Source organism: Tautonia marina (assembly GCF_009177065.1).
Classification (GTDB): domain Bacteria; phylum Planctomycetota; class Planctomycetia; order Isosphaerales; family Isosphaeraceae; genus Tautonia; species Tautonia marina.
On sequence record NZ_WEZF01000001.1, the window covers coordinates 459,867 to 517,537 of the forward strand.

46 protein-coding genes (2 of these 46 cut by a window edge) are annotated in these 57,671 nt (G+C 64.2%); 22 read left to right on the forward strand and 24 right to left on the reverse strand.

Translation table 11 applies throughout. The features are described 5' to 3' along the window. From GA615_RS01765 to GA615_RS01775, 3 genes are all read right to left on the reverse strand, one after another. Positions 1-1,700, reverse strand: the beginning of a protein-coding gene (locus GA615_RS01765; RefSeq protein ID WP_201750077.1) for an efflux RND transporter permease subunit. It extends 1,789 nt beyond the left edge of the window; only the first 1,700 of its 3,489 coding nucleotides appear in the window; it begins with the start codon at positions 1,698-1,700; its stop codon lies beyond the left edge, outside the window. 195 nt (positions 1,701-1,895) lie between these two features. Continuing rightward, positions 1,896-3,251: an efflux RND transporter periplasmic adaptor subunit gene (locus tag GA615_RS01770; RefSeq protein WP_152049527.1), complete on the reverse strand. Its 1,356-nt coding sequence runs from the start codon at positions 3,249-3,251 to the stop codon at positions 1,896-1,898. Continuing rightward, positions 3,248-3,832 carry a MarR family winged helix-turn-helix transcriptional regulator gene (locus tag GA615_RS01775; protein WP_152049528.1) on the reverse strand — a complete coding sequence of 195 codons (585 nt, stop codon included), beginning with the start codon at positions 3,830-3,832 and terminating at the stop codon, positions 3,248-3,250. Before GA615_RS01775 ends, GA615_RS01770 begins: the two co-directional genes overlap by 4 nt. Positions 3,833-4,143: 311 nt before the next feature. Here GA615_RS01775 and GA615_RS01780 point away from each other — a divergent pair, with 311 nt between their 5' ends. Further along, on the forward strand, positions 4,144-5,061 hold the full coding sequence (locus GA615_RS01780) for an NAD(P)-dependent oxidoreductase (protein ID WP_152049529.1): 918 nt from the start codon (positions 4,144-4,146) through the stop codon (positions 5,059-5,061). Between the two features lie 281 nt (positions 5,062-5,342). Here GA615_RS01780 and lnt read toward each other — a convergent pair whose 3' ends face one another. Then, on the reverse strand, positions 5,343-7,082 hold the full coding sequence (gene lnt / locus GA615_RS01785; protein ID WP_152049530.1) for an apolipoprotein N-acyltransferase: 1,740 nt from the start codon (positions 7,080-7,082) through the stop codon (positions 5,343-5,345). A 298-nt stretch (positions 7,083-7,380) separates the two neighbouring features. Between lnt and GA615_RS01790 the strand changes: the two genes are divergently transcribed. Beyond that, entirely contained in the window at positions 7,381-8,079 is a 699-nt protein-coding gene (locus tag GA615_RS01790) for an SDR family oxidoreductase (protein WP_235904987.1), read from the forward strand. 276 nt (positions 8,080-8,355) lie between these two features. On the opposite strand, the gene GA615_RS01795 is transcribed toward GA615_RS01790, so the two are convergent. The 5 genes from GA615_RS01795 to GA615_RS01815 form a co-directional block, all read right to left on the reverse strand. Further along, the gene (locus GA615_RS01795) at positions 8,356-8,730 is read right to left on the reverse strand and encodes a hypothetical protein (protein ID WP_152049531.1); all 375 of its coding nucleotides are present in this window, start codon (positions 8,728-8,730) and stop codon (positions 8,356-8,358) included. 264 nt (positions 8,731-8,994) lie between these two features. Further along, entirely contained in the window at positions 8,995-12,000 is a 3,006-nt protein-coding gene (locus GA615_RS01800; RefSeq protein WP_201750078.1) for a protein kinase domain-containing protein, read from the reverse strand. A 107-nt stretch (positions 12,001-12,107) separates the two neighbouring features. After that, a complete protein-coding gene (locus GA615_RS01805; protein ID WP_152049533.1) occupies positions 12,108-12,665 on the reverse strand; it encodes an ECF-type sigma factor in 558 nt (185 codons plus the stop codon). Positions 12,666-12,797: 132 nt separating this feature from the next. Then, positions 12,798-14,066 carry an ATP-binding response regulator gene (locus GA615_RS01810; protein ID WP_161602107.1) on the reverse strand — a complete coding sequence of 423 codons (1,269 nt, stop codon included), beginning with the start codon at positions 14,064-14,066 and terminating at the stop codon, positions 12,798-12,800. Between the two features lie 231 nt (positions 14,067-14,297). Then, positions 14,298-14,699: a response regulator transcription factor gene (locus GA615_RS01815; protein ID WP_152049535.1), complete on the reverse strand. Its 402-nt coding sequence runs from the start codon at positions 14,697-14,699 to the stop codon at positions 14,298-14,300. A gap of 318 nt (positions 14,700-15,017) precedes the next feature. Here GA615_RS01815 and GA615_RS01820 point away from each other — a divergent pair, with 318 nt between their 5' ends. Both GA615_RS01820 and GA615_RS01825 read left to right on the forward strand, forming a co-directional pair. Then, complete coding sequence (locus GA615_RS01820) at positions 15,018-16,436, forward strand: PAS domain-containing sensor histidine kinase (protein WP_152049536.1); 1,419 nt, start codon at positions 15,018-15,020, stop codon at positions 16,434-16,436. Beyond that, positions 16,411-17,124, forward strand: a complete 714-nt coding sequence (locus tag GA615_RS01825) for a response regulator transcription factor (RefSeq protein ID WP_152049537.1) — start codon at positions 16,411-16,413, stop codon at positions 17,122-17,124. The genes GA615_RS01820 and GA615_RS01825 overlap by 26 nt, the downstream gene beginning before the upstream one ends. Positions 17,125-17,220: 96 nt before the next feature. On the opposite strand, the gene GA615_RS01830 is transcribed toward GA615_RS01825, so the two are convergent. The 3 genes from GA615_RS01830 to GA615_RS01840 form a co-directional block, all read right to left on the reverse strand. Further along, complete coding sequence (locus tag GA615_RS01830; RefSeq protein ID WP_152049538.1) at positions 17,221-17,580, reverse strand: rhodanese-like domain-containing protein; 360 nt, start codon at positions 17,578-17,580, stop codon at positions 17,221-17,223. A 34-nt stretch (positions 17,581-17,614) separates the two neighbouring features. Then, positions 17,615-18,391: a TVP38/TMEM64 family protein gene (locus GA615_RS01835; RefSeq protein WP_152049539.1), complete on the reverse strand. Its 777-nt coding sequence runs from the start codon at positions 18,389-18,391 to the stop codon at positions 17,615-17,617. Between the two features lie 434 nt (positions 18,392-18,825). Beyond that, complete coding sequence (locus tag GA615_RS01840) at positions 18,826-19,839, reverse strand: DUF3500 domain-containing protein (RefSeq protein ID WP_161602108.1); 1,014 nt, start codon at positions 19,837-19,839, stop codon at positions 18,826-18,828. A 320-nt stretch (positions 19,840-20,159) separates the two neighbouring features. Here GA615_RS01840 and GA615_RS01845 point away from each other — a divergent pair, with 320 nt between their 5' ends. From GA615_RS01845 to GA615_RS01860, 4 genes are all read left to right on the forward strand, one after another. Beyond that, the gene (locus GA615_RS01845; RefSeq protein WP_152049541.1) at positions 20,160-21,050 is read left to right on the forward strand and encodes a ferredoxin--NADP(+) reductase; all 891 of its coding nucleotides are present in this window, start codon (positions 20,160-20,162) and stop codon (positions 21,048-21,050) included. Between the two features lie 202 nt (positions 21,051-21,252). Further along, positions 21,253-22,164 (forward strand): sulfide/dihydroorotate dehydrogenase-like FAD/NAD-binding protein, encoded by a 912-nt coding sequence (locus GA615_RS01850; protein WP_152049542.1) that lies wholly within the window; start codon positions 21,253-21,255, stop codon positions 22,162-22,164. Next, complete coding sequence (gltA, locus tag GA615_RS01855) at positions 22,161-23,618, forward strand: NADPH-dependent glutamate synthase (protein WP_152049543.1); 1,458 nt, start codon at positions 22,161-22,163, stop codon at positions 23,616-23,618. Before GA615_RS01850 ends, gltA begins: the two co-directional genes overlap by 4 nt. Before the next feature lie 39 nt (positions 23,619-23,657). Continuing rightward, positions 23,658-25,127, forward strand: coding sequence for a hypothetical protein (locus GA615_RS01860; RefSeq protein ID WP_152049544.1), 1,470 nt, complete (start codon positions 23,658-23,660; stop codon positions 25,125-25,127). A gap of 14 nt (positions 25,128-25,141) precedes the next feature. Here the strand turns inward: GA615_RS01860 and GA615_RS01865 are convergent, their stop codons facing one another. Beyond that, the gene (locus GA615_RS01865; RefSeq protein WP_152049545.1) at positions 25,142-26,749 is read right to left on the reverse strand and encodes an arylsulfatase; all 1,608 of its coding nucleotides are present in this window, start codon (positions 26,747-26,749) and stop codon (positions 25,142-25,144) included. Between the two features lie 330 nt (positions 26,750-27,079). On the opposite strand from GA615_RS01865, the gene GA615_RS01870 reads away from it, so the two are divergent. Then, a complete protein-coding gene (locus tag GA615_RS01870; protein WP_161602109.1) occupies positions 27,080-28,144 on the forward strand; it encodes a DUF3466 family protein in 1,065 nt (354 codons plus the stop codon). A gap of 37 nt (positions 28,145-28,181) precedes the next feature. Here GA615_RS01870 and GA615_RS27315 read toward each other — a convergent pair whose 3' ends face one another. The 3 genes from GA615_RS27315 to GA615_RS01890 form a co-directional block, all read right to left on the reverse strand. Then, entirely contained in the window at positions 28,182-29,324 is a 1,143-nt protein-coding gene (locus tag GA615_RS27315; protein WP_161602110.1) for a FliM/FliN family flagellar motor switch protein, read from the reverse strand. Positions 29,325-29,341: 17 nt separating this feature from the next. Further along, positions 29,342-30,301, reverse strand: a complete 960-nt coding sequence (locus GA615_RS01885; protein ID WP_152049549.1) for a hypothetical protein — start codon at positions 30,299-30,301, stop codon at positions 29,342-29,344. Positions 30,302-30,429: 128 nt separating this feature from the next. Then, positions 30,430-31,971: a glycosyltransferase family 39 protein gene (locus GA615_RS01890; RefSeq protein ID WP_152049550.1), complete on the reverse strand. Its 1,542-nt coding sequence runs from the start codon at positions 31,969-31,971 to the stop codon at positions 30,430-30,432. A 440-nt stretch (positions 31,972-32,411) separates the two neighbouring features. Between GA615_RS01890 and GA615_RS01895 the strand changes: the two genes are divergently transcribed. The 7 genes from GA615_RS01895 to GA615_RS01925 all read left to right on the forward strand — a co-directional run bounded on the left by GA615_RS01895 (position 32,412) and on the right by GA615_RS01925 (position 41,216). Continuing rightward, positions 32,412-33,068 carry a dual specificity protein phosphatase family protein gene (locus GA615_RS01895; RefSeq protein WP_152049551.1) on the forward strand — a complete coding sequence of 219 codons (657 nt, stop codon included), beginning with the start codon at positions 32,412-32,414 and terminating at the stop codon, positions 33,066-33,068. Between the two features lie 397 nt (positions 33,069-33,465). Continuing rightward, the gene (locus GA615_RS01900) at positions 33,466-33,975 is read left to right on the forward strand and encodes an N-acetyltransferase (RefSeq protein ID WP_152049552.1); all 510 of its coding nucleotides are present in this window, start codon (positions 33,466-33,468) and stop codon (positions 33,973-33,975) included. A gap of 184 nt (positions 33,976-34,159) precedes the next feature. After that, a complete protein-coding gene (locus tag GA615_RS01905; RefSeq protein ID WP_152049553.1) occupies positions 34,160-35,959 on the forward strand; it encodes an ArnT family glycosyltransferase in 1,800 nt (599 codons plus the stop codon). Beyond that, positions 35,956-38,292: a glycosyltransferase family 39 protein gene (locus tag GA615_RS01910; protein ID WP_152049554.1), complete on the forward strand. Its 2,337-nt coding sequence runs from the start codon at positions 35,956-35,958 to the stop codon at positions 38,290-38,292. The genes GA615_RS01905 and GA615_RS01910 overlap by 4 nt, the downstream gene beginning before the upstream one ends. Positions 38,293-38,434: 142 nt before the next feature. After that, positions 38,435-38,857 (forward strand): DUF2780 domain-containing protein, encoded by a 423-nt coding sequence (locus tag GA615_RS01915; RefSeq protein WP_152049555.1) that lies wholly within the window; start codon positions 38,435-38,437, stop codon positions 38,855-38,857. 245 nt (positions 38,858-39,102) lie between these two features. Beyond that, complete coding sequence (gene lpxD, locus GA615_RS01920) at positions 39,103-40,203, forward strand: UDP-3-O-(3-hydroxymyristoyl)glucosamine N-acyltransferase (RefSeq protein WP_152049556.1); 1,101 nt, start codon at positions 39,103-39,105, stop codon at positions 40,201-40,203. Between the two features lie 95 nt (positions 40,204-40,298). Beyond that, complete coding sequence (locus GA615_RS01925) at positions 40,299-41,216, forward strand: LpxI family protein (RefSeq protein WP_235904991.1); 918 nt, start codon at positions 40,299-40,301, stop codon at positions 41,214-41,216. A gap of 39 nt (positions 41,217-41,255) precedes the next feature. Here GA615_RS01925 and GA615_RS01930 read toward each other — a convergent pair whose 3' ends face one another. Then, a complete protein-coding gene (locus tag GA615_RS01930; RefSeq protein WP_235904994.1) occupies positions 41,256-41,963 on the reverse strand; it encodes a cytidylate kinase-like family protein in 708 nt (235 codons plus the stop codon). 388 nt (positions 41,964-42,351) lie between these two features. Here GA615_RS01930 and GA615_RS01935 point away from each other — a divergent pair, with 388 nt between their 5' ends. From GA615_RS01935 to GA615_RS27980, 5 genes are all read left to right on the forward strand, one after another. Continuing rightward, positions 42,352-42,567 (forward strand): hypothetical protein, encoded by a 216-nt coding sequence (locus GA615_RS01935; RefSeq protein ID WP_152049558.1) that lies wholly within the window; start codon positions 42,352-42,354, stop codon positions 42,565-42,567. Between the two features lie 153 nt (positions 42,568-42,720). After that, positions 42,721-44,199, forward strand: coding sequence for a sulfatase-like hydrolase/transferase (locus GA615_RS01940; protein WP_161602111.1), 1,479 nt, complete (start codon positions 42,721-42,723; stop codon positions 44,197-44,199). A gap of 315 nt (positions 44,200-44,514) precedes the next feature. Continuing rightward, on the forward strand, positions 44,515-45,582 hold the full coding sequence (locus GA615_RS01945; protein WP_152049560.1) for a DUF1559 domain-containing protein: 1,068 nt from the start codon (positions 44,515-44,517) through the stop codon (positions 45,580-45,582). A 153-nt stretch (positions 45,583-45,735) separates the two neighbouring features. Further along, on the forward strand, positions 45,736-45,918 hold the full coding sequence (locus GA615_RS01950) for a hypothetical protein (protein ID WP_152049561.1): 183 nt from the start codon (positions 45,736-45,738) through the stop codon (positions 45,916-45,918). Positions 45,919-46,484: 566 nt separating this feature from the next. Next, positions 46,485-48,158, forward strand: coding sequence for an MFS transporter (locus GA615_RS27980; protein WP_449343054.1), 1,674 nt, complete (start codon positions 46,485-46,487; stop codon positions 48,156-48,158). Between the two features lie 91 nt (positions 48,159-48,249). Here GA615_RS27980 and GA615_RS01965 read toward each other — a convergent pair whose 3' ends face one another. The 4 genes from GA615_RS01965 to GA615_RS01980 form a co-directional block, all read right to left on the reverse strand. Further along, a complete protein-coding gene (locus tag GA615_RS01965) occupies positions 48,250-49,647 on the reverse strand; it encodes a DUF418 domain-containing protein (protein ID WP_152049562.1) in 1,398 nt (465 codons plus the stop codon). A gap of 176 nt (positions 49,648-49,823) precedes the next feature. Then, positions 49,824-50,621 (reverse strand): 6-phosphogluconolactonase, encoded by a 798-nt coding sequence (locus GA615_RS01970; protein ID WP_152049563.1) that lies wholly within the window; start codon positions 50,619-50,621, stop codon positions 49,824-49,826. A 171-nt stretch (positions 50,622-50,792) separates the two neighbouring features. Next, the gene (locus GA615_RS01975) at positions 50,793-51,518 is read right to left on the reverse strand and encodes a PepSY-associated TM helix domain-containing protein (RefSeq protein WP_152049564.1); all 726 of its coding nucleotides are present in this window, start codon (positions 51,516-51,518) and stop codon (positions 50,793-50,795) included. Next, positions 51,466-53,025 carry a DUF2271 domain-containing protein gene (locus tag GA615_RS01980; RefSeq protein WP_152049565.1) on the reverse strand — a complete coding sequence of 520 codons (1,560 nt, stop codon included), beginning with the start codon at positions 53,023-53,025 and terminating at the stop codon, positions 51,466-51,468. The genes GA615_RS01975 and GA615_RS01980 overlap by 53 nt, the downstream gene beginning before the upstream one ends. A 288-nt stretch (positions 53,026-53,313) precedes the next feature. Between GA615_RS01980 and GA615_RS01985 the strand changes: the two genes are divergently transcribed. Next, the gene (locus GA615_RS01985) at positions 53,314-54,603 is read left to right on the forward strand and encodes a tetratricopeptide repeat protein (RefSeq protein WP_152049566.1); all 1,290 of its coding nucleotides are present in this window, start codon (positions 53,314-53,316) and stop codon (positions 54,601-54,603) included. A gap of 214 nt (positions 54,604-54,817) precedes the next feature. On the opposite strand, the gene GA615_RS01990 is transcribed toward GA615_RS01985, so the two are convergent. The 3 genes from GA615_RS01990 to GA615_RS02000 all read right to left on the reverse strand — a co-directional run. Next, positions 54,818-55,306, reverse strand: coding sequence for a hypothetical protein (locus tag GA615_RS01990; protein WP_152049567.1), 489 nt, complete (start codon positions 55,304-55,306; stop codon positions 54,818-54,820). A 204-nt stretch (positions 55,307-55,510) separates the two neighbouring features. Further along, a complete protein-coding gene (locus GA615_RS01995; protein WP_152049568.1) occupies positions 55,511-56,617 on the reverse strand; it encodes a DUF1559 domain-containing protein in 1,107 nt (368 codons plus the stop codon). A gap of 774 nt (positions 56,618-57,391) precedes the next feature. Then, positions 57,392-57,671, reverse strand: the final stretch of a protein-coding gene (locus tag GA615_RS02000; protein ID WP_161602112.1) for a PQQ-dependent sugar dehydrogenase. The gene runs 1,964 nt beyond the window's last position; the window shows 280 of its 2,244 coding nt (coding positions 1,965-2,244); its start codon lies beyond the right edge, outside the window; the stop codon is at positions 57,392-57,394.

Below are 57,671 nucleotides of genomic sequence, written 5' to 3' on the forward strand. Positions count from 1 at the left end.
TGGTAGGCCGACAGCACCGGGTTCTCCATCCGCATCGCCCGCGTCTCGGCCCGTCGCTTTCGGAAGGCCCGTACCAGCCAGATCCAGGCAAAAAACGGTGTCAGGAGCCAGACGACCACCCGGCCAATCACGCCCAGAATCGGTGCCCGGCGGTGCGACAGGTGGTTCGGCAAGATCAACAGGCTCTCACCCAGCGATCCCAGCAGCATCGAGCAGACGACGATCGGCATGATGAAGATCACCTTGCCCAGCACCCCCGCCACGAAAAACATCGGCATGAAGGCGAAGATCGTCGTGGTCACCGAGGCCACCACCGGCCCCGAAACCTCGATCGTGCCGTCAATCGCCGCTCGGACCGGAGACTTGCCCATCTCTCGATGCCGGTAAATGTTTTCCCCGACCACGATGGCGTCGTCGACCACGATCCCCAGCGCCATCAGGAACGCAAAGGTCGAGATCATGTTCAAGGTCACCCCGGTCCCGGCCATGACGATAAACGCAAAGCCGATCGACACGGGAATCCCGAGCGCCACCCACAGGGCCAAGCGAATTTCCAGAAACAGGGCCAGCACGATGAAGACCAGCGCCAGCCCTTGCAGGGCGTTACTCGTCAGGGTATCAAGACGCTCGGAGACGAGAATCGATTGATCGTCGAAGATCTCGGCCCGGTAGCCCGAGGGGAGAGTGAGCTCCTCAACATATTTTCGAACGTCGGTGACAACCTCGATCAGGTCCTCGGTCCGGGTCTTCTGGACCATCATCACGATCGACGGTTGCTCCCCTTCGAAGGCCGGGGCCACCTCCGGATCGGCCAGGGGAGACGGAAAGCGGATCCAGCTGCGCTGAGCCGTATCATTGAATCCGTCGTGGACGGTCCCGAGGTCCTTGACCCGCAGCACGGCGCCATCGGGACGGGTCAGCAGGGGAAGCTCGGCGATCTCGTCGCCCGTCAGCCGCTTGTTCTTGCCCCGAACGAGGAATTCGGACGAGGGCGAGCGGATCTCACCGGCGGGCAGCTCGATGTTCTCCTGGCGAACGATCTGACCGACCTGCTGAAGCGACAGGTTGTGTCGCCTCAGGGTTTCTTCAGGAATTTCCACGTCGATCTGATAATCGCGGACCGCAAGCATCTCGACGAGCGAGACGGATGGCAGATCGAGCAGGTCGGTTCGGATTCGCTCGGCCAGCTCGCGGAGCTGAAGGTCCTCGCGAAGCCTCCAGGCGCGCTGCTCCTCATCGTTGAGCCCTTCGGGCAGGGGGGCGCCGCCGAACAGAGCGACCCGAATCGCCGGCTGGCGGAAGGCCAGCAGCTTGACGTCCGGGTCTTCGGCCAGGAGCGGGAAGCTGGGGATCTGGTCCACCTCGGAGCGGATTTCGTTGAGCACCCGCTGGGGATCGCGGATGTTGCTGTACATTTCAGCAACCACCGATCCCACGCCTTCGGAGGCGGTCGAGGTGATCTTCTTGATGCCGTCGACCGCCCGGATCGCTTCCTCGATCTTCTGGCAGATCCCCTCCTCGACCTCGGCCGGACTCGCGCCGGGGTAGGGGACCGTGATGGTCACGATCTCAAGCTGAAACTCCGGGAAGAGCTCTTTCTTCAGGCCAAGAAGCGACAGCACCCCCACCAGAATGGCGGCCACCATCACCGTGTTGACGGCCGGCCCGTTTCGGACGACCCATTGAATGATCCCACTCACGAAAAGGGCTCCTTGGCAGGCAGGGGAACGGAAGGCGCCGAGACGCTGGACCACAGGCCGACGATCGTCAGCCGACGTGCACTTCTCAGGGACCGTCAGGACGACAGGAACCGGAGCAAGAGGGGCCGATCGATGGCCCTCAGACCCAGGGGGCGGGGCCGCAGCTCGGGCACCGGCCCCTGGATTCTTCCCGGGTTATCGCGGCTCGGACGTCGAGGTCGATGCGACTGTCTCGTCGGGAGGGGCTGGGGCCGACGGATCGACAATGGCCACCTCCATGCCCGAGACGGGAGAATCGAGCGGCGAGATGACCAGCGGCACCCCGACCGGAATCGGGTCGCCGGGACCGTCTCCTCGGATCACAACCACGTCATCCAGCACCCGAACCGGATCGACGCGTCGAATCTCCAGGCGGCCGTCGATCACAAGCCAGATCTCATTGTTCGGTCGGAAGGCGGCTCGGGGGACCGACAGCAAGGGCACCTGCGTCTCATTGCCGAACAGCGTGACCGAGACGAACATCCCGCGACGCAGGCCGGCGGGGTTGGGCACCTCGACCCGGCAGGGCACGGTTCGGGTTCGCTCGTCGATGCCGGTGCCTTCGAAGCGGGAGAGAACTCCCGCCCAGTCGGTCGAGCGACCGGCCAGGGTCCGGGAGACGACGGCCCGGGCTCGGGGGATGGCGTACGGGTCGTCGTTGGCCAGGGTCATCGGGTCGTCGCCGCCGGCCAGCCAGAACAGGTCTTCCAGGCGGAGGCTGCACCGGACTTCCATCGTGGCGCTGTCCTCGATCGTTACGAGGACCTCACCTGGCCGGGCGTAGGAGTCGCGTTCGACCCGGACCTCGACGATTCGGCCGTCAATGGGAGCGGTGATCGTGGCCCGTTCCAGGTCGTAGGCCACCTGATCGAGCTGGGCCTCGATCCGGCGCATCTGGGCTTCCAGCCGGGCTCGTCGGCTGGCATAGGTCCGCCGATCGTTTTGCAACCGCTGGAGATTCTGACGGGCGGTGAGCATCTGGGCGTCGGCTGCATCCCGTTCCGAGGCCGACGAGGCGCTTCGGGCGATCAACTGCTCGACTCGGACTTGCTCGCGGCGTCGGAGCTCGACTTCCTGCTCGGCCAGGGTGACCAGCTCCTCGGTGTTCTGGATCTCGATGTCGAGCTGATCGAGGTCGGCGGCCACCTGGGCCAGTTCGGCCTCGAACGAGGCGCGCTGGATTTCGAGCGGCCGGGGGTCGAGCTTCAGGAGCAAGTCGCCGGCCTTGACCGATCGACCGGCCCAGCAGGCTTCGGTGCGCTCGACGACGCGGCCTTCGACCTCAGCCGAGAGGGTGACCTCGCGCTTGGGGATGATCGTGCCGTTCACCTCAATGCCGAGGCCGGTCCTCGAGGCATCGGCGGTCGGCACGACCTCAACCCGGGGCAGCTCCCGACCGCGTTCGACGCGCTGGGGGGGCTCCTTGGAGGCGACCAGACCGGCAAAGGCGCCGACCCCCGCACCCAGGAGCAAGACCGGCAGCAGCACGTTCCGGAAGAACTTGGCCATCATCGGGATCGTCCCTCGCCGCCGCTCGGCAAGGCGTCGGATCGGCCCGTCGCGTCGCCAGCACGGCCGCTGACCTTGATATTAATGTGCTCGAACCCGGACCACGCGCCCGGATCGACAATGCGTTGGAGCATGGATTTGAGCTGCATTCGCTCCTCGGGCGAGAGCGGACCGAGCACCTCATCTTCCACGGCTTCCACGGTGTCATTCGCTCGTCGGAACAGTTCCTGGCCCGATTCCGTCAGATGGACGCGGTGGGCCCGACGATCGACCGGGTCGGACTGCCGCTGGACCAGATCGCGGTGCTCCATCTCATCCAACAATCCCACCATGGAGGTGCGGTCGATGCAGATGGATTCCCCCAGGCGTTGCTGGGCCACCGGGCCGAAGTGGTGGATCATGGCGAGGACCTGGACATGCTTGAGCTGCACCCCCATGGGCTCCAGCTCTTCCTCGAACCGCGATCGAAGCCGGTGCGCGGCCATCGCAAGCAGAAAGCCGTACCGCTCTCGGGCCGGGGTCTGCCTCGGGTCCAGCGACAACGGCTCCTGATTCGGGCCCAAATCTTCCTGGCGATGATTCATCGCGCTCCGAATTGCAAGAGGCTCGTAAACCGCCAAAGGTTCGCCGGCTTTCCCAGAATGGCTGGACGTTGCACTCGGGGGATTCTTCAGCACGGCAAACCGTCAGAATGGTAGATCGTCAGTCTGACTGATAGTTTCTAGTCGAAACGGATCGCTCGTCAAGACAAATCGAGAGAAATTCATTTTGGAGGGGCCAGGGGATGGGGGGATCGGTGGGGTTGCTTCCGATCGGGGCCGGGGTCTGGTAGGGTATCGGGCCGTTGGGTGGACGACGAATCTTGACATCAACGCGACTGCGAGAGGCGAGAACAATGGCTTTGGAGATCGCACCGGGCAAGGCGACGATTGGCTGGATTGGCACGGGGGTGATGGGTGCTTCGATGTGCGGGCACCTGATCGACGCCGGCTACACGGCGACGGTCTATAACCGGACGAAGGCCAAGGTCGCTCCGCTGGTGGCGAAGGGGGCGACCGAGGCGAACACGCCGAAGGATCTGGCGGCGGCCTCGGACGTGATCTTCACGATCGTCGGCTACCCGAAGGACGTTCGGGAGGTGATTCTGGGCGAGTCGGGGGTGCTGGCCGGGGCGAAGCCGGGGAGCATCATCGTCGACATGACGACCAGCGAGCCGAAGCTGGCCGAGGAGATTTACGAGGCGGCGAAGGCCAAGGGGGTCCACTCCATCGACGCTCCCGTCTCGGGTGGCGACGTGGGGGCGAAGGAGGCTCGGCTGTCGATCATGATCGGCGGCGAGGACGGGGCAGTGGCGACGGTGAAGCCCCTGTTCGAGATCATGGGCAAGACCATCGTGCATCAAGGCGGGCCCGGGGCCGGTCAGCACACGAAGATGGTCAATCAGATCCTGATCTCGACCGGGATGATCGGCGTTTGCGAGGCGTTGCTCTACGGCTACAAGGCGGGGCTGGACCTGGAGACGGTGCTTCAGAGCGTCGGCTCGGGGGCGGCGGGGTCGTGGAGCCTGAACAACCTGGGGCCGAGGATCATCAAGGGGAACTTTGATCCAGGGTTCTTCGTCGAGCACTTCATCAAGGATATGGGGATTGCCCTGGCCGAATCGCGCCGGATGGGCCTGTCGATGCCGGGCCTGGCCCTGGCCGAGCAGCTTTACCAGGCCGTCGCTGCCCAGGGGTACGCCCGGAACGGGACTCATGCGTTGATGCTGGCGCTGGCGAAGCTGTCGAACGTGGACTGGAAGGCCAAGGGCTGATTGCGGGCAATCGTCTCGCGAATAAATGTGGGCATGAGAAAATGGAGGGTGCGTCGAGTCTGCGAAGACGCACCCTACGAGACTTTCCACTCAAAAAGGGTGGGGTTTTGCTGGGTGGCCCCGGTTGCTCGTCAACCGGGGTCGCGGAGCGACGAGCGGTCAGGGGCGGCCTCCCGTCGCCTCTCGCGGCTGCGCCGCCCCGGTTGGCGAGCAACCGGGGCCACCCAAGGCAAAGAAGCAACGCATCATATTAGGATGGAAGGTCTACTACGAAAGGGTGCTCATGCATTGTGGAGACGGCGAGTGAGGAGCGATCGGCCGGCGGCGATCGGGAGGGAGGCAAGGCATAGCCCGAGACAGGCGATCGGGAGCCAGTCGCCGGTCTTCATATAGAGACTGGTGCGATTGTCGAGGGGAACTTCGACGGTGAGGACCCCTTCGGCGGCGTTCGGGAGGGCGTCGCGGGCAGGGGGATCGAGCGCGGCGAGGACGGTGCCGTTGCCGTCGATGAGGGCGGAGGTGCCGGTGTTGACGCTCCGGGCGACGGGCATCCTCAGCTCGACGGCGCGGAGGATGCTGCTGGCCAGGTGGAGCTGGTGGGCGGCGGTGCCGCGGAACCAGCCGTCGTTGGAGAGGTTCAGGAGGATGTCGGTCGGGTGGCCGTTGGGAGCGGCGGCAAGGCGCCGGGCGACGTGGGGAACGCTGTCTTCGAAGCAAATCGGCGTGCCGAAGCGCCAGGGGCCGAGGTTGAGGGTTGAAGGCTTCGGGCCAGGATCGAGGCTGGGCATGTGGTCGGCGCTGAAGGGGGTGAGCGCCAGGACCCAGGGAATGGTCTTGACCCAGGGAATGTACTCGCCGAAGGGGACGAGGTGCAGCTTGTGGTAGGTCTGCGTCTCGGTGGTTTGGGGTTGGAGCAAGAGCGCGGTGTTGTAGCGGGCAAGGCCGCCGGGCTGAAAGAAATAGGAATTGATGCCGACGATCATGGGTGTGTTGATGCGATCGGTCCAGCGGTGGAGCATGTCGCGGACCTCGCCGCCGACGTGGGACCAGTGGTCGGGGTCGGAGCCGGGGGAGTAGCGGTCGAGCTGGGCCTCGTATTCGGCGCGGGGGAGGTCGGGATCAATGGCGATCCAACCGTACGGGAACATGGTTTCGGGCAAGACGATCAGGTTGGGCTGCTCGGTCGCGGCCTGATCGACGAGTCGGCCGAAGCGGGCGAGGACCTCGGCCGGGTCGGGCCCGCCGCCGAAGATCTGGGGGATGTCAGACTGGATGAGGGCGACCTTCGGGCCGGGCTGAAATTCGGCCTGAGACAAGCGGACGGCGCCGTAGATGAGGCTACTGGCCAGGGCGACGACGACGAGGGCGGTGCGGATGACCTGACCGCGTGCAGGGCGGCGACCCGAAGGGGTTTGAATCCATCGGGGACGCTCGATGAGTTCCGCCAGCCAGGCGTTGACGAGCATGACCAGGAGACTCAGTCCCCAGGCGCCGGTGAGGTCGGCGACCTGAATCAAGGGGGTGAGTGAGGCGGTGCTGTGGCTGAGGAAGAACCACTGGAAGCCGTTAAGCGGGTAGAGGCCGCGGACGAATTCGACCGCAATCCAGGCGGCGGGGGCGGCGATCATCAAGGGAACGCCGAGCCGGCGGACCATCAGCCGCATGAGGCCCAGCGCGACCGGCCACCAGAGAGAGAGGACCAGGGCCAGGGCGAGCCAGCCGGGCCAGGCCGAGGGGTCGGAGGCACGGACCCACTCGACGGCGATGAGCCAGAAGACCAGGCCGCCGACCCAGGAGCCGAGGAAGACCGATCGGGCCGGCCGCTCGGATCGAACGAGCCGAAGGAAGGGGACGAGGGCGACCCAGGCAAGCCACCAGGCCCCGGTTGGTTCGAAGGCGAGGGCCAGCAGGAGGCCGGAGACCGCCCCGAGCAAGGCGGGATGGAGGCCGGGTTTCGGCTCGGCCGAGGGGGCCGCCGGGACGGTTCGGGAGGTGGGTTCGGCGGCGGTCGGCTGCGACATTCGAGATCCCCTTGCCGGTCGATCGGCCGGCCCCTCCGTGGCGGTTCAAGGCGAGTCCGGGAGCGGCGAGTCCCGGGGCGATGGTTGGTCGGGGACATCAAACCGGAAACGCCCCCGTTTGTGGATACGAATTTGGGAGCCGGAAGGTTGGGCGCCACTCGAACAGGTGGGTTTCCGAGGGATGCGATTGGGGAGAGAATCAACGGTCGGGAAGGGCAGCGGGCTTTGCGACGGGATGCGGAGCGCCGAGAATGGCTGCCCATCGTGAGGGTTTCAACGGACCAAGGGAGGCGGCATCGTGCCGGAGCCGCAATCGAAACGGATCGTTCTGACCGGAGCCACCCGAGGGCTGGGCCGGGCCATGGCCGAGGGCTTCAAGACGCGGGGACATGCGGTGGCCGGATGCGGGCGATCGGCCGATCGCGTGGCGGAGCTGTCGGAGACGTTCGGCCCTCCGCATCACTTCGCGGTGGTGGACGTGAGCGATCAGGACGCCGTGAACGCCTGGGCCGCGACGCTGATCGAGACGTTCGGCGCGCCCGATCTTCTCATCAACAATGCGGCCTTGATCAATCGGAATGCGCCGCTCTGGGAGGTGCCGGCGGAGGAGTTCGATAAGGTTATTGATGTTAACATCAAAGGGGTTGCAAATGTGATTCGTGCCTTCGCCCCGGCAATGGTCGCCAGGGGGACGGGGGTGTTCGTCACCTTCAGCTCGTACTGGGGTCGATCGACCTCGGCCGAGGTGGCACCGTACTGTGCGACCAAATTCGCGGTGGAGGGCTTGTCGCAGGCGATGGCGCAGGAGCTGCCCGACGGCATGGCGGCAGTGGCGTTCAATCCGGGGGTGATTGATACGGAGATGCTTCGCTCGACGTTTGGCGACTCGGCCGGGAATTATCTTTCGCCGGATCGGTGGGCCGAGTCGGCGGTGCCGTATCTCCTGGCACTGGGACCGAAGCAGAACGGGGCGTCGGTGACGGCTCCGGGACAGTAACTCAAGGCCGAGGGGCCTGGATTGAGTGATGAGGTTGGCGCGGGATGGGGCCCGCGCCAACCTCATCAGAAACCTACACACAGCCGTTCCAAAGGGGATCACATTCGAGCCAACAGTCGTCACAGACGGTACACAACGCACACACACACACCGAGATGGGGGGGAGTCGACCTGAACGGCAACGGGCGAGATCGAAATGCTGAGACATCGGTCAGGCCCGTTTGTGCCGGTCGGTCGAACCTCGGTCCATCCGGGTGAGTCGGGACCTCCTGGCGGTCAGGGGGGAGAAGGATCAGAGCCGAAGCGATTGGCGTCGTAGGCGGTGAGGACGCACGTTTCTCCGGATCGAAGCTGGAACGCCTCGCGATAGAGAACCTGGTCGGCTCGGGTCATGACCAGCTCATACGGGCCGGGAGCAAGGTGGAAGATGATTGGTTCATAAGAGCGATCGACGATTCGGAGGGTGTGGCTGCCGACGGAAACCTCGACATTCGCTTCCGTGACATGAAGGACGACCTCGGCCGATGAGCCGGCCCGGCTGGCGATGAAGGCGATCATGGTCAGACCCATGACGGTTCCGACCGTGTACTGAGTCACTCGGGCGAGGATAGCGGACTGGACGAACGACGGAATCAGATAGGAAATCGTCACAACACCGTACCTCTCTCATGGGTCACATCGATTCACAAACCAACACGGGTTGCCCGCCAGGATCGGCGCGCAGGTTCGACGTCCGGGGTTGGGGGGAGCGGCCCAACCCGAGGGTTTGCCTGTTCCGTGGAGATCAGGGTGCGGGTCGATTCTAAGCGGCGCCGGTCCACACGCCGGCAGATTCCTATCCGCTTAAGAGAGATCTGACCGAAACGAGCAAAAGGTTACAGGTTTTCTCGATGAACTAGGGTCCCTCGGTCAATTTCAGGCCGACGAGCCAGAAGTCCTCACCGTTGATGTAAAAGGATACAGGACGTCGTTCTCCTTCATTCCAGAGGGTGAAAGAGGTTGTTTGTTCGGAGACGGCCTCGTCGTTCGTGGACACCTCCCAATGCTCCCAATCCTGACCGTCGAGGAACTGGTCGCGGATCTCGAAGGCGAGAAACAGGGAGGTTTTCGTGTGAGCTGCCGAGACTGAATGCTCAGGTCGTCGGGGTTTGGGGACGGAGCGGTTGGCCGATGAGTCGAGGCAGGTGAGTTGACTTCAACAAGTCGCGCAGCGATCTCATCCTTGAGAACCTGGAGTTCGGCAAGCCAAGGCTCACCCTCGTCCAGGAGCGAGCGTTCATAGCTGGCACGAGCGGCTTCGAAGTCGCCTGCGTGGAGTTGTAATTGAGCAAGGGCACACCAGTAGAATCCGAAGCCGCCGTTGAAGTCGGGGTGATCCCCTGCAGCCTGGATGGCCTGGAGGGCGGCTTCAAAATGACCGGTGCGGTGGAGGACCAGGCCGAGCACGCACCAGGCCCTGGGGCTTCCCAGAAGCGTCACCGCCTCCTGAGCTGCTCGGGTTGCCAGGTCGGAGTCAAAGGGAACCGAGGGAGGAAGGGTGGCGAGGTAGATGGCCAGGTGTTCGAGCCGTACACAACGTCGGGATTGCTGATAGGTGTCAGGGGGGATGGGAGTCGCCAGAAGATCTCGGAGCCATCGCTCGGAAACCTCGCGGATGGTCTCGAATTGACCGAGTGCCCGGCAGGTAACCAGGTAGTGATTCAGGGCGCTGCTGGTCTGAATGTGGGTCGATCCGAAGAGGCGGCGATGGGCTTCGGCAACCTGTGCGTACAGGAGGATCGCCTCTTCGTTTTGTTGGCGTCGCTGGAGAGTGGTTGCGAGGAACTTGCGGGTGGCGAGGGTTGCGGGATGATCGGCACCGAGGACGCGATCGCGTCCGGCGACGGCCTGTCGGAGGACACGCTCTGAGTTGACATGATCTGCCTTGCAATACAGAACCCGTCCGAGGACGTGAAGCGTCTCCAACGTCTCCGGGTGGTTGGGGCCGAGAAGTCGAGTCTGGCCCTGATGAGCATCTTCGAGCAGGGTTTGCGCTTCCCCCATGGGGACTGTCCCCAGCGTGCGAAGGACCTCATCGGACAGACTGAGGTTTGGAGCTTTTCTGAATCGTTCAAGCAACGCTTTGTTGAACTTGACCAGGAGGACGTGCCCGAGGGTGGTCATCGAAGCGAGGGTCTGGGGGTGGTTCGGGCCGAGGACGCGGCGGCGGGTTTCCAGCACTCGACGGGCGATCGGTTCGGCTTCCTCGGGGATGGCGACGAGTCCCAGCGCGTCGGGACACAGTGCGCGGACGACCATTGCCTCGGCGGTGAGGGTTTGAGGGTGGTCGGGGCCGAGATGCTTGGCTCGCAGGGCGGCGGCGAGCCGAAACTGAGGGGCGGCGTCCTCGTAGCGGCCGAGGTCGTAGTAGGCCCGACCGAGGGCGATCCGGGCGGCGGCCTCGGCGGTTGGCCGGTGGCCGAACCGCGCGGGGATGGCCGCCTCTCCGGCGACAAAGATGTCTTGAAGTGTGGGAGTCTTACCCTGGAGCCGCTCGGGAGCGGCAGCACCGAAGACGTCGTTGACGAGGTACTCGACGACCAGGCCGGTTTCCTCGGCGCTGGCGGCGGCCTGGGCCTCGGCTCGGGTGGCGCGGTGGGCCTGGAGCAGGCTCAGGACCGTGGCCACGACGAGGATCAGGACGATGAGGACCGAGGAGGTGAGGATGGCTCGGTTGCGGGCAGCGAACTTGTGGAATTGGTAGGAGGCCGAAGGGGGCCGGGCGAGCACGGGTTCGTTGTCAAGGTGTCGGCGGAGGTCGGCGACGAGGGCGTTGGCGGTCGCGTAGCGGCGGTCGCGTTTCTTTTCCAGGCACTTCATGACGATCCAGTCGAGGTCGCCCCGGACAGCGATGAGAATGCGGTGAGGGTCGGCCCCTCGGGAGGCTGAGACGGTGGTCAGCGTTTTCCCGAGACCGTTGAGGCGGCTGCTGGGCGTGACGGGGTCTCGATCGTGGATCAGGTGTCGAATCTGGTCGAGCGCGGCCCGCTGGAATTCCTCGCGCTGGATTGGGGTCGAGCCGGTCAGAAGTTCGTAGAGAAGAACGCCGAGGCTGTAGATGTCGCTTCGGGTGTCGATGTCGAGGCCGGAGAGCTCGGCCTGCTCGGGACTCATGTACTGAGGGGTGCCGACGAGCTGGGCGAAGCCGGTGAACAGGGTCTTGTCGGTGAGGCTCTGGCCGGTGGCCTTGGCGATGCCAAAGTCGATGACCTTGGGGACTGGCTCGCCGTCGTGGAGGGTGACCAGAATGTTTGACGGCTTCAGATCGCGGTGAATGATCCCTTTTTGATGGGCGTGTTGCACTGCCTGACAGACTCGTATGAACAGGTCGAGGCGTGCTCGGATACCGAGACGATTGTGGTCACAGAACTCGGTGATCGGAATGCCCCGAACCAGCTCCATGACGAAGTAGGGGCGGCCAAGTTCGGTGGTGCCGGCGTCGAGCACGCGAGCGATGTTCGGGTGGTCCATCATCGCCAGCGCCTGGCGTTCGGCCTCGAAGCGGGCGATGACCTGCCGGGTATCCATCCCTGGCTTGATGACTTTCAGGGCGACGCGGCGGCGGACCGGCGTTTGCTGATCGGCCATGTAGACGGTGCCCATCCCCCCTTCGCCGATCGGCTCCAGGAGCGTGTAAGGGCCGATGACCGTGCCGGTGGCCTCGATCGAAGGTTCGGTCACAAGGCCGCTCGGCTCGGTCGAGATCAGGTCGGCGGGCTGCCCGTTCAGGAAGTTGCCGGCGTGGCGATGCGACTGGAGCAGGGCGTCGATCCTGGCCCTCAGCTCGGGGTTGCCGTTGCAGGCCCGGTCGAGGAACACGAGCTGGGCGGCGGGGTCCTCGAAGTCGAGGGCTTCCATGAAGATGGTGCGCTCACTCGTCATCACAGCACTCCCGAGCCAAAGCAGGCGGACCATCCGCCTGAGAGTTCATGCGATTCTTGAGGGGAGATCACGCCAAGATTTCGAAAAAAATTGTTCCGGCTGGTGTGTCACTCCTCGGTCAGTTCATGGTGAAGCCAGGCCCGCGCATAGGCCCAGTGGCGGTCGACGGTCCGGGGAGCGATGTCGAGGACCTCGGCAATCTCGGCGATCGAGAGACCGGCAAAATAGCGGAGCTTCACGACCTCGGCCGAGGTCGCGTCGTGCTGGGCAAGTACATCGAGCGCATCGTTGAGGGCGACCAGGTCGGGCTCGGACGACGGGAGGGAATCGATGGTGGCCTCGAAATCAATTCGCTGGTGGGTGCCGCCGTGCCGGAGACGGCGCTTGCGGCGGTAGCGATCGACGAGGATGCGGCGCATGGCTTCGGCGGCGGCCTTATAAAAGTGGCCCCGACCGTCCCAGTTGCTCGGTGAGGAAGGTCCGATGAGTCGGAGATAGGCCTCGTGTACCAGGGCGGTGGCCTGAAGGGTTTGCCCGGGGCGTTCACGGGCCAGTTGCGCGGCGGCGAGTGTGCGGAGTTCGTCGTAGACGAGAGGGAGCAGTTGCTCGGAGGCGAGAGGGTCTCCCCGCTCGATCGCCAGAAGGATCCGGGTCAGATCATTCATCGGCACCGACCCATCTCGAAGGGACCTTGGATGGGCGTGCAACTTCACTGTCGCACACATTCAGAAGAATCACACCACAGTGAAGATAAACCCGTTGATCCCGGGTCGCAATTCCGCATCGTCCTGAATTTCTTATTCGACGGAGCCTGATTCGGAGTGGGATTGACGGATGCGGGATGAGCAGAGGGATGCCGGTGTGAGGTAGTTGTGAAGATTGGACGACGGGGGGTGTCCGGGAGCCTCTGGGGAGAGGGGCTCGGAAGGGTCGAGAGGCGTCGGGTTGGGGGCGAGCGCGGTTGCGGTTTCGAGAATCGAGAGTGCAGGGTCGGGGCCGCCCATGGGAAGCAGGATGAGGACCTCTGCGCCGGGGGAGGCGTTGGTCAGGGTGATCCAGCCGCCGTGGGCTTCGATGATCCGCCGGGTGATTGACAGTCCCAGGCCCGAACCCTCGTGGCGGGTGGTGAAGAAGGGTTTGAATGCCTGGCGACGGATCTGGGGGGAGAAGCCGGGGCCGTTGTCCCGCACGGTGATCCAAAGCGCCGGTTTTCCCTCGGGGGTGATGGCCTGGCATTGAACCCGGATTTCGACCGGATCGGTGCCGCAGTGGAGCGAGTTCTCGAACAGGTTGCGAAAGACCTGCTTCATCCGAAAGGAATCGGCCAGGCAATCTCGAGCTTCGGGGGCCCCCTGAAGAATGAGCCGAGCCGAGCGGCCCTCTCGGCGGGCTTCGAGATCGTTCCAGGCGTCTCGGGCGACGCGGTAGAGGTCGCAGGGGCGGAGATCAAGCTGAAGGGGACCGGCCTGGCTGCGGAGGTCGCCGAACAGCCGCTCCAGGTCGCGGCAGCCGGCGAGGCCGGTTTCGAGGACGGGAGCCAGATCGGGGTCGCCGTCGCAGGTGAGCTTTGCCAGTTGAAGGGCGATCTTGGTGCGGTTCAGGGCGTTGCGTCCTTCATGGGCCAGAACGACCAGCATTTGCCCGAGCGAGGCTAGTTGCTCGGCGGCCTGGGCGCGCTGTTCGGCCTCTCGAAGCCGAGCGATTCGCTGAAGACTGGCGCGCAGGGCGTCGGCTTCAAGCGGTTTCGTCAGATAGTCGACGACCCCAACCCGGAGGGCGGCCAGCAGCCCTTCGTGTTCACACGACGCGGTGAGCAGAATGATGGCGCAGTGGGGAGCCAGCAGTCGGAGGCGGGGCAGCAGAACATCGATGGTGCCGTCGGGGAATCGACGGTCGAGCAGGGCGATATCAAAGTGACTCCACTCGTCAGGCCCCAGGGCGTTGATCTCGGCGATCGAGCCGGCGAGGGTGACGCGAAAACCGTCCTGCTCCAGGAGATCGTGGAGCGTTTCCCGGGCATCGACATCATCTTCAACAACCAAAATCTCGAGGGTTCCCGCGATCATTGGGGGAGTCCTTCGTGGTGCGCAGGCAACGCCAGGAGGATGCGGACACAGGGCACCTTCCTTCTCCATCCACCTCGAACACCATGACGAGGAACGGCTGGAACGGCGCGGCACTGACGGATGCCTGGGGAAATCCCGTCGGGACGTCGAGCGGGGCATGGGTGTGTTCGCCAGCGAGGACACACACGACAGCGGCCCGGACTTCCTGATCGCGGCGAGGCGCGAACGCGATTACGAACACGCCACCGTAGGCAGAGGAGACCGAACCGTCGAGAACAACTGAGTGGCGATGCGAATGACCAGCGAGCTGGGATGAACCGGTTTACTCAGGCAAACGATGGGGGAAAGTCCGAGGCGGTCGGCCAGCGCCTTCGACCGTTCTTGACCGATTGCCACGACGGCCGGGGGCATCAGCGATTGACCTTCCTGGATCAGGCGAAGCACACCATCTCCACCGCCCCAGGCAAGATCGGCGTCGATCACGAGGACCTCGGGCCGGAAAGATCGCAAGCGATCCAGGCACTCCAGACCGTCGTTGGCGGTTTCCACCTGGAATCCGAGCGACAAAAAATAGTCTGCCAGATCCGAACGGAGCGTGGGGTCGGACTCGGCGAGGAGCAGATGAACGGACATGGATTTTGCCTAGTTAAAAAGTTATGAAGATATAAAAGGTAGTCGCACGTCCATGCGAGTCGCCAACACATGGTCTGGCGTTCTCCTCCAATGTCAACGGTATGGCAAGACGCAGGGTGGTGCAATCGGGAGAATCATGAACTGGCTGTGGTGAATTCCCCGACAACGGTGGCTGAAGTTGCTGGGCGCAGCGGTTCGGATGGGTATGGTGGAGGGTGGGCGTGTGGGGTGTGTGAGTGACTGGTGAGGGGTTGCCAGGCCACGGAGTGCGGGAGGTGTTCTGTGGCTCGTCGTGATGCAGACGAATCTCTGGATGCGATGAATGAGGTGGTTCGAGCTGTGCTCGAAGCATTTCCGGCACATATTTGTATTCTGAATGAAGAAGGAGTGATCGTTGCGGTCAATCGGCGTTGGAATCAGTTTGCCCGTGAGAATGGCGGCGATCTGAAACGGTGTGGGTTGGGGGCGAATTACCTGGAGGTCTGTCGGAGGGCCGCGAAGGACGGGGATGCCGGAGGGGCCGAGGCACTGGCGGGCATTGAGGATGTGCTGGCGGGTCGTCGCGAGTCGTTTACGCTGGAAGCGGGATGCCACGGTGCCGAGAAGAACCGGTGGTTCTTGATGCTGGCGGCTCCGCTGCGGACGAATCATGGAGGAACGATTATCTCGCATGTGGATATTACGGAGCAAAAGGAGGTGGAGCTGGCGCTTCACGAGAGTGAGTACCGGCTCCGCACGGTCATCGAGACGGCCGCAGAGGGGATCCTGTCGATGAATTCCGCAGGGGTTGTTGATGCGTTTAATGCCGCGGCCGAGCAAATCTCCGGATACAGCCGCGCGGAAGTCATCGGGAACAGTATTTCGATGTTGATGCCATCACTTTCCTGGGCGGTGCATGAAGGGGGCCAGGAGCATCTCCGGCCGGTGGAGCCGGGGCGACTGCTTGGTCGGGTGCCTCTGGTGGTGATCGAGTGCAAGGACGGCAGCAGCGTGCCGGTCGAGCTGTCGATCAGCAAGGTTGATGAACTCGACCTGTACTCGGTGATCATTCGCGATTTGACCGAGCACCGAGCGATGCAGGAGCAATTACTGACGATTGCCGAGCAGGAGCAGCGGCGGATTGGACAGGACCTGCACGACGACGTGGGCCAGGAATTGACCGGGCTGGCGCTGATGGTCGAGTCGCTTGTTGAGGCGATGGAGGAAAGTCACTCACCTGAGATCGAGCTGGTGCATCGGGTGAGTGAAGGACTACGGCGCGTTCAGGAAGGGATGCGAAACCTGAGCCGGGGCCTGATGCCGGTCGAGGTGGATGCCGAGGGGCTGATGTCTGCCCTGAACGACCTGGCAGCGCGGATCGGGGCGAATCATGAACTGACCTGTCAGTTTGAATGCCGGGAACCGGTGCGGTTGGAGAACAATCAGACGGCCACACAGTTGTACCGGATTGCTCAGGAGGCGGTGGCCAACGCGGTTCGTCACGCTCAGGCTCGGCGGATTGTGCTTCAGTTAACCCAGGAGAAGGATCAGGTGCGGCTGGAGATTCGTGATGATGGCCCTGGCCTTTGGAATCCGGGAGAGCAACACGGTGAAGGCATGGGATTGCAGTTCATGCGGAACCGGGCGGAGTTGATCGGGGCACGGTTGCAGATCGAAGCATGCGAAGGACGCGGAACCAGGGTCGTTTGCTCGGTTCAAGGGAGGAATGATCATGGAGTGCGAGCCGATCTGGAGTGACGCCTCGGACGTTCCTGCCCGAGTCTTGATTGTTGACGATCATCCGGCGGTTCGGGAGGGGCTGGGCTTTCGAATTGCCCGATGCCCTGATCTGGTCGTCTGTGGCGAGGCGGCCGATCTGAGCGGCGCGCTGTCCGAGATCGAGGCGACGAATCCGGACGTGGCGGTGGTGGACATCGCGCTCGGAGCCGAGAGCGGCCTCGATCTGATCCGACGCCTGAGGAGTCGGCATCCGCCGGTGAAGTCGCTGGTCTGGTCGATGTATCCCGAGTCGCTGTATGCCGAGCGGGCCCTTCGAGCCGGAGCGATGGGGTACATCACCAAGCAAGCGGCGACGGGGCGGATTATCGAGGCCATCCGGCGCGTTCTGGCCGGCGAGATTTTCCTGAGTGAGACCGCCGCCCATCAGATGTTGCGTCGAGTGGTCGGGAGCGGGAGCAGCCACGGCGAGATCAGCACCGAGATCCCCTCGCCCGAGGCCACGCTTTCTGACCGCGAACTGGATGTGTTGCGGCTCATCGGTTCGGGGTTGACGACCTCGGAGGTCGCTGAGCGTTTGCACCTGAGCGTGCACACGATCGACACCTATCGGCAGCGGATCAAGATCAAGCTGGGCCTGCGCAATGGGGCCGAGTTGGTCCGAGCGGCGACGCAGTGGGTCCTGGAATCGCGCTGGCCCGTCATCTGAGGGAGAAGGCGGTCGGGACCGATCGGAGGCCGGACCCCGATCTGGAATCCTTTGGGGGGAGTGCGGAGGGAACGCCTGCGGAATCGTCCTTCGAACTCAATAGCGTGGAACCGAGGGGTCGATGATCTGTGACCAGGCGTCGATCCCGCCCTCAAGGTTAATGACGTCTGCAAGGCCCTGGCTGGCGAGCCAGCGAGCGGTGGCGAGCGATCGGACACCATGATGGCAGTAGATCACCAGCGGACGATCGCCGAGGCACCGGCGAAGCAGATCAAAGCGGCCGGAAATCTCGCCAATCGGCACATGAATATCAAGCACGCTTGAGGGGGCGTCGATGGCGCAGCAGTGGCGTTCCAGGTCCTCGCGGACATCGAGCAAGACCAGGGGCAGTCCGGCATCGAGATGTTCTTTCAGATCCTGCGGTGACCAGTGAGGGATCTCAATTGCCTGGTTCATCAGGGCAGCACTCCCGAGGGTAGGAGAGGGGGATTCAGGGGGATCGGGGAGGGTCGGTCGGGGGATTCAAGGGGGAGTCGTTGCCGGCTTCCGCACTGGCCAGGGCCAGCGCCCGGGTTGCGATCACGGCAAGAACCGTCGCTGTCAGGAGCGCGGAGAGCAGAAGGATGGCCCACCAGCCCCAGCCGAGATTGGCCGGCCGAGTGTCGCTGGCCGAGGCACCGATGAAGGCGATGACGACGGTGCCCGGAGCCATCCCGACGAGGCTGTACAGCACATAGGTCGTAAAGCGAACACCTGTTAATCCTAACGCGTAATTCAACACATTGAACGGAACGGCCGGAGAGAGCCTGAGCAAGAGGACCACCCAGGCCCCCCGCTGGGCCACCGCCCGGTCGAGGGATCGGAAGCGGCGGTCGGCTTCGATCCGGCGTCGGATCGCCTGGCGGGCGAACCGACGCGAGACGAGGAAGGCGACCGACGCCCCCGTCACGGCCGAGAACAGGGCCAGCCCCGCGCCGAGCAACGGACCGTACAGGTAGCCGCCGGCCAGTGTCAGGACCGTGCCCGGCGCCATCACGACCACGGCCGACACGTAGACGGCCACGAAGACGAGATAGCCCCACCAGCCGGCCCGATCAATCGCCGGCAGCAGGCGCAGCTCGACCCAGTCCGAGACGGGCAAGCTTCGCCAGAGCAGAGCAAGCCCGAACAAGATCAAGGGGAGCAGCAACCACCGGAGGGCCGGATGGAGCGAAACGCGTTGAGCGTGGTGACGGCCGAGCGTCTCGTCGGTCTCCTCCTTGCTCATGGCATGTCTTCTACGCACAAGGTCGGTGAGGAGGACCCATGTTCCCAAAAATCAACGCGTGCCTATGAATCCATGGTCGCTTGGACTCTGCCACGCAGGCAGGAGCAGGAACTGGAATTCCGAGGTCGAGAACGGGGGACGTGCCGGGGACCCCGTGATCTGCTCTGAGTGTTGAGGGCAAGGAGGGGATCAGAAGCTGCACTCAAACCCGCCTGGAACTCGGGTCCGAGCCGTTCCCGCGTTACGGGGGCCGATTGTGGAGGGAAAGGGGGGGCTGCGTCGACCTGCGGCCCCCGATGCTCGAACCGCTCGATCGGAGAGGACGGATTGCGAAGGCCAGCCCCCCCTGGGCCTTCGGAAGGAGCAGGGGGGGCTGGGCGATCACGCCCATCCGATCGAGGCATGGGATGAACCTGAGAACCGATGGTCGAGGGTTATTCGGCGGCGGCGGCGATCGGTTCGCCGAAGTCGCCGAGCATGCTCCGCCAGAAGCTGTGAATGTGGTTGGCGTTGTTCTGGGTGTTGTTGAATTCGATCAGGAACGTGGGGCCTTGAACGCGGTAGCCGTGCCTTTGGTTGCGCTCGGTGGCGCCGAACCAGGCGAAGGCGACGTTTTCGGGGCCGGCGTCTCGGATCTCGGTCAACCAGGCCTCGGCGACTCGGGCGGGCATGTCGAGAGCGTAGGCTTCGACGAGGGTACGGAGCATGTCGCGCTGGGCTTCCGTCATCTCAGCGTAGGAGAGGCCGATCGGCTCGTCGGTCGGCGGTTGCGGGTCGTTGGCGGATCGAACGTCGTCGGGGACGGTCTCGGAGATGATGGCCGTTGCCTTTTGCTCGTCGCTCAGGGCCTGGACCAAGCGAAGGGCACGGTCTTCGATCTCGGCCAGGGCACGGAGCCCTTCGCGGGAGCCCTGTCGGACCTCGGCCGGATTCGCGCCGAAGAAGGCGGGGGTGGCCGAGATAATCGAGCCGTCCTGGATGGTGAAGTTCAGGGAGAGGTGGTGTCCCTCGACCCGCCATCCCCATCGCCCCTGGTTCGAGGGTTCGCCGAAGACGCTGAAGAAATAGAGCTCGGGGTCGCGGTGGGGGGCGTTGTTCTCCATTTCGTGGAGAATCTGCTCCAGGCTCATGATGGTGGTGGCCTTGAGCGTTCCCTCGGCGCTAAGGCCGGTGGCAAGCAGTCCCATGGCGAGGGTGCGTTCCTCGGGGGTCATTTGCTTGACGGGCAGGCCTTCGCGTTCTCGGGGAATGAAGTGCCAGTTGAGGCGTTCGGGGTCGTCAAACGTGAAGGTGGCCAGGTCGCGCTTCGGGTCGTCGAGCGCGTTCAGAAACCGCGTTGCGGCGTCGGCCATGGCGGCTCCGGGCCGGTCGGCGGCGGCTCCGGCCCAGAGGGCGAGGCTGATGACCCCGATTGTGCCCAGGGCGAGGCTTGGTTTCAGTCCGCGCATCAGGATCACTCCCCAATTGGCGTTGGCGTTGGTAGCGAAGGGGGGACGGCTTCGACCCTCGGAACGAACTCCGATCGCCCGGGAGCCGCCGGCCCTCGATCCGGGACGGTCAATCGCCCCGATCCGGCTCGTGTCATGGTACCGAGTGTTCAACAGATCGCCAGTCGGCACCGAGCCGGATTTATGAATCGGGTGGGTTGATTGCGTTGACCCTCTGTGCTTGCGGGTCCAAGATAAGCGTGGTGGGCTGACGGCGTACGGCCCTCGCCCATGCTCCATCGAACGATTCCAGACCCGATCGAACCGAACCCGAACGACTCATGCCTCGAAACGCCCCCGACCCTCCGCTCGACATTCCTGCCCCTCGCTATCAGACCGACGATCCGGGGATCGCGCGGGTGGTTTCGAACGTTCGACTGACTCCCGATGGGACGACCGAGATCCGGCATCTGGTGCTTGATCTCTCGGGGCTCGATTACGAGTACCGCGAGGGACAAAGCCTTGGGATCATCATTCCCGGCGTCGAGGACCGCGGCCACGCCAGCACCGTGCGGTTCTACTCGATTGCCTCGGGACGAGGGGGAGAAGCGGGACAGCCGGGCCTGGTGGCGATTTGTGTCAAGCGGGTGGAAGTCGTAGACCCGGAAACCGGCGAGCTGCGCCGAAGTCCTTCCTCTGATTTTCTTTGCGGCGCTCAGCCCGGAGACGAGATTGCTGTCACCGGGCCGTTTGGAAAGAGTTTTGTGTTGCCCGACGATCCGCGATCGAACCTGATTCTGGCGGCGACCGGGACCGGAGTGTCTCCGTTTCGCGGATTCCTGCGCCACGTGTTTGTTGAGCGAACGGACTGGCAAGGCCAGGTCCGGCTCTTTGAGGGGGCCCGAGGGGCCGGGGAATGCCTCTATCGTCAGGAATTCAACGCTTACCAGCAGGATCACCCCAACTTCCGGGTCCACTACGCCCTGAGCCGCGAAGAAAACGCCCGAGGCGGAGCGCGGATGTACGTTCATCATCGCATGGAGGAGCAGATCGAGGAGGTTTGGGCCTTGCTGGATCGGGAGGAGACGTTCCTGTTCATCTGCGGGATCAAGGGGATGGAGGACCACATTGAGCGGGTGCTCCAGCATCGAGCCGATCGTGACGGGATTTCCTGGGCTGATTTCCGGCGCGTGTTGCAAGACTCGGGGCGGCTGCTGATCGAGACGTATTGACACAATCGGCGCAATCGGCGAGGGCGAGTCGGCGGGTTCCCCTGTTCAGCCGCGACACGTGTTGCTACGATGGTGGAACGGGCTGCGCCTCAAGAGGGGGTGCTACGCCGGTCCAATCCGAGCCTCAGGGCGGGGCAATTGCCCGTCGCGAGTCGACGGGTAACGGTTCTTCGGCCACGTTCACCCCGTCCGGTAGACGATCATGTTTCCGATTCTCGAGGCTGAATTTCTCGCGCCTGAGATCAAACGTTTCGTGATCGAGGCGCCCCGAGTCGCCCGCAAACGCAAAGCTGGGCAGTTTGTCATCGTTCGTCTGCACGAGCGAGGCGAACGGATTCCCTTGACGATCGCCGACGGCGATGCCGATCGAGGTACAATTACCCTGATTGTGCAAGGGGTCGGCAAGACGACTCGCTTGATGAACCTGCTCGAAGCCGGCGACTCCGTGCTTGACCTCGTCGGGCCGCTCGGTGAGCCGTCGGATGTGCGGACGTACGGGACCGTCGTGGTCATTGGCGGCGGGGTCGGAACCGCGATCGCCTGGCCGACGGCCAGGGCGATGAAAGAGGCCGGCAACCGCGTGGTAGCGATCGTCGGGGCCAGGACGAAGGAACTCGTTCTGCTCGAACCGGAACTCCAAGCGATCGCCGACGAGCTGGAGATTGTCACCGACGACGGCAGCTACGGCCGCAAAGGGGTGGTGGTTGACCCCCTTTGCGAACGGATCATGCGAGGTAGTCGGATCGACCTGGTGCTGGCGATTGGTCCGGTCCGGATGATGCAGGCCGTTGCCGAGATGACCCGCCCCTCGGGCATTCGAACGATCGTCAGCCTGAACTCATTGATGGTCGATGGCACCGGGATGTGTGGCGGCTGCCGCGTGGCCACGAAGGACGGGACGCGCTTCGCCTGCGTGGACGGGCCGGAGTTCGACGCCCACATTGTTGACTTCGACGTGCTCGCCCGGCGCAATCGAACCTACTCGGCGTGCGAGGCGCAATCGCTGAAGGCCTTCCAGGCGAACCCGAAGGCCGCGCTGGATGCGGTTCGCCACTCGTGCCGGCTCGACCAGTCTCATCGTGATGAGAGCATGGCGGAGGTGGCTTCCCGATGAGTCGCAACACCCTGCCACCCAAGGAACGGACGAAAATTCCTCGCCAGGCGATGCCCGAGCAGGAGGCCGAGCTCCGCCGACACAATTTCGCCGAGGTGAACCAGGGGCTTACCGTCCTTGGCGCCACGACCGAAGCGTTGCGATGTCTCGAATGCGCCAAGCCGGCCTGCGTGGCGGGCTGCCCGGTCGGCGTGAAGATTCGCGACTTCGTCGAGCTGATTTCGGCGGGCGACTACCTCGGTGCGGCCAGCAAGATCCGAGAGGACAACGTGCTGCCGGCGATCACCGGGCGCGTTTGTCCTCAGGAAACGCAGTGCGAGGGGTGCTGTATCCTCGGCAAGAAGTTCGAGCCGCTGGGGGTGGGCTACCTCGAACGGTTTGTGGCCGACTACGAGCGCGAGCATGGCATGGTTGGCCTGCCGGAGATCGCTCCCCCGACCGGCAAGCGGGTGGCGATCATCGGTTCCGGCCCGGCAGGGTTAAGCGCCGCGGGCGATCTTGTTCGTTGGGGGCACGCGGTCACCGTCTTCGAGGCGCTGCATGAGATCGGCGGCGTCTTGATGTATGGGATCCCCGAGTTCCGCTTGCCGAAGGAAATCGTCCGGCAAGAGGTCAACACACTTGGGCAAATGGGGGTCGAGTTCCAGACCAATGTCGTCGTCGGCAAGACGGTGACGATCGACGAACTCATGACCGAGGACGGCTACGATGCCGTGCTGGTCGCCACGGGCGCGGGCTTGCCGAAGTTCATGGACCTTCCCGGAGAGCATCTGTCGGGGGTTTACTCGGCCAACGAGTTCCTGACGCGCGTCAACCTGATGCATGCCAACGACTTCCCGAATTTCGACGAGCCGGTCTTCGACTGCCGGGGGCAGGACATCGCCGTCATCGGCGGCGGCAACACGGCGATGGACGCCGTCCGCACGGCTGCCCGCCTGGGAGCCCGGACCAGCACCTTGATTTATCGCCGGACCGAGGCCGAGATGCCCGCCCGGGTCGAGGAGGTCCGCCACGCCAAGCAAGAGGGAATCGACCTCTTGACCCTGGCCAATCCGGTTGCGTTTCTTGGTGATGACGAGGGACGCCTGACGGCGGTGCGATGCATCCGGATGGAGCTGGGCGAACCGGACGACTCGGGCCGACGATCGCCGGTGCCGATCGCCGGGTCGGAGTTCGAACTGCCGGTGGCGATGGCGGTGGTCGCGCTCGGCACGGGGGCGAATCCGCTGGTGCAATCGTCGACCCCTGACATGGCCACGAACCGCAAGGGGTACATCGCGGCCGATCCAGAGACCTTGCGGACCTCGAAGCCCGGCGTGTTTGCCGCGGGGGACATCGTGACCGGAGGTGCGACGGTGATCCTGGCAATGGCCGCCGGTCGCACGGCCGCCGCGTCGATCCGAGCGTATCTCGACACCGGCCGCTGGAATGAGGAGTCTCCTTCGCCTGCCTGACGATCGCGAAGGAGGATCGGGCGACGGAGTGATTGTCAGGTGAATGGATCTGCCATGTCGCTTCGAGTGGCCCGGGTGCTGGTGCTGGTCGGTTCGGTTCTGCTTCTGGTGGGGCTCGGAATCGTGCTGCGCGATCCGAGCATCCCGCTGGGGGTTCCTGGGGAATGGACCTGGGCCCGGCTTGGCGAGGCGGTCGAGCCGGTGGCCGTCAACATCGGCCTGGGCCTGGCCGGCCTGGTGTTGTATGTCGGTTTTGTGGCGATCGGACGGCGCGACCTGGGCCGATCGACACGCGGGTGGCGTCGTGAGGCGCTCTGGCTGGGTGCGTTGCTGGTCATGGGGGTGTTTGCCCAGCTCGCCGCCCTGACGGCCGCGCCGCCGGGGTATGGCACGGCCAAGATCGTGACGCTCGCCATGAGTGGGTCGAGCGGCTATTACAACGTTGCGCGGACGGAGATGGCGGATGTTTCCGAATTCCTCGGGGCGTATCCCGAATGGATTCGTGAACAAGATGTTTATCATATCGGCACGCATCCTCCGGGGTTGTTTCTGACAACCCGAACGGCGCTGGCGGTGATGGATGCGTTTCCGGGGCTGGCCCGGAGAATCGACGAGGCGTTGCCGGTGGATCTGGCCAACGCCTTTCGGGAGATTCTCGGCCCGATGCCGAGAGCCGATCGCGCGGCGTTGGTTCTGATGGCTTCGCTGACGTTGCTGGCCTGCGCGAGTACGGCGGTGCCGCTGTATCTGTTGATGCGTGGGTCAGGGTATGACGCGGTCGTGTCGTGGTCGGCAGCGAGTTTGTGGCCCCTGGTCCCTTCGGCGATTCTCTTTCAACCCACGGCGGACACGGCGTTTCCGTTGCTGGCGGCCTCGGCGCTGGCGTTGGCGACGCGTCGGGGGCCGATCGCAGCGGCGGTGTCGGGAGTGATTCTGGCGGTGGGGATGGTCTTCACGCTGGCGTTCCTGGCGGTGGGGCTGATGGTCGGGCTGATGTTCGCCACGGCCCCCGAGGTGCCGATTCGGCGCAGGGCAGGGTTGATCCTCGCCACGGGGGTGGGGTTCCTGACGCCGACCTTGCTCGGGTGGCTTGCCACCGGAGCGAACCCGTTTCTGATCTGGTGGTGGAATCAGGCCAATCACGCCGGGTTTTATGTCGAACACCCGAGGCAATACGCGGCCTGGCTTTGGATCAACCCGGTTGAGCTGGCCGTGGCGCTCGGATTACCGGCGTCGGCCTGGGCCGTGGTGGGGCTGGCGAGCGGCCGTGCGCCTCGGGTTTCGTGGATCGCGCTAGGAGTCCTGGTCGTACTGACCCTGAGCGGGCGAAGCCTCAGCGAGGTCGCCCGGCTCTGGATCCCGTTCTGCCCGATGCTGCTGGCGGCCTCGGGAGCCGGACAGGCTCGGCTCGGGGGAGGGGCGGTGACCCTGGCCGTGACCGCCCTGTTGATGGCGCTCCAGGTGGTGATGATGCAACTGACGATCCAGGTCGTCTATCCGGACGTGTGAGGATGTTCGCCTTACTACCTTGCAATGGGCCAGGGGGCGACGCCGCAGCGATCGGCCCACGCATCGTAGAGGGCAGACAGTTCGACAACCGTTTCGGGATGGGCTTCGGCCAGGTTGTTCAACTCGGTACGGTCGAGGGTCAGGTTGTACAGTTCCCACGGTTCCCCGTGAGGGGCGACGAGCTTCCAGTCGCCCAGGCGGACGGCGCGGTTCCCCTGGTGTTCCCAGAAGATCGCTCCGCGGTCGATGGGTTCGCCCGCGAAGGCGGGGACGAGGCTGTGGCCTTCGAGCGGTAAGGTCGGGGTGCCGTTGCGCGTCTTGGGGTAGGTGGCCTCGGCCAGTGCGAGGCAGGTGGGCATGAGGTCGATGACGTGGCCGGGTTGGTGCTCAATCTGCCCGTTGCGGTCGATGCCTCGGGGCCAGTGGGCGATGAACGGGGTGGCGATCCCGCCTTCGTGGGTGCTCATCTTGAACTTGCGGAAGGGGGTGTCGCAGGCGTTGGCCCATTCCAGGCCGGCGCTGGCGTAGGAGAGGCCGGAGCCGAGCGGGGCGCCCGGCTCTCCCCGGCTGAAGCCGCCGGGACCGCCCTCGGCGGAGCAGCCGTTGTCGGAGAGGAAGAGGATGAGCGTGTTGTCCAGGGCGTCGGCCTCGCGGAGTGCTGTGACGAGCCGCCCGACGGACTGGTCGAGCCGATCGACCTGAGCGGCATAAATGGCCATGCGGCGGGCGCGTTCGGCGCGTGCGTCGTCGGAAAGGTCGCTCCAGGGGGCGGCCTCCGGGTCTCGGGGGCTGAGGGGCCATTGCGGGTCGATCAGGCCCATCTTGAGTTGTCGTTGGTAACGGGCCTCGCGGACGGCATCCCATCCGAGGTCGTAGCGGCCTTCATATTTGGCGATGTCTTCGGGGAGGGCCTGCAAGGGCCAGTGGGGGGCGATGTGGGCGAGGTAGAGGAAAAACGGACGATCGGAGGCGGCGGCATCCCGAGCGAACCGGATGGCGTGATCGGTGAAGACATTGGTGACGTAGCCGTCGTCGGGGAACTCGACGCGCTGGTCGTCCTCGACAAAGAAGACTTCGGTGCGGATCTGGAGCGTGTCCTTGAAGTAGACGCCGCCGCCGGAGGGGGTGCCGTAGTAGCGGTCGAAGCCTCGGTCGAGCGGCCATCGGCCGGGGGCTGAGCCGACGTGCCACTTGCCGGCCATCAGGGTCGCGTAGCCGGCGGGGCGGAGGGCCTCGGCAATCGTGACGCATCGGTCGTTGAGGTAGCCTTGATACGACGGCAATCCTCGGTCGCCCACCATGTGCCCGACCCCCGCCTGGTGCTGATAGAGGCCGGTGAGCAAGGCCGCCCGGGTCGGGCAGCAGCGGGCGGTGTTGGTGAACTGGGAGAAGCGGAGGCCATTCTCGGCCAGGCGGTCGAGGTTCGGCGTCTCGATTTCGCCGCCGAAGCAGCCGAGATCGGAATAGCCCAGGTCGTCGGCAAGGATGATAACGATGTTCGGTCGCCGCGGCTCGTCCTCGGCGTTCGCGGCCGCGACCGCGAGGGGGGCCACGAACAGGACCACCGAGGCAAGGGTTCCCCATTGTCGAAGCACGTGTCGAATTCTGGAACGATCGATCATGGGGTCGTGCTCCTCGCGTTGGGGCTTGATTCCGTCTGCGCGATGTGACCGTTGGACGATACACGGGACGGCAACCGGCCGCCACACCCATGCGCAAAGGGCACGGGGATCTCGGCCGGACTGAATTATCGGTGTAGGGCAAACGAGTGCTGATCTCAAAGAACTCAAGAACCTTCGCGTTGACGACCGCAGGGTTCCCTGCTAACGTTCGCCGGATTGCATCCAATCGTTGAGGTGAGAATGTTCGGCTCTTGGGTCAACACCTGGTCGGGGTGAAGGAGTTCGGCAATGACGCTCGGTTCGATCGAGTCACGCCGGCTGATGGTTTCGATGAGTGCTGCAGTGGGGTGGATGCTCGTGCTCTCGCTCTCCTCTCCCCGGGCAGAGGCCGGGGCGCTGTATACCATCCGGAACCTCGGCACCTTGCCGGGCGGCGACCGGTCGGAGGCCCGGGGGCTGAATCACCGGGGGCAGGTCGTCGGGAACGCCTATCGGCCGTATCAAGGGGGGCCGAACACGGAACTCGTCGGGGTGCGCTTCGAGCCGGACGGGACCATCCGCACCGAGGGGGGATTCCTGGGTTCCCACTGGGGGAGGGTCGGGGTCGACGAGTCGGGGCGGGTGGCTCGCGAGGTCGCCCCGGTCGCTTTCGAATACGATCAGTACACCGACCTCAATGAGCGTGGTCAGGTGACCGGGACGGGCGGCTTCGTGGACGGGACCGACCCGTACCGGGTCGGGTATCGGGCCATCCTGGTCGATGGTGGGAACCGGGTGGATCTCGGAACACTCGGCGGTCAGTCGTCGGTCGGGTATGGGATCAACGAGGACGGTTATGTTGTTGGATCAGCTCAACAAGCCAACGGAATTACCCGGGCCTTCCTGTATCGCGATGGCGAGATGATCGACCTGAGCCCGGCCCTTGGGATCGACTCCCGCGGTTGGGCCATGGCCATCAACGACCATGAGCAGATTGTGGGGAGTGTGTTTCACGATGCCGGGTACAAGGGCTTTCTCCTCGACGGCGAAGAGGTGATCTGGCTCGGGAAGAATGTCGCCCCCTCCGACCTGAATAACCAGGGTGAGGTGGTGGGAAGCGTCACCGGGAATGATGGTTCAGCGCGAGCATTCCTCTTCCGGGACGATCGGGTGATGGACCTCAACGAGATGTTGCCCGAGAATTCCGGCTGGATTCTGGAGGAGGCGATCGCGATCAATGACCTTGGCCAGATCGCCGGGACCGGCACGATCGACGGCAAGCGTCGGGCGTACTTTCTGACACCCCTTTCCGAAGGCGGCCCGCTGCCCGACCCAATTCCCGAGCCGGGGCCGATCGCCGTGTTTGGCCTTGCGGCGGGTTACGTTTGGTTCCGCCGGACCCGGCACGGATGCTGATCGGCAAGGCTGAGCGATCTCTCAAAGCATCGGCAACTCAGACGAACAGCCGCGTGATCCGCACGCCGAGGCCGCCATCAAGCTGGACGAGGGTGCCGCGGGCGACCGGATCGCCGCCGGAGGTGATGAGGATTGGGTCGTCGGTGGATCGGCCCAGGTCGAGCATGTCGCCAGGGCGCAGGTCGGCGACCTGGGCGAGGGAAAGATTGAGTCGGCCCAGCTCGACGGCGAGGCTGACAGGGGGATTGGCGGGTGCAGGAGCGTCGGGCATGGCGGAAGCCTCCGGGCTTCGGGGGATCAGGCTGAGGATCCTCAGGGAGGAACCATCCGGTTCGGAGTACCGAGCCAGGGCAAGGGCTCGTGCGTGAGGGGCGTTCCCTTCGCCCAGAACAAGCAGGACGGGGCGGCCATCGGCATTTGCGATCACTTCGGCGGTGAGACCTTCGGGAGGGGAGAGAGACAGGACCTCGCCTTCGATCGGTTCAGGGCGACCGTCGGGAGGAATGAGGGTGCCGGCCACGACCCGGACGGGGATCCGCAGCGCGGCGAAGCGTTGAGCGATGGCGTCGGTGATCGGCGGGGCGGGTGGCTCATCGACGAGGGCGAGGCCCAGGAGCATCTCGGGAACCCACAAGCGGACGACCCCGTGGACCGGGCCGACCCGGAGCGGCCAGGCGAGGGTGACGATCGGACCGAGGCCGTCGGGCGGGAACGGTTCGGGGCCGATGCGGTCGAGGTACAGGTCCCAGGGGCCGAACGGGCCTGGGGCCTCGGCCAGGCGGTCGAGCAGGCGGGCGACGACGAACCCGAGGATGCCCCACTCGATCGGGGAGACCTGGAGCTTGTGCTCCGCCTCTTTCCGGTCGAAGCCGAGCAGGCGATCGACGATGGCATGGGCGAGGCTCGGCTCGATCCCGAGGCCGATCCGTGTTCCCAGGCGAGGCCAGGAACACTGCGCGATTGCTCCGGGACGCTTCAGGCCCGAGGCGCGGGGGATCAGGTCCACGTCGTCCAGGACGATCGAGGCGCCGATCATCGCCTCCAGCTCGTCGAGCAACGGGCGGAGGGTGGCTTCGCTACGTCGTAGTCGGTTGGCCAGGCGGGCATGGCGGCGAGCGAGCACCGGCAAATTGCCAAGCGGATCGGGATCGGGCTCGGGAGGGATCGAACGGTTGCTCATGCGTCGTCTTCCGGCGATCAGGACGGTTCGGCCAGGATGAGCGGATCAATGCGGCCTTCGCGGGCCAGCAGGACGATGGCCGCGCGGAGCAAGGCGGCTTCCCAGTCCATCAGGTCGGCCGACGGAAGGGGGAACATCTCAGGCTTCATGAACTTATGCAAGTCTCGAGCGATATGATACGGCAAGTGTTGCAAGGCCCATCGCGCCCGGTGGGGCTCGACCTCCGTCAGCAAACGGCCGAGCGAGCCGAGCCCGAGCCGAGCCGGGAGGTTGTGGACGGGGTTGTCTCGGGCCTCGACCCGAAGGGCGGCCAGCTCGGCAACGGCCAGGTCGACCAACTCGAGGCGGGGGGCAGGCAGGGAGGCTCGCAGGGTCTGGAGCCGTGTCCGGTCGCGGGCTCGGACGGCGTCGTACTGCTCGGCGTAGGCGAGCTTGGCCAGGCCGAGGGCGGTGAGGATGCGGGCGTAGCCCCTCGCGTCGAGTGCAGCGATGACCCGGACGATCGGTGGGTCGTCGTCGCGTCGGATCGGGCCGCCGACGAACCGCTCGCCGGCGAGGGTCAAAACCCAGTCGAGGGCCTCGGGGTCGGGCGGATAGGTGGCGACGACCTCGGGATCGGGCGCGTCGGCAAAGGCGCGACGGAGGGCCGGGCCGACGGGATCGGGGGCGTAGGCGATCACGGCCTGGCGGATCGAGGGCGATTCCTTCCGCAGGGCGCGAACCCACCAGCTCGGGTGAATGCGAAACAGGTCGGGGTGGGCCTCGGCGGCGTGGTCGTTCGCCAGCCGGTCGCGGGCCGAGGCCGGCGGGAAGCGGTAGGCGAGGGTCGGCAGTGCCTCATCCAGTCGACTTCGCCAGGATTCCGAGAGACGATGCCAGGCCGGGTCGTCGTCGGGTCGTTTGCCGAAGGCGAGGAAGGCCAGCAACAGGGCTTCATCGGCAGCGCTCAGGGGTCGATCGGTCTCGGAAGCCGGCACGATCGGCACTCCCGTTCGGAGGGTCCGGCGGTCGTCGTGGAGAGGTGCTGTCCATGCTAGCAGGGCGGACGGTTGACCGCACGGGCGCAATTGGAATCAAGAAGAAGTCGCCAATCCGAGTCTTCCCGTTATCGGCCCGGAGGGGCGTCGAAGCGGAAGGGCCGGGTTTGTCGGACGCAGCGAAAGAGGCGCACCGGGCGGATCGGGACGCCGCCGCGGACGATGTCGAACGAGGCGATCGGCTCGATCCGCTCGAACCAGCGGTCGAAGCATTGGGGCTCGGTCGATCGGTCGTCGATGGCGACGAGGATGCCATCCTGGCCGACCCAATCGTCGGGTCGACTCCAGCCGGAGAATCCCCGGGCGTCTCCCTCGTGGTAGCAGAGGACCGGCGTATTGGGGCCGATCGCGTGGGCAAGCTGGCCGCTCACATGCCAGTGGCCGGTGAAGACGAAGGTGTCGGGCCGATTGAGCAGGCCCCGGCGGCGCAGTTCGTCGGCGATCTGATCCCAGCCGAACAGGTCGCGTGACGGGTCGGCCTCGGGAGGAAGCAGGGTGATTCGCTCCGAGCCGCCCCCTTGAAGCCATCCTGTGTTGACGTGGGCGAGGGCAAGGGTTGTCAGAATGATCGGGGCCAGGGCGATGAACGCGAGCCGTCGCCGCATAATCCGAGGCTGCTGGGCCAGGCGATCGGCCCAGGCCGCGCCCAGCGGGGGCATCAGGGCTGAGACGCCGATCAACCCCCAGTGTGGCAAGACCGGTCGGATGGCCGAAACCGCCATGAAGAAAAAGAAGGGGACCAACGCCAGGCCGAGAAAGAGGCGGTCCCATCGGCGGCGATCGGGGTCGGGGGACGGATGCCGAATGATCCGCGCCGCGACGAGCATCAGTGCCGCGGCCATCCACGGCAGCAGGTAGAAGACCTGAGCGACCATTGCCCCGAACAGCGCGGCCGGGTCGATGGTCAACGGTCCCGAGGCCCGAGCCCCCTGGAAGACGAACGAGGCCCACTCGTTCCGGGCGTTCCAGACGATCACCGGCGAGAAGAGGAGCAGGCCGACCGCCGTTGCCAGGTACGGGCCGGGCGTTTTCAAGACACGCCGGGCGGTCGGCTCGACCAGGCAGACGGCCAGGAACCCGACGGGGAGGAACACCGCGTGGTATTTGCAGAGCATCGCCCCTCCCCAGGCCAGGCCGACGCCGAGCCAGGGGACGAGCCATCGTCGAGGGTCGGTGTCGAGGGCTGTGATCAGGCGATCGATCGTCAGGAGCCAGAAGAAAAGCAGGGGGCCATCCGGCAGGACGAAGGTCCCGACCGCCGCCCCGAAGAACCACGAGGCGTTCAAGGCCAGGGCCGCCGGGGCCGCCGCCGATTCCCCGTACACCCGGCTCGCCAGGCGAGCGATCAGCAGGGTGGATCCGGCAAACAGCAGAACGAAGCCGAGCCTCAGGGTGAACAGGGAGCGCTGGCCGCCGCCGATCGTTTCGCCGAACAACGCCACCAGGGCGACCATCGGGGGATGGTCGAAGTAGCTCCAGTCGAGGTGGTCGAGGTAGAGGGCGTAATACGCCTCGTCGTTGCCCGACCCGAGCATCGCGGCCAGGATGAGTCGCAGCATCGTGGTGACGACGACGATCCCGAGCACTCCTCTTGCCGGCATCCGTGCCATGGTCTCGGTTTCCTTCGATCGGAACAATCCGGCCTCGGGTCTGGGCGATTGCCCGAACCGTCTCGGAGCATGGCCGCGACCGCTCCCGATGCCAAGAGGAATTGTTCAAGGAAACAGGGAGCCGAGGGCGATCTTTTCGTTTTGGAGCCTCGTTCGCGTTTGGCACTTCGCTTGAAAAAGGGGAACTCAAGAGGGACGGACTTCAACCGTCCGCGAGTTGCCCATGTCCCCGATTGGAGGGAGACCGAGGGAGTCTTCGTGAAGAAAATGCTCCGATTTCGAACCGCGTCGAGCGGTCTTGCTGTGATTGGTGGACCCTGCTAGGATTCTTCCGCGCTGGGCGGGGTGCCCCGAATGCGGGATGTCCGAAGCACTCGCCGATCGAGACCGAAGGAACCCGATCCCGGCCCTCCCAAGGACGGAACGGAGACGACTGGCCCATGCTTTCGCGCCGCCGCCTCATTCTTCGCTGGACCCTGATCGTCGCCGCTGGGCTGTTCGCGGTCGAGCAAACCTGGCGTCACACGTATGATTACGTTCTGCCCGAGCAGTTCGCCGTGGTGGACGAAGGCAAGGTCTACCGCGGGGCCTGGCAGATGACCTGGCCCATGAAGCGGATCGTCCGTGAACATGGGATCAAGACCGTTGTGGCGCTGGCTCATCCTCCCGGAAGTGACTGGGTGAAGCAGGAAGCCGCCCTGGCCGAGGAGATGGGGTTTCAGTTCGTTCACGTTCCGATCGTCGATGACCGGACGGATGAGGAGAGCGAACTTCTCTACGACCGCATCGAGGAAGCCGCCGACGCCATCGCCAACCCGGCCAATCAGCCGGTCTACTTTCATTGCCACCACGGGGTGAACCGGGCCTCGATGGTCCACATGGCGTACCGGATGCTCTACGAGGATTACACGATCGACGAGGCCGAGGCCGAGATTGCCCGCCAATTCGGCTTGAAGAAGGTGGACAAGGGACCGGATTATCGCCACATGCGGGGGTTCTACGAGGACCGAGTGCTTCCTCGACGCCTGGCTCGGGCCAAGGGAGAGACGGCCCCTCACCAGGATCGGGGCAGTGAGCAACCTTCCGTCCGTCAATAATGACCGCTTTGAGGCAATCGCGTTCTGAGCGGAGGCCGCGTTTCTCGGAAAGTTGGCTGAGTCCAAAGAATTCATCCTTCGCTAGGTTCCGTGGCAGGGGACCAGCCGACTCAGGCTGCTCCCCTCTGATTCATGGATATGACGATGTCCTGGTTTGACTTCTTGGCGTATTGTCTGACTTCTGTGACGTTCTGATCCGGGAGAAGCCGCCAAGGCCGGAGAAACCTCTGCCGATCTTGCCTCCAGAGGTTCTCGGGCGTTACAATGATCGATTCACGTCTGCTCGGGCGTGAAGGCCGTGCGTTCTTGGGTTCCGTTCCAAGGTTCGTGTCGAACGGCGCTGGGCCTCCTCGAAGTGAATCGGGGACAGGTCGACGCCGGAGGGAGGATTCCTGGATTGAAAATTCGCCCCGCCAAGGTCGGCGACGTGCCGACGATCAACGACTTGATCCGTACCTTTGCCGACCGCAAGCTGATGATCCGCCGATCGCTCGGCGAGCTGTACGAGTCGATCCGCGAGTTCGTCGTCGCGGTTGATGAGAACGGCACGGTGGTCGGTTGCGCGGCCTTGCACGTCTTCTGGGAAGATCTGGCCGAGCTGAAATGCCTGGCTGTCTCCGAGACGGTTCAAGGTCGGGGCGTGGGACGAATGCTGGTCGATGAGTGCTGGCAGGCGGCGCGAGAGATGGACCTGGATACGGTCTTCACCCTGACCTATGTGCCGGAATTTTTCGAGAAGTGCGGCTACCGCCAGATCGACAAGGCGGAACTGCCGCATAAAATCTGGAACGAGTGTGTCCGCTGTCCCCTGTTCCCGAACTGCCATGAGACGGCCTTGATCCGCACCGCCGAGCCGGTGGAGGAGGCGGTCCGGGAAGCCTTCGCTGCGGCTTCGGCGGGCCGTTGAGCCGGGACTAGCTCAGAAAAGTTCTGTCTCGGATCGGCCCTGGTGGTTCGAGGCAAGCTTGCTTCACGCGACTGGAGTGAGAGTCGAGTTGGGGCGGGGGAGCGCTCGGCCTGGATTGAGGTCTGAGGGGACCCTCGCCTCTCATTGTTGACGCCGCTCCGAAGTCGTGATCGAGCCCAACCCTATGCCGCGCACCGAAGCGACAACGCCTTCGAAGAACGCTCAGACCGATTCCCCTCCTGCGAGGGAGTTTCCCACGTCGGAACGTCGCCATTCGCTCCGATGGGGACTCGTCGCCGGAGCACTGGCGTTGCTCCTGCTGGTGCTGACCGAGCCGATGCTGGCGATTGCCTGGGACGAAGGATACACCCTTGGCCGTGAGCGGCGCATTCGGTCCTGGCTGACGGCGCTGGTCGATCCCGAGGGATTCGCCGAAACCTGGTCGCCGCCGACACTCGAACTGGTGCAGCCCGACGGACCCCCGCCGCCGGGTCGATTGCCGGTCGTCCCCCCGACACCCGAGCAGCTCGACACCCGGGCCAAGCTGTTCGACCCCGAGGTCATCGCCTACTTCTGGCCGTTTGCGCGCGAGGAGCCTCACGGACACCCGCCGTTTTACGCGATCCTGGGCCTCATCGGTGATGTAGTCACACCCTGGCGAGGAGACCTGGCCCGCGCCCGCCTGGGGCCGATGCTGCTGATCAGTCTGGCGGTGGGAGCGCTATTCACGTTCCTCGATCGTCGATGGGGCCGATGGGCGGCGGTGGTGGGGGCCTCGGCCCTGGTCCTGCAACCTCGGCTCTTTGGCCATGCCCATTATGCGGCATATGACGCTCCGCTGACGGCCCTCTGGGTGCTGGCGGTTCTTGCCTTTTTTCGAGCGGCCGAGGACCGATCACGACGGAACCCGAGCTGGCGATGGGCGGTTGTTCTGGGAATGGTCATCGGCGCCGCGTCGGCCACGAAGCTGACCGGATGGTTCATTCCGTTGCCGCTGCTGGCGTGGACGCTGGTCTTCCGCGATCGTCGGGGGTTGCTGGCCTTGCTGGCGGCGGGGCCGGTCGCGCTGATGACGATTTATGCGTTCCTTCCTCCCTGGTGGCACGATCCGATCGACGGCTTCACCCGGTTCCTGGCCTCGAACACCGGCCGGGGGCAGACGATCCCCATCCGGGTGATGTACCTCGGCAAAATCTACCGGACACCGACCGAATCGCTGCCGATTGACAACACGATCGTCTGGACGGCGATGGTTACGCCGATCGGGTTCCTGTTGCTTGCCCTGACGGGGGCGGTTCGTTCGATGGTGGCGCACGCGACCGAGCGATTCGGGGTCCTCGTCACGCTCAACTGGCTGTTCTTGCTCGCCCTGCGAGCGATGCCGCATGTGCCGGGGCACGATGGGGTCCGCCTGTTCTTGCCGGCGTTTGGGATGCTGGCCATTGCCGCAGGCATCGGCGCGGCCCTGGTGGTCAGGAGGCTCGGACGCTGGGGCAAAGGGCTTGCCGTGGTGGCGGTCGTCGAAGGGGTGGTCAGTGTCGCGGTGATGATGCCGGTCCCGCTCTCCTATTACAGCCCGACCGTGGGAGGATTGCCCGGCGCGGTTCGCCTGGGAATGGAGCCGACCTATTACTGGGACGCGATGACCGACGACGTCCTCGAATGGATTGATGCCAAGACCCCTCCGGATCGTCGCGTTGCCACGGCGACCTTCCCCACCTCCTTTTTTGAGCTGAACGACTCGGGCCGGTTGCGTACGCCCATCTCGCCCCGGGCTCCCGAACCTCCAGCCTGGTACGTCGTCCAGAACCGTCCGGGGACGCTCGGCGTGCTGGAGCAGCGTCTCTTGCGCGATCATGAACCGGTTTATGTGTTCGAGAAGTTCGGGGTTCCCTTGATCTGGATCTTTCGATACGACGACGTGGAAGCGATCCGGGAGGAGTGGGCCTCGCAACCGATGATGCGGAGTGCGATCGTGCCATGAGCGAGCCCGGAACCGAGACCCGCCGACGAACCTGGATCGGGACACTTCTGGTGGCGCTGGTCGCCCTGGCGGCGACCGTTCCCACGACCGGAAACTTCGGCCTGACCTGGGACGAACCGGCTTACCGCTACAGCCAGCTGGTTTCGGCTCAGTGGTGGAAGCAAGTGGGTGAGGTTCAATCGATCGAGGAACTGGAACCACTGCTTGATCCCGACACACTGCTCTATTACTGGCCTTACGGTCGGCACGGAATCAACTTTCATCCTCCCCTGTCGGGACAGCTCAACCTGTTGACTTATGCGATTTTCGGGAACTGGGTCAAAGATGTTCCTGCGCGTCGGCTCGCGTCGGTGTTTGAATATGTCCTGACCATTACGGTTCTGTATCATTTCCTGACACGGCGCTATGGGATCTGGGTGGGCCTGACCGCCGCGGGGTCGCTTCTGACCCTGCCCCGCGTGTACGGAGACGCCCACATCTTCGGGACCGACGTGCCAGGCATGATGATCTGGCTGCTGACGGCGATCGCGACCTGGAAGGGCCTGACCGAACCGAACGCTCGACGATTTCGGGTCCTGGTGGGGGTTCTGCTGGGCCTTGCCTTCCTGGTGAAGATGGCGGCCGTGATGGTCTTGCTGCCGATCGTCGCCTGGGCGTTGGTGGCCCACGTGCCGAGGGAACTCCGCCAGGGAGGGCGAGCGGCCTGGATTGACGCCATTGTGACGACCGCCGCGTTGCTTGCCCCGCTGCTCCTCGCGTTCCTGGAGATCCGGCGTCTGGCGTCGCTCTTGCCTCCGCCGAACATGACGGATCTGTTTATGGCGAGGCCAGAGAGTCGATGGCCTGGAACGATCCTGCTGGTTCCGGCCCTGATCTGGTGCGTTCGACGGTTGGTCGCGTGGGTCGCGCGTGGGTCTCGGGTCTGGGGAGTCGAGCGGCCGGCGATGGAAGTCGGTTGGGCGATTCTTGCCTTCGCTCCGGTCGTCGGCTGGCTCGGCAATCCGGCCTGGTGGCGGGAGACGTTGCCGAGGCTGGCCCACTACTACCTTTTGAGCGTCGATCGTCAGGGAGCCTTGCCCGATATTCGCATCTATTATCTAGGTGAGACGTACTTGTTCAGCCTGCCCTGGCACAACGGGTGGGTCTTGATCGCCGCGACGGTCCCGGCGTCGATTCTCTTCGCGAGTGTGCTGGGTTTGGGCTATGCGCTTCGGGTGGTCAAACGTGATCGGTTGCCGCTCTATTTTCTCGTGCATTTCCTCACGTTACCCGTCCTCCGGATGCTTCCGACCCCGGCGCACGACGGCGTCCGCCTGATGCTGCCCTGCTTCCCGTTTCTGGCGGCGTTCGCGGGCTGGGGAGCGGTCTGGCTTGCCGACGGAATCGCTCGACTGGTCCGCAGGGGAGATCGACCGACGCCGTTCCGGGTGGTTCTGGCCACCGCCGTGCTGGGCTGGTCGGCGGTCCAATTGGTGCTGATCCACCCCTTCGAACTGTCGTACTACAATCGGCTGGTCGGTGGGCCGTCAGGTGCCTGGAGGCGAGGCTTCGAACTGTCGTACTGGTACGATGCCTTCAATCCCGTCACGCTCCGAGAGCTCAACGCGAGCTTGCCGCCCGGCGCGGCAATCGCACCCACCAACGAATTCTCGCAAGTGCCGACATTCATGGAATTGCAAACGTTCGGCGGGTTGCGGTCGGACCTGCGCCTCGAACCACCCGCCGACGCCTTTCCGTTCGTCTGGCTCCTGACGCACGATTCGAAGGCCAATGCCTACTCGCGCTTGCTCTTTGCCATGAAGCCGTTTTACGAGCGTCGGCCGGAGCAACTGGGAGGGCTTCGGGTGGCGGCCGTTTCCGGCCCCGAGGACGCGGCGCGAGCCTGGGCCTTGCAACTGCTGGCGAGCGATGCCCGGCCTCCGCGCGATCCACAGGCCCCGCTTCCCGACTGGCTTCGCCAGACACTTCCCTGGCTGGCCCGATTCTGGGGAGAAGGGCTGACGCGACCTCCGTTGCCGGGAGTGCTGGAGGAGAGCTTCACCTGGGCCTCGTCCGATCCTGAGGGGCTCCGGGCCGCGGCGCAGGCCCTGGTTGAAGGACGATCGGCCGAGGTTCCCGGGGCTGCGAAGCTTCGCGCCATCCTGAATCGGTTTGGGGCCACCTTTGCCGATGACCTGCTGAAGCGCCGCCCCGAAGCGCTCTTCGAGGCTGTCGAAATCCTCATCTCCCGGCCCGACGACCTTCGTCAAGTGCTCACGACACCCGGCTACACGGATCCGGAACGGATCGGTGGTCCTTTGGTGCCTGAGTCGTCACAACGCGAGCCAGGTTGATGGAATCGAGGGTGAGGGCCTGAGGTCACCAGGCGGTCTTGCTTTATTGTCAATGTGGGACGGTTGGAAGATCGGTTGCGTTCGATTTGATTTGCGTTTTGAATGATTCGCATCACATGAGCACAATCTCACGGAGCGCACGATGTCCGACCTGTTCTCCGCCCTGCAATCGCGGACCGGTTTGGCCCCTGAAACGCTTGAATCGGGGGTTGGGGCGCTCCTGAACTTCATCAAGGAGCGTTTGCCGGCCGAACGTTTTGCGCAAATCGAGTCGGCCATTCCGCAAGCCGAGGCGGCGATCTCGGCGTTTCTCTCGAGCCAATCGTCGCCGGGAATGCTTGAAAAAGTGAGTGGGCTCGTGGGGAGCTTGCTGGGAGATAAGGCCGGCGACCTGCCCGAGCTCTTTGAGATGCTTTCACGATCCGGGCTGTCCATCGACCAGGCCAAGTCATTTCTTCCGGCGGCGATCGAGATGTTGAACGAACGGCTTCCCGCCGATCTGATCGATCAAATCTTGGCGCGCTTGCCAGGTCTGGGAGAGGCATTGAAACAGGCCGACGCATGAGTGGCCCTGGCCGGTAGGAGCCGGTCGAGGTTGGTTGACTCGCCTTGTCGGCTTGTGCGGGCTCGGGTACGATTCGGGTCAACGCCGCGGTTGAGGGATCATTCGCGGCCTTTCTGATGCCTGGTTCAGCGAGATCTTCCTCCTGGGTCCCTCAGGATGAATGCGATCGCGCGACCGGATGTCTCCGGGGTCGGAGCGATGCGAGGCTCCGATCCGTTTCAGGGAGGAAGAGGGGGCAGATCGCCGTGGCCGCCACGATTCAAGAGCTTGCGTCAATGGTTCGGGGTCGCGTCATCGGCGATCCCGAGGCAACAATCAACGCCGCAAAACCGGTGACCGAGGCCGGTCCCGGCGACCTGACCTTCCTGGCCGATGAACGTTATGCGAAGGCGCTGGTAATCTCTCCCGCCACGGCGGTGTTGATCGCCAAGACGTTCACCATTCCCGAACCGGCCGATCGATCGCCTTCCCTGACGTTTATCGTCGTGGATGACCCTCGAGCGGCGTTCATGGTCCTTCATGCGCATCTCCGAGGCGCCCAGGCCGAACGTTGGGTGGGGATCGACCCGCGAGCGGTCGTTTCCCCCTCGGCGAAGATCGGCCAACAGGTCGCCATCTATCCCTATGCCGTGATCGGCGACGACGCCGAGATCGGCGATGGCTGCACGATCGGCCCCGGGAGTGTCATCGGGTCCAGGTCCCGATTGGGCCAAAATGTGACGCTGCATGCCAACGTGGTCATCTACGAAGATGTGGTCATCGGCGATCGTGGGATTCTTCATGCCGGAGTGGTCATCGGAGCCGACGGCTTCGGTTATCAGTTCGTTGACGGCCGGCACGCCAAGGTGCCGCAAAGTGGCGGCGTGGTGATCGAGGAAGACGTGGAGATCGGGGCGAATTCCTGCGTGGACCGAGGAACCTTCGGCCCGACCCGCATCGGCCCTGGCACGAAGATCGACAACCTCGCGCAGATTGGCCACAACGTCAAGCTCGGGAAGCACACGATCGTGTGCGCCCAGGTTGGCATCGCCGGCAGTGTTGTGTCGGGTGATTACGTCGTGATGGGTGGGCAGGTTGGCATCGCCGACCACCGGACCATCGGCGACGGGGCCCAGCTCTGTGCCCAGGCGGGGGTGAATCGAGACGTGGCACCGAAGGTCACCGTCTTCGGCACTCCGGCCGTGCCGCTCCGCCAGCTGATGCAAATGCATTCGCTCAGCATGAAACTGCCGGATATGAAACGGCAATTGAAGCAGCTTGCGGCCGAGGTTCAGCGCCTCTCCAGCGCGATTGACGACGCTGAGGCCACCGACTCGCCGGCGAATCCCAACTCCTCCGCGGCCTGACCAACCCATCGAACGGCGGGTCCGCTGCTCGAACGTGGCGGACCTGCCCACGACCGAGGCTCGACTCTGCTCGGAGCACAGGAGGCACCCGCGCCGTGTCCGCAACACTCAATGCCCGATCGCATCCCACCGCCGTCTCGATGGAACCCTCCGGCTCCCGAGTGGTTGGGTTGCTGGCCGGAAGCGGCCGCTTCCCGATCCTCTTTGCCGAAGCGGCCAGGCGGCAGGGGCTGTCGGTCGCCTGTGTCGGCATCAAGGGAGAGGCTCCCGAGGTGCTGGCCGAGCTTTGCGATTCGTTCGACGTGGTCCCCGTGACCACGCCGACCCGGATCATCGGCGCGTTCAAGCGTCGAGGGGCCCGAGAGCTGGTCATGGCCGGCAAGGTCCACAAGACGGCCATGTACACGCCGTTCTTGTTCTGGCACGCGATCAGTGATCCCCGAGCCGTCCGCATCTGGTTCTACGGCGCCTTGCGCAGGAACAAGAAGGACGACACGATTCTGTTGACCGTCATCGATGAGTTTGCCAAGGACGGCCTGAGCTTTCGCTCGGCCCTGGACTTCTGCCCGGAGCTTCTCGTGAATCACGGCGTTCTGTCCCGCCGCCGACCGTCAAGGTCGGAGCTTGACGACATCCGCTTCGGCTGGGAACTGGCCAAGGAAATGGGCCGGCTCGACGTGGGCCAGTCGGTCGCCGTCAAGGATTGTGCCGCCATTGCCGTCGAGGCGATCGAGGGAACCGACCGCTGCATCGAGCGTGCTGGTCAGCTTTGTCGATCGGGCGGTTGGAGCCTGGTGAAGGTTGCCAAACCCCAGCAAGATATGCGGTTCGATGTGCCGACCATCGGCATCAGCACGATTGAGAATCTGCACAAGGCCGGAGCCCGAGTCCTGGCGATCGAGGCGGGCAAGACCATCGTCATCGACCAGCCCGAGGTGATTGCCCTGGCCGATCGGCTCGGGATCGCCCTCGTCGCGCTCGATGGTGCCGAGGTGGAAGCCCCGGCGGCCTGATCGAGACCTTCGGAGCAGTCCTCCGACCGTGAACGACCGTCAGGCGGGGCGGTCGTCCTCGGGGCCAGGGAGCGAGAGGGCAGGGGAGGCCGGCGGCTGGCCTGCCTCGATGGCCCGAGCGATCAACTCGCAGGCGATGGGAAGGCCGACGCTCTCGGTGTCGATCACCAGATCGTACGAGTGGGGGTCGGTGTCGTCGACCCGAAACATCGTCCGAGCGAATTTCCGACGGCGGCGGTCGAGGTCGAGCGCCAGCCGTCGGGCGGTTCGAGGGGTGACGCCGAGCCGTTCCGAAAGGCGGCGGGCTCGTGCCTTGATCGGCGCGACGAGGCGAACCGAGAGAACCTCGTGCCTTGGGATCATGAACCCGGCCCCCCGGCCGACGATCACCGCGTCTCCGGCGTGGCCGATCGAGAGAACCAGCTTGGCCAAGTGATCGAGGTAGGCTTCCAGCGGTGCCCAGTGTTCCTCGCGGAGGGGCAAGAGCCAGTCTTGCACGACACTGGGAGAGAGTTCGTCGAGCGCCTCGACTTCCTCGATCGGCCGCTCCATCCGATCGGCGATCGTTTCGACAATCCGGGCGTCGTAGACGGTCCAGCCGAGGCGTTCGGCGACCATCCGGCCCAGCGCCGAGCCGCCGGCCCCGGCCTCTCGTGAGAGGCAGACGACCCGGAATCGCGGGCGTGGTTCGCCGTTTGGCTCGGTGATGAGGTCGGGCGACGGCTGGCCCGAGAACCATCGAGCCATGACGGCGCGTAGGCCCCGGGGTGAGCGGTTTGTGCCGGGTCGCGATGCGTCGCCAATCATCCCCATGCCGTCGCCCCGTCCAGCCGACTCAACCAGTGAGAGGTGCCCGAGAGCCTTTGCAACCAGGGACCACTTCCCAATCGTTGCCGATCCCGGTGTGAGGGTCGAATCTATTGTAACCGTTACATGACGGGTCGCTCTCGCCCTGGTCTCGAAAAATCGGGTGATTTTTCCTCAAGTCTTTGCGCCGTTTTGCCTGACGAGATTTTCCGCCACGGTGATCCACCCCAATGGTACGGACTTTGCCCTAAGTCCAGACCGACGCCACGAGGGATCGCTCGCGTCCCTCCTCCCGATCGACATGGACCGTTCACGGGGCACCTTTCGTATGAGCGACCGAACCAACACGCTGCTCTGGATGAAGGATTTGATTGAGCACATGCGACACTGCCAGGAGCAGCTTCAGTGGGCCTCCGATGGCCCGAGCGAGTCGTTCTTGACCGAAGCCATGCTGGTCGATCTGTCCGAGTGCCGCACGCTCTGCGAGCGCCTTCGATCGAACCAGACCCCGCACGGGGCCCGACTGCACGCAACCTCGGCCTGACGAATCGCCTCGAACCGCCCCTGTCCGCCGGTTCGACAGCCCCTGGACAGTCGCCCCCAAGCATGTGAACCTCGAGACGCGATGATCGACGATCCGCCCGAGGGACGATCGATCCAATCGACCTCCAGGAGGTTCGGCAACGGGGAGGCGACGATGGGGCGAGCGCTCGGAATCCTTACGGCCCTGGTGATCGGCTTCGGAGCTTCGGTTTCGACGGCCGACGACGAGTCGAGACCGAACATCCTGCTGATCCTGGTCGATGACCTCGGCAAGGAGTGGATCGGCTGCTACGGCGCCGAGGGAATTGAAACCCCTCACATCGACGCCCTGGCCGCGGGTGGCATGCGGTTCGAACATGCATACTCCATGCCTCAGTGTACACCGAGCCGACTGACCCTCCTGACCGGCCAGTACCCCTTTCGCCACGGCTGGGTCAACCACTGGGATGTCCCTCGGTTCGGCTGCGGAGCGCATTTCGATCCTGAGCAAAACGCCTCGATCGCCCGGCTGCTGCGCGATGCCGGATACGCGACCGCCGTGGCCGGGAAGTGGCAGATTGACGACTTCCGCGTCGAGCCGATGGCGATGTTCGAGGCCGGGTTCGACTCCTGGTGCATGTGGACCGGTGGCGAAGGCGGGAACCCTGGGAGCGACGAACGCTACTGGAATCCTTACATCGCTGCCGGAGATGCTTCTGGGGCTGCCCCTTCCACAACCTATCGCGGCGCGTTCGGGCCGGAGGTGTTCGCCAGCTCGTTGATCGACTTCATGCGATCGCACCGCAAGCGGCCGATGTTCCTCTATTTCCCAATGGCCCTCGTCCATTCGCCCCAGGTGCCGACCCCCAGTGAACCAGGAGCCGAATCGGCCCAGGAACGCCACGCGGCGATGGTGCGGGCCACCGACGCCATCGTCGGTCGGTTGGTCCAGGCGGTTGATGACCTCGGGCTCCGCGAACGGACGATCATCATCTTGACGACGGACAACGGTACGGCCAGGAACATCTCGGGCCGCCGACTCGGCCGCGAGGTCCGCGGCGCGAAGGCCGAACTGTCTGAGGCCGGCACGGCCATGCCCTTCATCGTCAACGGGCCGGGTCTCGTGCCCGAAGGGGTCGTGACCGAGGCATTGACCGATTTCACCGACCTCTTTCCCACCCTCGCCGAGTTTGCCGGGGCCGAGGTGCCTGGGGATCAGGTGGTCGATGGCCGATCGATCGCCCCGCTGATTCGAGGCGAGGCCGACGACTCTCCCCGAAACTGGATTCTGTCCCTCGGCCGCGGTCCCGCCGTCTACCGAGATGGTCGGGTTGTCCCCGCGCAACCGTACATCGATCGGGTGATCCGCGATCAGCGGTTCAAGCTCTGGATCGGCCGCAACCGCGAGCCGACGGCCCTCTACGACTTGCAGGCCGACCCCGGGGAGGAACGCAACCTGCTCAATGCGAACGACGATCCCGAGGCCCTCGCCGCCCGAGATCGGCTCCTCGCCATCGCGGCCACCTTCCCGGAACACGACGCCGCTCCTCGCTACCGCCCCAATCCCCCTCAGCCCTGGGACCGCCCCCCTTCCCATCGACGCCCGCCAGGGAACGACCCCATCGTGATCCCCCCTCGTTCTGGAGAGCCCTGACGTTGTGGTCTATTTGCAACGGGCGATCTGCATCGGGGCGACGTCAGCCCATGGTTCACGAGTGGATTCCTGGTTGTGTGTGTTGAAAACGCTTGCTCTCTCAAAGGTTATGTCAATGCGTTGTGCGCCGATGGATTCTCCCATCGAGTTGCCCCTTCGCATCTCGCGAGAATGCAACACACGAAGATGCTGGATTTTTTTCTGGCCATTACCCCCCGAACTTTCGTACCATCAGGAAGCCTTGACCTATCGTTCCGGTTGTTTCTCTCGTACCGGATCTCGTTCGCGGAATTTTATTGAACAAAGGATGGATTGATGCGGAGAAGCCAGCGCGGTTTCACTCTGATTGAGTTGTTGGTGGTCATCGCGATCATCGGCGTTCTCATCGCCCTCTTACTTCCGGCGGTTCAGGCAGCTCGCGAAGCAGCTCGGCGATCTCAGTGCACCAACAACCTGAAGCAGCTTGGCCTGGCGGCCCACAACTACCTGGATCAGAACCAGGTCTTCCCGCTCATGACCAACTTTCCTGCGGGGCAGGATCATAGCTGGGGCTGGGCCTATTCGTGGACCCTGGGTCTGCTGCCGCACATGGAACAGCAGCCGCTGTTCAATGCCTTCAACTATTCGATTGGCATGTTCGGCAATGCCAGCGGCAACACCTACCAGCAGGGCAACACCACGGTCGGCTACACCCAGGTCGCCACGTTCCTTTGCCCGTCGGACATGACCAAGGCTCGTCCGGCCGCACCGTACGGAACCCAGAACTACTTCGGCAACTACGGCGGTCCCGGCTCGATGTTGCAGTTCACCGGCACCATCACGATCGGCGTCGGTAGCTCGACTCACCGCAACGCCGGCCCCTTCGGCACCGAAGGCATTCGTGACGGCACCTCGAACACCGCCATGTTCAGCGAGCGGCTGGTTGGCATCCGGGGCGGCCCGCAGATCCGCCGCAGCGATCCGGATTGGAAGCGCGCTGTCTTCACCGGCACGGTCGGCGCAGCGGCCGATTCCGGCGATGCCGCGGCGACGATGGCCTTCATCAACTCCTGCCGCAACATTCCGCCCACGGAGACCTCGCGGCGGTCCAATGCCAGCGGGTATGTCTGGATCGCTTCGTATCCCTGGCACCTGTCCGTCAACTCCTACAACCACGTGGGTGGGCCGAACAGCGTTTCCTGCCACAACCCCTCGGACGCTTCCTGGCTGACCTTCGTCGGGCCGCTCGGTTCGGCCCCGCCGAACAGCAATCACCCGGGCGGTGTCAACGTCGCCATGGCTGACGGCTCGGTTCGTTTCGTCAAGGATACGGTGAACCTGGAGACCTGGTGGGCTCTGGGAACCCGCAATGGTGGCGAAATCGTCTCGGCTGACCAGTTCTGATCGCGAGCTGTTTGCGAGACATCCTGGCTCGTCGTACCATGCCGGATCGAGTGGCCCTCAGGGTGGCTCGATCCGGTGTTCGAATGAGGCTCAAGGATGGCCGGAGACACTCATCCCCCCTTTTTTTTTCTTCTCGACGGAGTTTTCTCGCCAATGCTCTGGCGTTTTTCTCGATGGTTTGCGGCTCCCCTGCTGGCGATCGGCCTGGTTGGTTGCGGTGGTGGCGGTGGGATTGATGAAGGCATGCCCGAAGACCTCGAGCAGGCTGAAGCGGAATTTGAAGCTCAGTTCCGTGGCATGCAGGGTGAGCAGGGCGACGAGATGAAGACGCCCTGAGTCTCGCCTCTCGGTTCCGCTCCCCTCTTTTTGAAACAGTCTGGCCGTCGGCAGACGACACGATGGTTGGTCGAGCCAATGCGGGCTCGCCTCCTGAGACACTCCCCGCAAGGCAGCACGCGCGTTGCCTTGCGGGGAGTGTTGTTTTTTATACCCGTTTCGCGGACGCGGTCGCCCAAGATTCTGCTCGGAGGCGATCGGGAGCATCCGCTTGCGCCGGGGGCGTTGGCACGAGCCGAACGGCCTCGTGTGATTCGTGGAGATTCCGGTTGGAACGAGGAGACTGTGCTCGATTTTGGGAGCGAGCGGTTGCGGTGACGGGTTGAAGATGGTGGGATCGTGCGTCTCGATGATCACCGATGCGCCAATGACGGCACCATGCGTTCCCCCCTCACGAACGCTGCTGGCCGAAGGCCTGACCATCGCTCACCTCGGAGCGTGGTGCTGGCTTCGACGCTTCGGGCCGCTCTGCGATGGGCGGAACGAAGGGGACTCAACCGGTCCTTTGTCTCGGGTCATCGGTATCCAACGTTTCGTTTCGACTCGATCGCTCGGAGGAAGTCATGATGCATGCCGAACCGCCCTCCGGGGCAGGCGACGCCCCCATCGATTACAGTAAAGGCCCGTGGTATCGCGGTCTGACCAGCTATCATTGGTTCGTGCTTGCCGTCGCCGCGCTGGGATGGCTGTTCGACACGATGGATCAGCAGCTCTTCAACCTTGCCCGCAAGCCGGCAATGGAGGAACTGCTGGATACCACCGATCCAGCCCGCGTCAATTTCTTCGGCACGCTCGCCACGTCGATCTTCATCGTCGGCTGGGCGCTCGGCGGCCTCTTCTTCGGCATCCTGGGCGACAAGATCGGCCGAGCCAAGACGATGCTGCTGACGATCTTGATGTACTCGATCTTCACGGGCCTGAGCGCCTTCTCGTTCAACGTCTGGGACTTCGCCTTCTACCGCTTCCTGACCGGTCTGGGGGTCGGCGGCGAGTTCGCCGTCGGCGTGGCCCTCGTGGCCGAGGTGATGCCCGACCACGCGAGGGCCCGGGCCCTCGGGTGGCTCCAGGCCCTCTCGGCCGTGGGGAACATGACGGCGGCCCTGATCGTCATCAGCCTCGGCCTGATCGAGGATACCGGCATCAGCCGATGGCGGATCATGTTCCTGGTCGGCACCGCTCCGGCCTTGCTGGCAATCGTCATTCGCATGAAGCTTCGCGAACCCGAGCGCTGGCAACAGACTGCCGGGGTCGCACCGAAGGGCAAGGCAACTCCACCTCCCTCGGAGCATGAGCACACGCCGACACCTTCGGAAGACATCCCGGCCGACGGCTCCCCCGGCATGTATGAACCAGAGACTGACGGCGGTCAGAAGCTCGGTTCGCTCTCTGAGCTGTTCGGCGACCGTCGATGGCGGAAGAACACGATTGTCGGCATGCTGCTGGCCTTCTCCGGCGTGGTCGGCCTCTGGGGCATCGGCTTCTTCAGCTTCGACCTGATCCGCGACATCTTCAGCGATGCGGCCCTGCAGATGGCCAACGAGGCCGGCCTGGTCGCCGGTCCCGAGGCCGATTACGAGGAGCGCCTCGAAGCCGGCACGATTCGGGTCGTGCAGAATCCCTCCGACGTCCCCGAGACACCGGAGGAGGGAATCACCTATCTCGTCTCACCGACCGAGGAGCGTGCCCGCAGCAGCTACCTCCGGAACCATGAGGAAATTCGGCCCTTCGTCGAGGCGAGGCTCGCCCGATGGACCGGTTATACCTCGCTCGTCCAGAACGCCGGGGCCTTCTTCGGCATTTATGCCTTCGCCTTGGTCACGGTGCAGATCGGCCGCAAGCCGGCCTTTGCCATCTCGTTCCTACTGGCGATGGGGGCGACGATCTTCACCTTCCTCTTTCTGGGCAAGATCGCCGGATTCTGGGATGTGTACTGGATGATCCCAGTCATGGGCTTCTGCCAGCTCTCGCTGTTCGGCGGTTACGCGATTTACTTCCCCGAGCTGTTCCCGACACGACTTCGGAGCACCGGCACGTCGTTCTGCTATAACGTCGGACGACTGGTCGCCGCGACCGGGCCGCTCGGCCTCGGGGCCTTGAACCTGCTCTACGCCGATTATGCCGAGATCGACAGCTCGTTACCCATGCGGTACGCCGGTGTCACCATGTGCGTGGTCTTCCTGATCGGATTGATGGCGCTTCCATTCGCGCCGGAAACCAAGGATCAACCGCTGCCCGAGTGATCGTGATCCCTCACTCTGGTCGTTGACAACCCGTTCCGATCCCGTTCGGGGAGCCGGTCCTTTCTGACCGGCTCCCCGCGTTTGTTGAAGCTCACGTTTTTGCGGCCCGCATCGGCTGGAACTTCAGATACGTCAACGATCGCCAGATCCACTCCGCCGGGCCAAAGCGGAACCGAGCGAGCCAGATTGGGCTGTACCAGAGCTGCAACGCCCAGATGGCCAGCACGATGAGCCAGAGCTGCGGCCGATCCAGCTTGCCGTACAGGCCGAGTCCATAACCATAAAACAGCAAGGTGCCGACGATGCTCTGCGTCAGGTAGTTCGTCAGGGCCATCCGGCCCACTGCGGCCAGGCGAGCCGTCAATCGCGGCAGCGCCCCCGACTTGACCACCAGCATCACCACCGCCGCGTGCCCGAGCGCCACCGGCACCATGCCCAGCATCGCCAGGGCCGCCCCGAAGACCGTCCCCCGGACCACCTCGAAGTTGGTCGCCCAGAGGTCCAACCCCCCCACGATCGTCAGCGGTAGACCAATCCCGTAGGCGATCGACGCCATGACCAGATAGAAGCGGGTTGATCGTTCCGCCGCGAAGGCCCCCCACTTCATGAAGGCCATTCCCACCATCATCCGCCCGGCGATGCCCCAGATGAACAGGGGCAGGAAGAACGCCTGAAAGCCGATCGACTCTTGCGCTCGGTGTGGGAAGACCTCCCAGTAGCTGCCCCGATACGCGGCGAGTTGCTCGGCATATTGCTCCTCGGTGGGTTCGAAGAATGCCCCCATCTCCTGCCAGGCCTCGGCCATCGCGGCCCGGCCCGAATCAGAAGTGCTGATGCTCTCGGACGTGGTTTCGGCCATCGCTCGCACTGCGCCGAGACCCAGGCCCATGACCGGGAAGACAAGGCTTGAACCGACGATCAAGACCACCCCCAGCACGAACAATCGTCTCGGGCTCGTCGAGCGGAACACGAACAGCACCAGGCCGCACAGGGCGTAGGCCACCAGGATGTCGCCCGACCAGATGAAGTACGCGTGAATCAGGCCAATCACCAGAAGCCAGAGAATGCGTCGGTAATAGACCCAGGCAAAGGACACCCCGCGCCGATCGGCTCGATCGGCCATCAGGACCAGCCCAGCACCAAAGAGCATCGAGAACAGCGACATCATCTTGCCGGAAAACAGCAGATGATTCATCATCCAGGCCGATCGGTTGACCATCCCCGGCCCTCCGCTGAGATCCGGATTGTCATACCCTGAAAACGGCCAGGCGAAGCTGACGATGTTCATCGCCAGAATGCCGAGCAGGGCCACGCCTCTCAGCACATCCACGGCCGCCAGCCGCTCGGCCTTGCCCACCGGCTCGGCCCTCGACGGCGCAGGGGGTTCCGAAGGCGGGCTCTGGGCCACGGGCGCAAGCAGATCGGCCCCCGGCGGAGGATCGCCGGGAGCCTCGGACCGATCAGGATCGGTCGAATCGAGTGTTGTCATGGGGAATCATCTCGGTCGGGTTCGCACATGCTCCGCGGCCTCTCGACACCGAGGAGCCCTCCGGGGTTCAGAAGATTTTCACCCGGAAGTTCGACAATCCGACCGAAAGATTGACCGAGGTCGTCCTTCTTTTTGAGAGAACGAGGAGATCCCTCGACGACCTCGATCCCAAGGGATCAGAGCACCAGACGGGCCGATTCGCGATCAAGCAGCAGGGTCGCTCCCTCGTGCTGCCGCAGGGCCGAGGCCGGGCAGGCTTCCGAGATCGGCCCCTTCAGCGTGGCCAGCACCGCGTCGGCCTTGCGAGGACCCGGCACGACCACCGAAAGCACTGGCGCCGACAGCAACGCCGGAACCGTCAGGGTATAGGCATGCGTCGGCACGTCGTCCAGCTCGGCGAAGCAGCCGTCGTTGACCTGCTGCACGCGACAGGAGTGATCGAGCCGAACCACCTTGATCAGGACCGGGTCCAAAAAGTCGGCCACCGGCGGATCATTGAAGGCGAGGTGCCCGTTCTCTCCAATGCCCGCGCAAACAATATCGGGCGGTTCGGCCCGGAGCGCATCCTCGTACTCCAGGCAGGTCCGCAGCGGTCGATCGGTCTGCTCGCCGGGAATCAGGCGGAGGCGATCGGCCGGCAAGCCCGCCATCCGGAAAATATGCTCATGCAAATAACGGCGGAAGCTCGCTGGATGATCCGGATTCAATCCCAGATATTCATCCATGTGAAATCCGACGATTCGTGACCAGTCAATCGCGTCGATTCCCACCAGCGCTGTCAGGAATTCATCCTGGCTGGGGGCGGCTGCAAAGATAATGTTGGCTCGTTCGGCGACCTTATGGCGGGCGGCGATGGCCTCGGCCACTCCGGCCGCGGCGGCCCGGCCCAGGCGGGCTCGGTCTTCAAAGACCCGAACGCGGAGGCGGTCGACAGTCCATTCGGCGATCGGCGTCGGGGGGGCCGGCAGGGACATGGTGTCAGTCTCTCAAGTCTCAGGCGAGTTCCGATGGCATCGATCGAGGATACACCAGACGGGCCGGGCGAGCCATCGAACCCAACCCCCTGGCCCGAAGGATACCCCGATTTCCGAGCGATCTCAACACCACCGAGCTTCCTCCGTTCCTCGGATCGGTCGGCTCGATGCTCAAGGCACCCCGAGCAGCACCACCGCCACGATCACCCCACCGCCGATCACCGCCACCACCAGCCCTGGATTGCGCCTCAGCTTCAGATAAAATAACAAGATGAGCCCCGAGAGCGAGATCACCGTCAGCACCACCGCCGAAACGTCGATCGCCACCGACCAGGCCGGCCCTGTATCCCTCCCTTTGTGCAAATCGTTCAGCACGGCCACCAGGCCGAGCGTGCTTTCTGTTAAAAAGTATTGTCCTGTTTCTCGGTCAATCTGAGCATCGGCGGCATAACCCGGACCTTTAAACGTGACAAAACATTCGTAGTCGTCCACGAAGAACTCGGTGAGCGCTCCTCTGACGTCGTGTTCGAGCCTCAGGTACTCCACCACGCGGAGCTGATCGACCTGGTCGGCCGGATCGTCCGTCGATGCCGAGTCCGGATCGTCGATCCACGACCGATCCAGCGTCCCCTCGGCTTCGCTCACATGCTCAACATTCGCAAAGAACCAGTCGGGATGATTCAGCGTCAGGCCGGTCACGCTGAAGAACAGGACCGATGCCAGGCCAAACATCGACAGATAAATGTGAAGCCATCTCGTCACCGCGGCCACCCGGTTCCCGAGCGACCGCCGCGATCGTTTTCTCGATCCCCGCTCGGAACCGTTCTCAGGGGGGCGTTCCAGGTCACTCCGACCCGATTCGGCGGTACTCGACGGAGGCGGACTTGATCTCGACATTCCCTTCGTAATCCTCGGCAAACGGTTCGTCGGCAATCGAGACCGGCATGCGGATCACCTGGTGCGTTCCGTGTTCCCGCGCAGCCTCGACGAAAACGGTGTACGACCCTTCCGGTAACGGCTGGCCCATGTCGTCCTTGCCGTTCCAGGTGATGCGATACTCTCCCGGCGGACGCGTTGATCGGCCAATCGCGTAGGCTTTGTTCCGGCGCTCGATCCGGGTCCGGCCCGCGTCGCTCCGATACCAACGCAGCAGGTCGGGCAGCCACTGGTCCGGACCCGATCCGGACATGGAAACCCACATCAAGAGGTGACGAACTACGTGCCCCGTTTCGTCCTCGATATACACCACCACATACGGACGCCGATAACGCCGTTGCTCCACTTCGGGGCGGTTGATCTCGAACCGAACCACCAGTTCGAATGATTCTCCCCAGGCTTTTTGACGTTTGGCCTCCGGAGCCACTGCAATCGGCTCCTGCGCATTGGCCATCAGCGACGACGCGGGCTGCGATCGTTCCAGCTCGCCCCAGCCGTCACTCCGATGGATCGCGCCGTCGCTGGCGACGATCAGGCATTCGACCTCTGGCAACCCGTTGACCAGGCGAAGCCCGTCGGCAACCGGCAAGACGTTGAGGGCCGTGGCCAATGCGTCGGCATCGCTTCCTCTCGGAGCAACCACCGAGGCCGAGGCCACGGCCTCCACCGGTCGACCACTTCGAGGATCAATGATGTGAGAATGCCAGCGGTCGCCGATCATCCAGCCTCGATGGGCCGCGCCGCTTGTGGCGACGGAACGATCATGAACCTCCAGATAAGTGAACGGCTCGCTCGCCTCCGAATCTCCTATCGGAGGGGCCAGGCCGATCGTCCCGAACCCCTCGCCGACCACTCGCAAGTCGCCGCCGACATTCAGCAAGATCCCGCGCACTCCCCGGCTCGGATCGAGCGCCGCGGCACAGGCCCGCTCAATGATGAATCCCTTGGCGATGCCGTCCAGGCTGATCGGAGTTCGGCCGATCCGCTCGGCCGTCTTCGCGTCCAGATCGAGCCGCCAGGCGTCGGCCGAGGCCAGCACCTTCGCCTCGGTCAGTTCGGCGAGCGTGGGTGTTCGACCTCGCTCGGCGCAGGAGTTCCAGAGGGCTCCAAACACGGCGGCTCTCGGGTCGAACGCGCCTCCGGACGCTCGGGTCCAGGAATCGGCCGCTCGAAGCACCTCGAACAGTTCAGCGGGAGCGCTCGATGCCTCGCCCGGTTGGTTCATCCACCGACTCAGGTCGCTCGATGGATCGTAACCACTGAGGATGGCCGACAGGCGGTCGATCTCGCTTAGCACGCGTGCCTCGGCGTCACGGGCTGCGGGTTCATCGTCGGCCCGGACACGAAGCTCCAGCGCCGTGCCCATCACCTCTTCATGAAAAAAGGTGAAATCATCGCCGGAGGCGAGGGGCGCGAACAGACTTCCCATGAGCAACCACGCAGGAACAATCCAGAAATCAGAATGCATGCGGCCTCCTCGGCGATCCGAACCGCGAGTTCCGAGACGCTTCGATGGTAGTGGACGATCCCTCCCGAGGCAACCGCGCCGCTCGCGATCACCTCGGCCCTCGGCCTTGCCGGCGATCGGGGGCTTCAGCCGGCTCGACTCGCGCTTGCTTGACGCCTCGAACGGATCGGATACCCTGGAATCACCCTCCCACGTCGTTCCTCGGACGATCCGAGAGGGGCGCCGGCTGGCCAGTCTTCGCTTTGAGCCGACACGAAGGGGCGGACCATCCGCCCGGAGCCTCCAGAGATGAGTCACCCGCCACGGATGCTCCTTGCGTCCCGAGGCCGTTCGTCCACTCAGGCCGTTGGCCTGTCGCTTCTGGGGCTGCTCGTGCTGCTCCTGGCGGGGCCTGGCTGCTCGGGAGACGACACGCTCGGCCAGCAGGTGGCCGCGGCGATCGCCTCGGGGCAGCTCGACGAGGCGCAGCAGATCGTCGATCGCTGGTTATCGCGACGCTCGAATGACCCGGACGCCCTCGCCTGGGCCGCTCGGGTTGCCCTCGCCCGTGATCGACCAACCGAGGCATTCGAGTTCGCCCGGCGAGCCCAACAGCAGGGGCTCGATCGCTCTGCCCTTCGCGATGTCGAAGGGGTTGCCCTGGCCCGAGCCGGTCGCATGGCCGAGGCCGAGCCCTTGCTGCGAGCCCATTTGGCCGCCACCGATCGGCCCGATCCGGTGGCCAGCCAGGCCCTCGCCGAGATCGGCCTGGCGACCTTCCGCTTTGGAGCCGCCCGAGAGGCCCTCGCCCGATGGCGACGCGATGCCCCCGATGACCCGGAGCCCTGGTTGATGGAGGCCGAAATCTCCGAGCGCATCGGCGACGAGTACACGGTCATCGCCTCGCATTACCGCGAGGCACTCAAACGAGACCCGAGCCTGGATGGTGTGCTCCTCCGACTGGCCGAGACGATTCGCCGCTCCGGGAATTACCGGGAGGCGGTCGAATCGTTCAACGCCTACCTCGACCGCCATCCCGACGATCCCGACGCCCTTGCCTGGGCCGGGCTCAACCAGTTGGGCATGGGAGAGGTCGAGGCCGCCGAGCGTTTGCTTCGTCAAGCCCTGGCGCGGGAGCCTGACCATCTGGAAGCCATCAAGGGACTCGCCCGTCTGTACCAGCAGACGGGCCGCGTGGAGGAGTCCCTGGCCCAGTTCAATCGGGCCGCCGAACTCGACCCCGAGCAGGCCGACATCCCCTATCAGCAGTCACTCTTGCTCGCTCGGCTCGGTCGGCGGGAGGAGGCCGAGCAAATGCGCGAGCGCTCGGAACAGCTTCGCGCCCAGGCGGCCGAGATCGAGCGACTGCGCGATGCCCTCGTGCGCGACCCAGGCAACGCCGAGCTCCAGTACGAAACCGCGCGCTGGCTGATCGAACACGGTCACGCCGAAGAAGGCGTCCGCTGGGCCGAGAAGGCGATTACCACCGTTCCCGGCCACCGCCCCTCGTGTCTCCTGCTCGCGGAGTATTACGAGGCGACCGATCAGCCCGACCTGGCGAACTTCTACCGCTTCAAGGCCGCTCCGGCTGATCGGTGATGGGCTGATCGGCTCGACGAATCGCCCTCGTTCCGTCTGTTGCCTTTTCGCATCTGTTGCGATGAGGCAACATCCGAGAACCGACCGGAATTCGAGACCAGCGCGCGAAGAAACGACCCGGTTCCCATGCCAATTCTCCTCAAGGCCGTTTGCAGGCCACAAGGGGCAGGGGATCGGGTCGTCTGGAGTCGCGTCACAGGGCGTCGACCACGAATCAGTCCGTCAGGTCGAAGTCCACGTTGCGATTTGAACCGCTCTCGACGGTGTAGGTCAGGCCCGAGGTGTCCGGCAGGCTGTACTTGGCGGGAACCAGGTCCTTGGCCTCGGCGAACGCCTTGGCCACGTCATCCTGTTTCGGAGAACCACCCTGCACGCCACTCATGGCAGCGTCGTAATTGACATCACGCGAGGTGATCGAGACCCGGTACTCGCCGGGCAGCGCACCATCCCCGTCGATCGCGGTGGTCAGATAGTACGAACCACCGGAGATCGTTCCACTCGCCGCGCGACTGTCCGGATCGACGGGAGCGAACGTAATGGTTCCGGTTTCGACAGGCTGACCGTTGTACGTGACGTTCCCCGAAACCGGGTAGCGTTTAGGGAGGCCCGTGCCGTCGCTGCAACCGACGACGATCATCATGCCCGTGAAGATAACGGCCAGGGGGGTGATTCGGCGGATCAAGGTCAAGGGTGCCGCGGTCATGGTCGCTCCACTGCGGAATGGCGGAATCGATCAAGGCAAGAGAATTGCCCCGGCCCTACGGAAAGGGGCAGACAAGAATCATGGTCCTGGAGCCATCGAGCAAACGAACCAAAACCCCCGGAAGGATGATCTTCCGGGGGTCGGGTTGCTCCCGAGCCGGGGGGGCAGCATCGCCACCCCGGAGCAATCAAGGCGAGTCGAAGATCAATACTGGTCGGCGCTGATGACCTCGCCGCCATTTCGGCTACCGAGGGCACAGTAGACGACGATATTGATGCTCTCCTTGAGGAACTTGACCGAGCCGTCGGCGAACAGGAAGTTCGCACCGCCCGGGTGTTCGCTCTTGGCTCCCTTGCTCGCGTAGCTGAACCGGCTTCGCCAGTTGGAAGAACCGAACTGAACGGCCGGGGCTTCCGGCGTCTTCCAGTTAATCGGCACCGTGGTGCCGAAGGTGCTGCCGTTGTTCATGTAGAAGTTGCTGTCGGCCACCTGATACGGCAGCGTCTCGCCCACGATGATGGTGTTGCTCGTGCCGTCTCGCACGCTGGCAAGGTTCACCGGGCCGATGCCCGCGTTGCGGTACGAGAAGAACCCACGGAGCACACCTGAACCACGAGCCGACAGAGTCTCGTTGAAGTTCGTGCCCCAGAAGCCCGCCCAGCCGATGCGGGGGAGACCCGGAGCCAGCGTCGTGCCCACCGGGGTTTCCCAGGGGCCGCCTGGCGGGGTCAGACCGCCGATGCAGTAGTTGTCGCCGAAGCTGCCCGGGTAGTTCGACACGGGAACGACCGTCGACGCGGCACCGGTCGCCGGGTTGATCGGGCCGGGGCCGTTGGGCCACTGGCCGGTCAGGCTTTCACGATCCCGGAGGCCGCCGTTGTTCTGGCCGTCCGAGGGGCAAAGCCAGGTGTTGTTGACCGTCACCCACGCCGTAAACCACGAACCCGCACCCGCGCCGGTGTTGCTGCCGTGCACGTCGAAGTTCAGGGCGTTGTACTGGTTGGTCCCTTCCATCTGCGGCAGGATCAAGGCCCGCCAGCTCAGGGTGTTCATCTGGGAGTTGCCCGCCCAGATGCTGCCCCGGTTTTCGTCGGCAATGGCGCCCGGAGGGAACGCGTTGACCTGGTCGTGATAGTTGTGCAGCGCGATGCCGATCTGCTTCAGATTGTTCACGCACTGGGCCCGTCGGGCCGCTTCGCGAGCACTCTGGACGGCAGGAAGCAGCAACGCGATCAAGACACCGATAATGGCGATGACCACCAAGAGTTCGATCAGAGTAAAGCCGAGGCGTCTGTGAGCACTGACCTTCATTGCGAATTGAACTCCTCGCGAGCGAGCTCAGGGCGCATGCTGGCCCCGAAACCGGCTCGGGTAGAACCCCGAAGAATGGAACACGCGAACGACCGAACGAAATGCACGAGATACGATCGAAACTCTTGAACCGAACGGTTCAAGATTGAGAAATCGTCAACCACTGCCGGACATCTTGATCGGCTCGAACGATACCTGTTCGATGCTGGAATCTTCGGCGACTCCAAACAAGATGAATGGATCGCAGATGCTCAAGGCCAGCCGCGATTGCATACGCTACCATATCCAGGACGAATTCCCGGGGTCAAGCAGGTCCTGAAGAATTTATGTCGATTCCGCAGAGATGTGGACGTACGGGGACTCGCCCATCATGCAATGGGTGATTGGTCGCTCAGCTTCCACGCCTCTGAGGATGACTCCACTCGGGACGGGTGTTTGCAATCAGACGCAACACTCTCTGCGAAACGGGTGAGACAACACGTCATCCCACACGTCGGGCCTCGACCTCGCTCAAAAGCACGCGGCACCACATCACTCAGACCGGTGGTTTTCAAGCAAACACCATCCTGCCAGCCTGGGTTCAGGAAAGTCAAGGAAGAGATCGGGTCGAAAACGACGTTTTTTGGCGATTTTTTCCTGCCGATCCTGATTGAAACTGGGGCTTTGAAGGATTCTCAGGTTCCGAGTGATCGAGTCGGCATGAAAAAGCCGATGCCAGTGCGAGTGACTGACATCGGCCTGCCGATCGAGGGCTGTCGTGATCGGATCGTGACGCTATTCGGCCCCGGACTGGGTCGCGTTCGGTGCGTGAAGCTGCTCGATCCAGGTTCGGATCAGGGCCTCGCCCTCAGGATCGACGAGCGTGGTTGCGAGCGGCGGCATCTGTTGTGGACCTCGACGCGCGATCCGATGATACAGGATCGAACGCTCGGGCTCACCCGGTACGACCAGTCGGGCGTTGGCGATTCCCAGATCCCCTTGCGTTGGTGCTTCACCCACCAGGCGGAGCCGATCGAGCGGGGCATCGTGCCGAAGGTTGATGGCCGCGTTTCCG

Excerpts from the sequence above, each read along its gene's own strand:
- GA615_RS01770 (WP_152049527.1), bottom strand. The coding sequence starts at position 3,251 with ATGATGGCCAAGTTCTTCCGGAACGTGCTGCTGCCGGTCTTGCTCCTG.
- GA615_RS01775 (WP_152049528.1), bottom strand. The coding sequence starts at position 3,832 with ATGAATCATCGCCAGGAAGATTTGGGCCCGAATCAGGAGCCGTTGTCG.
- GA615_RS01780 (WP_152049529.1), top strand. The coding sequence starts at position 4,144 with ATGGCTTTGGAGATCGCACCGGGCAAGGCGACGATTGGCTGGATTGGC.
- lnt (WP_152049530.1), bottom strand. The coding sequence starts at position 7,082 with ATGTCGCAGCCGACCGCCGCCGAACCCACCTCCCGAACCGTCCCGGCG.
- GA615_RS01800 (WP_201750078.1), bottom strand. The coding sequence starts at position 12,000 with ATGACGAGTGAGCGCACCATCTTCATGGAAGCCCTCGACTTCGAGGAC.
- GA615_RS01805 (WP_152049533.1), bottom strand. The coding sequence starts at position 12,665 with ATGAATGATCTGACCCGGATCCTTCTGGCGATCGAGCGGGGAGACCCT.
- GA615_RS01810 (WP_161602107.1), bottom strand. The coding sequence starts at position 14,066 with ATGATCGCGGGAACCCTCGAGATTTTGGTTGTTGAAGATGATGTCGAT.
- GA615_RS01815 (WP_152049535.1), bottom strand. The coding sequence starts at position 14,699 with ATGTCCGTTCATCTGCTCCTCGCCGAGTCCGACCCCACGCTCCGTTCG.
- GA615_RS01820 (WP_152049536.1), top strand. The coding sequence starts at position 15,018 with ATGAATGAGGTGGTTCGAGCTGTGCTCGAAGCATTTCCGGCACATATT.
- GA615_RS01825 (WP_152049537.1), top strand. The coding sequence starts at position 16,411 with ATGGAGTGCGAGCCGATCTGGAGTGACGCCTCGGACGTTCCTGCCCGA.
- GA615_RS01830 (WP_152049538.1), bottom strand. The coding sequence starts at position 17,580 with ATGAACCAGGCAATTGAGATCCCTCACTGGTCACCGCAGGATCTGAAA.
- GA615_RS01835 (WP_152049539.1), bottom strand. The coding sequence starts at position 18,391 with ATGAGCAAGGAGGAGACCGACGAGACGCTCGGCCGTCACCACGCTCAA.
- GA615_RS01840 (WP_161602108.1), bottom strand. The coding sequence starts at position 19,839 with ATGCGCGGACTGAAACCAAGCCTCGCCCTGGGCACAATCGGGGTCATC.
- GA615_RS01845 (WP_152049541.1), top strand. The coding sequence starts at position 20,160 with ATGCCTCGAAACGCCCCCGACCCTCCGCTCGACATTCCTGCCCCTCGC.
- GA615_RS01850 (WP_152049542.1), top strand. The coding sequence starts at position 21,253 with ATGTTTCCGATTCTCGAGGCTGAATTTCTCGCGCCTGAGATCAAACGT.
- gltA (WP_152049543.1), top strand. The coding sequence starts at position 22,161 with ATGAGTCGCAACACCCTGCCACCCAAGGAACGGACGAAAATTCCTCGC.
- GA615_RS01865 (WP_152049545.1), bottom strand. The coding sequence starts at position 26,749 with ATGATCGATCGTTCCAGAATTCGACACGTGCTTCGACAATGGGGAACC.
- GA615_RS01870 (WP_161602109.1), top strand. The coding sequence starts at position 27,080 with ATGAGTGCTGCAGTGGGGTGGATGCTCGTGCTCTCGCTCTCCTCTCCC.
- GA615_RS27315 (WP_161602110.1), bottom strand. The coding sequence starts at position 29,324 with ATGAGCAACCGTTCGATCCCTCCCGAGCCCGATCCCGATCCGCTTGGC.
- GA615_RS01890 (WP_152049550.1), bottom strand. The coding sequence starts at position 31,971 with ATGGCACGGATGCCGGCAAGAGGAGTGCTCGGGATCGTCGTCGTCACC.
- GA615_RS01895 (WP_152049551.1), top strand. The coding sequence starts at position 32,412 with ATGCTTTCGCGCCGCCGCCTCATTCTTCGCTGGACCCTGATCGTCGCC.
- GA615_RS01905 (WP_152049553.1), top strand. The coding sequence starts at position 34,160 with ATGCCGCGCACCGAAGCGACAACGCCTTCGAAGAACGCTCAGACCGAT.
- GA615_RS01910 (WP_152049554.1), top strand. The coding sequence starts at position 35,956 with ATGAGCGAGCCCGGAACCGAGACCCGCCGACGAACCTGGATCGGGACA.
- GA615_RS01915 (WP_152049555.1), top strand. The coding sequence starts at position 38,435 with ATGTCCGACCTGTTCTCCGCCCTGCAATCGCGGACCGGTTTGGCCCCT.
- GA615_RS01930 (WP_235904994.1), bottom strand. The coding sequence starts at position 41,963 with ATGGCTCGATGGTTCTCGGGCCAGCCGTCGCCCGACCTCATCACCGAG.
- GA615_RS01935 (WP_152049558.1), top strand. The coding sequence starts at position 42,352 with ATGAGCGACCGAACCAACACGCTGCTCTGGATGAAGGATTTGATTGAG.
- GA615_RS01940 (WP_161602111.1), top strand. The coding sequence starts at position 42,721 with ATGGGGCGAGCGCTCGGAATCCTTACGGCCCTGGTGATCGGCTTCGGA.
- GA615_RS01945 (WP_152049560.1), top strand. The coding sequence starts at position 44,515 with ATGCGGAGAAGCCAGCGCGGTTTCACTCTGATTGAGTTGTTGGTGGTC.
- GA615_RS01950 (WP_152049561.1), top strand. The coding sequence starts at position 45,736 with ATGCTCTGGCGTTTTTCTCGATGGTTTGCGGCTCCCCTGCTGGCGATC.
- GA615_RS27980 (WP_449343054.1), top strand. The coding sequence starts at position 46,485 with ATGCATGCCGAACCGCCCTCCGGGGCAGGCGACGCCCCCATCGATTAC.
- GA615_RS01965 (WP_152049562.1), bottom strand. The coding sequence starts at position 49,647 with ATGACAACACTCGATTCGACCGATCCTGATCGGTCCGAGGCTCCCGGC.
- GA615_RS01970 (WP_152049563.1), bottom strand. The coding sequence starts at position 50,621 with ATGTCCCTGCCGGCCCCCCCGACGCCGATCGCCGAATGGACTGTCGAC.
- GA615_RS01975 (WP_152049564.1), bottom strand. The coding sequence starts at position 51,518 with ATGTCGAGATCAAGTCCGCCTCCGTCGAGTACCGCCGAATCGGGTCGG.
- GA615_RS01980 (WP_152049565.1), bottom strand. The coding sequence starts at position 53,025 with ATGCATTCTGATTTCTGGATTGTTCCTGCGTGGTTGCTCATGGGAAGT.
- GA615_RS01985 (WP_152049566.1), top strand. The coding sequence starts at position 53,314 with ATGAGTCACCCGCCACGGATGCTCCTTGCGTCCCGAGGCCGTTCGTCC.
- GA615_RS01990 (WP_152049567.1), bottom strand. The coding sequence starts at position 55,306 with ATGACCGCGGCACCCTTGACCTTGATCCGCCGAATCACCCCCCTGGCC.
- GA615_RS01995 (WP_152049568.1), bottom strand. The coding sequence starts at position 56,617 with ATGAAGGTCAGTGCTCACAGACGCCTCGGCTTTACTCTGATCGAACTC.